Source organism: Lysinibacillus sp. GW823-FHT06C08 (assembly GCF_058795135.1).
In genome coordinates this window covers 1,038,086-1,095,756 of sequence record NZ_JBXAHN010000001.1, presented here as the reverse complement: position 1 = coordinate 1,095,756, position 57,671 = coordinate 1,038,086, and the positions used below count along the sequence as shown (strand labels likewise).

49 protein-coding genes, 1 pseudogene and 1 riboswitch (2 of these 51 running past the window's edge) are annotated in these 57,671 nt (G+C 35.4%); of the genes and pseudogenes, 12 read left to right on the top strand and 38 right to left on the bottom strand.

The genetic code is table 11. The annotated features are described in order from the left end of the window. Positions 1-368 carry the 3' end of a permease gene (locus AC1Q6O_RS05110; RefSeq protein WP_420866468.1) on the top strand. It extends 580 nt beyond the left edge of the window, so the window shows 368 of its 948 coding nt (coding positions 581-948); the start codon falls outside the window, past its left edge; it ends in the stop codon at positions 366-368. 11 nt (positions 369-379) lie between these two features. Further along, complete coding sequence (locus AC1Q6O_RS05105) at positions 380-1,306, top strand: TIGR03943 family putative permease subunit (protein WP_089985503.1); 927 nt, start codon at positions 380-382, stop codon at positions 1,304-1,306. A 38-nt stretch (positions 1,307-1,344) separates the two neighbouring features. On the opposite strand, the gene AC1Q6O_RS05100 is transcribed toward AC1Q6O_RS05105, so the two are convergent. The 11 genes from AC1Q6O_RS05100 to AC1Q6O_RS05050 all read right to left on the bottom strand — a co-directional run bounded on the left by AC1Q6O_RS05100 (position 1,345) and on the right by AC1Q6O_RS05050 (position 13,232). Beyond that, positions 1,345-2,628, bottom strand: coding sequence for an NtaA/DmoA family FMN-dependent monooxygenase (locus tag AC1Q6O_RS05100; RefSeq protein ID WP_171365227.1), 1,284 nt, complete (start codon positions 2,626-2,628; stop codon positions 1,345-1,347). A gap of 326 nt (positions 2,629-2,954) precedes the next feature. Then, positions 2,955-4,085 carry a CamS family sex pheromone protein gene (locus AC1Q6O_RS05095; RefSeq protein ID WP_171365228.1) on the bottom strand — a complete coding sequence of 377 codons (1,131 nt, stop codon included), beginning with the start codon at positions 4,083-4,085 and terminating at the stop codon, positions 2,955-2,957. Positions 4,086-4,319: 234 nt separating this feature from the next. Then, positions 4,320-4,715, bottom strand: coding sequence for a VOC family protein (locus AC1Q6O_RS05090; RefSeq protein WP_090001255.1), 396 nt, complete (start codon positions 4,713-4,715; stop codon positions 4,320-4,322). 144 nt (positions 4,716-4,859) lie between these two features. Continuing rightward, positions 4,860-5,774 (bottom strand): D-alanyl-D-alanine carboxypeptidase family protein, encoded by a 915-nt coding sequence (locus tag AC1Q6O_RS05085; RefSeq protein ID WP_089985498.1) that lies wholly within the window; start codon positions 5,772-5,774, stop codon positions 4,860-4,862. Positions 5,775-5,865: 91 nt separating this feature from the next. Beyond that, positions 5,866-6,960 carry a sensor histidine kinase gene (locus AC1Q6O_RS05080; protein WP_170844076.1) on the bottom strand — a complete coding sequence of 365 codons (1,095 nt, stop codon included), beginning with the start codon at positions 6,958-6,960 and terminating at the stop codon, positions 5,866-5,868. Between the two features lie 22 nt (positions 6,961-6,982). Beyond that, positions 6,983-7,669 (bottom strand): VanR-ABDEGLN family response regulator transcription factor, encoded by a 687-nt coding sequence (gene vanR / locus AC1Q6O_RS05075; protein ID WP_089985493.1) that lies wholly within the window; start codon positions 7,667-7,669, stop codon positions 6,983-6,985. Positions 7,670-7,868: 199 nt separating this feature from the next. Then, positions 7,869-8,456 carry a pyridoxamine 5'-phosphate oxidase family protein gene (locus AC1Q6O_RS05070; RefSeq protein ID WP_008174398.1) on the bottom strand — a complete coding sequence of 196 codons (588 nt, stop codon included), beginning with the start codon at positions 8,454-8,456 and terminating at the stop codon, positions 7,869-7,871. 130 nt (positions 8,457-8,586) lie between these two features. After that, the gene (locus AC1Q6O_RS05065; RefSeq protein ID WP_089985490.1) at positions 8,587-9,360 is read right to left on the bottom strand and encodes a DUF817 domain-containing protein; all 774 of its coding nucleotides are present in this window, start codon (positions 9,358-9,360) and stop codon (positions 8,587-8,589) included. A 240-nt stretch (positions 9,361-9,600) separates the two neighbouring features. After that, the gene (locus AC1Q6O_RS05060; RefSeq protein WP_008174402.1) at positions 9,601-11,028 is read right to left on the bottom strand and encodes an amino acid permease; all 1,428 of its coding nucleotides are present in this window, start codon (positions 11,026-11,028) and stop codon (positions 9,601-9,603) included. A 278-nt stretch (positions 11,029-11,306) separates the two neighbouring features. Then, the gene (gene rocF / locus AC1Q6O_RS05055) at positions 11,307-12,212 is read right to left on the bottom strand and encodes an arginase (protein ID WP_089985488.1); all 906 of its coding nucleotides are present in this window, start codon (positions 12,210-12,212) and stop codon (positions 11,307-11,309) included. Between the two features lie 429 nt (positions 12,213-12,641). After that, on the bottom strand, positions 12,642-13,232 hold the full coding sequence (locus AC1Q6O_RS05050; RefSeq protein WP_043989754.1) for a TetR/AcrR family transcriptional regulator: 591 nt from the start codon (positions 13,230-13,232) through the stop codon (positions 12,642-12,644). Between the two features lie 126 nt (positions 13,233-13,358). On the opposite strand from AC1Q6O_RS05050, the gene AC1Q6O_RS05045 reads away from it, so the two are divergent. Then, positions 13,359-14,351: an NADPH:quinone oxidoreductase family protein gene (locus AC1Q6O_RS05045; RefSeq protein WP_008174407.1), complete on the top strand. Its 993-nt coding sequence runs from the start codon at positions 13,359-13,361 to the stop codon at positions 14,349-14,351. Between the two features lie 280 nt (positions 14,352-14,631). Continuing rightward, complete coding sequence (locus tag AC1Q6O_RS05040; protein ID WP_107921753.1) at positions 14,632-15,759, top strand: acyltransferase; 1,128 nt, start codon at positions 14,632-14,634, stop codon at positions 15,757-15,759. Positions 15,760-15,928: 169 nt separating this feature from the next. Here the strand turns inward: AC1Q6O_RS05040 and AC1Q6O_RS05035 are convergent. After that, positions 15,929-17,391, bottom strand: a pseudogene (locus AC1Q6O_RS05035) (IS1182 family transposase). A gap of 337 nt (positions 17,392-17,728) precedes the next feature. Continuing rightward, positions 17,729-20,206, bottom strand: a complete 2,478-nt coding sequence (locus AC1Q6O_RS05030) for an S-layer homology domain-containing protein (RefSeq protein ID WP_239354338.1) — start codon at positions 20,204-20,206, stop codon at positions 17,729-17,731. Between the two features lie 532 nt (positions 20,207-20,738). On the opposite strand from AC1Q6O_RS05030, the gene AC1Q6O_RS05025 reads away from it, so the two are divergent. Next, positions 20,739-21,635: a LysR family transcriptional regulator gene (locus AC1Q6O_RS05025; protein ID WP_089985563.1), complete on the top strand. Its 897-nt coding sequence runs from the start codon at positions 20,739-20,741 to the stop codon at positions 21,633-21,635. A 58-nt stretch (positions 21,636-21,693) separates the two neighbouring features. Here the strand turns inward: AC1Q6O_RS05025 and AC1Q6O_RS05020 are convergent, their stop codons facing one another. From AC1Q6O_RS05020 to AC1Q6O_RS05005, 4 genes are all read right to left on the bottom strand, one after another. Further along, entirely contained in the window at positions 21,694-22,683 is a 990-nt protein-coding gene (locus AC1Q6O_RS05020) for an aldo/keto reductase family protein (protein ID WP_342550855.1), read from the bottom strand. A 215-nt stretch (positions 22,684-22,898) separates the two neighbouring features. Continuing rightward, positions 22,899-23,477 (bottom strand): type 1 glutamine amidotransferase family protein, encoded by a 579-nt coding sequence (locus tag AC1Q6O_RS05015; RefSeq protein WP_089985483.1) that lies wholly within the window; start codon positions 23,475-23,477, stop codon positions 22,899-22,901. 158 nt (positions 23,478-23,635) lie between these two features. Beyond that, on the bottom strand, positions 23,636-24,133 hold the full coding sequence (locus AC1Q6O_RS05010; RefSeq protein ID WP_492400964.1) for a DinB family protein: 498 nt from the start codon (positions 24,131-24,133) through the stop codon (positions 23,636-23,638). Between the two features lie 76 nt (positions 24,134-24,209). Next, entirely contained in the window at positions 24,210-25,124 is a 915-nt protein-coding gene (locus AC1Q6O_RS05005) for a helix-turn-helix transcriptional regulator (protein ID WP_089985479.1), read from the bottom strand. A gap of 397 nt (positions 25,125-25,521) precedes the next feature. Between AC1Q6O_RS05005 and AC1Q6O_RS05000 the strand changes: the two genes are divergently transcribed. Further along, positions 25,522-26,037 carry a YwhD family protein gene (locus AC1Q6O_RS05000; RefSeq protein WP_089985477.1) on the top strand — a complete coding sequence of 172 codons (516 nt, stop codon included), beginning with the start codon at positions 25,522-25,524 and terminating at the stop codon, positions 26,035-26,037. After that, positions 26,037-26,273, top strand: a complete 237-nt coding sequence (locus AC1Q6O_RS04995) for a ferredoxin family protein (RefSeq protein WP_089985475.1) — start codon at positions 26,037-26,039, stop codon at positions 26,271-26,273. The genes AC1Q6O_RS05000 and AC1Q6O_RS04995 overlap by 1 nt, the downstream gene beginning before the upstream one ends. Before the next feature lie 159 nt (positions 26,274-26,432). On the opposite strand, the gene AC1Q6O_RS04990 is transcribed toward AC1Q6O_RS04995, so the two are convergent. The 13 genes from AC1Q6O_RS04990 to AC1Q6O_RS04930 all read right to left on the bottom strand — a co-directional run bounded on the left by AC1Q6O_RS04990 (position 26,433) and on the right by AC1Q6O_RS04930 (position 43,977). Then, the gene (locus AC1Q6O_RS04990; RefSeq protein WP_492400962.1) at positions 26,433-27,716 is read right to left on the bottom strand and encodes a glycoside hydrolase family 5 protein; all 1,284 of its coding nucleotides are present in this window, start codon (positions 27,714-27,716) and stop codon (positions 26,433-26,435) included. A 149-nt stretch (positions 27,717-27,865) separates the two neighbouring features. Beyond that, the gene (dut, locus tag AC1Q6O_RS04985; protein WP_089985473.1) at positions 27,866-28,303 is read right to left on the bottom strand and encodes a dUTP diphosphatase; all 438 of its coding nucleotides are present in this window, start codon (positions 28,301-28,303) and stop codon (positions 27,866-27,868) included. 11 nt (positions 28,304-28,314) lie between these two features. Further along, the gene (gene nrdF, locus AC1Q6O_RS04980) at positions 28,315-29,283 is read right to left on the bottom strand and encodes a class 1b ribonucleoside-diphosphate reductase subunit beta (RefSeq protein WP_008174439.1); all 969 of its coding nucleotides are present in this window, start codon (positions 29,281-29,283) and stop codon (positions 28,315-28,317) included. Then, on the bottom strand, positions 29,271-31,364 hold the full coding sequence (gene nrdE / locus AC1Q6O_RS04975; RefSeq protein ID WP_008174442.1) for a class 1b ribonucleoside-diphosphate reductase subunit alpha: 2,094 nt from the start codon (positions 31,362-31,364) through the stop codon (positions 29,271-29,273). The genes nrdF and nrdE overlap by 13 nt, the downstream gene beginning before the upstream one ends. Continuing rightward, on the bottom strand, positions 31,361-31,720 hold the full coding sequence (nrdI, locus tag AC1Q6O_RS04970) for a class Ib ribonucleoside-diphosphate reductase assembly flavoprotein NrdI (RefSeq protein ID WP_025114201.1): 360 nt from the start codon (positions 31,718-31,720) through the stop codon (positions 31,361-31,363). Before nrdI ends, nrdE begins: the two co-directional genes overlap by 4 nt. Beyond that, positions 31,717-31,941 carry a glutaredoxin family protein gene (locus AC1Q6O_RS04965; protein ID WP_025114200.1) on the bottom strand — a complete coding sequence of 75 codons (225 nt, stop codon included), beginning with the start codon at positions 31,939-31,941 and terminating at the stop codon, positions 31,717-31,719. Before AC1Q6O_RS04965 ends, nrdI begins: the two co-directional genes overlap by 4 nt. 117 nt (positions 31,942-32,058) lie before the next feature. Next, positions 32,059-32,238, bottom strand: a riboswitch (cobalamin riboswitch). A gap of 623 nt (positions 32,239-32,861) precedes the next feature. Continuing rightward, positions 32,862-33,767 (bottom strand): NAD(P)/FAD-dependent oxidoreductase, encoded by a 906-nt coding sequence (locus AC1Q6O_RS04960; protein ID WP_492401028.1) that lies wholly within the window; start codon positions 33,765-33,767, stop codon positions 32,862-32,864. Between the two features lie 479 nt (positions 33,768-34,246). Further along, positions 34,247-38,074 carry a chitobiase/beta-hexosaminidase C-terminal domain-containing protein gene (locus AC1Q6O_RS04955; protein WP_492400960.1) on the bottom strand — a complete coding sequence of 1,276 codons (3,828 nt, stop codon included), beginning with the start codon at positions 38,072-38,074 and terminating at the stop codon, positions 34,247-34,249. Between the two features lie 72 nt (positions 38,075-38,146). After that, a complete protein-coding gene (locus AC1Q6O_RS04950) occupies positions 38,147-40,021 on the bottom strand; it encodes an S-layer homology domain-containing protein (protein ID WP_492400958.1) in 1,875 nt (624 codons plus the stop codon). A gap of 505 nt (positions 40,022-40,526) precedes the next feature. Further along, entirely contained in the window at positions 40,527-40,856 is a 330-nt protein-coding gene (locus AC1Q6O_RS04945; RefSeq protein WP_043989758.1) for a cupin domain-containing protein, read from the bottom strand. Between the two features lie 53 nt (positions 40,857-40,909). Beyond that, positions 40,910-41,893, bottom strand: coding sequence for an ABC transporter substrate-binding protein (locus tag AC1Q6O_RS04940; protein ID WP_492400956.1), 984 nt, complete (start codon positions 41,891-41,893; stop codon positions 40,910-40,912). Between the two features lie 83 nt (positions 41,894-41,976). Next, the gene (locus tag AC1Q6O_RS04935; RefSeq protein ID WP_492400955.1) at positions 41,977-42,804 is read right to left on the bottom strand and encodes a helix-turn-helix transcriptional regulator; all 828 of its coding nucleotides are present in this window, start codon (positions 42,802-42,804) and stop codon (positions 41,977-41,979) included. 381 nt (positions 42,805-43,185) lie between these two features. After that, the gene (locus tag AC1Q6O_RS04930; protein WP_237068748.1) at positions 43,186-43,977 is read right to left on the bottom strand and encodes a nicotianamine synthase family protein; all 792 of its coding nucleotides are present in this window, start codon (positions 43,975-43,977) and stop codon (positions 43,186-43,188) included. A 323-nt stretch (positions 43,978-44,300) separates the two neighbouring features. Here AC1Q6O_RS04930 and AC1Q6O_RS04925 point away from each other — a divergent pair, with 323 nt between their 5' ends. From AC1Q6O_RS04925 to AC1Q6O_RS04915, 3 genes are read left to right on the top strand one after another with little or no spacing between them, the layout of a single operon-like run. Then, a complete protein-coding gene (locus tag AC1Q6O_RS04925) occupies positions 44,301-45,371 on the top strand; it encodes a GerAB/ArcD/ProY family transporter (protein ID WP_239354319.1) in 1,071 nt (356 codons plus the stop codon). Then, positions 45,364-46,764 carry a spore germination protein gene (locus tag AC1Q6O_RS04920; protein WP_008174469.1) on the top strand — a complete coding sequence of 467 codons (1,401 nt, stop codon included), beginning with the start codon at positions 45,364-45,366 and terminating at the stop codon, positions 46,762-46,764. The genes AC1Q6O_RS04925 and AC1Q6O_RS04920 overlap by 8 nt, the downstream gene beginning before the upstream one ends. Before the next feature lie 29 nt (positions 46,765-46,793). Continuing rightward, a complete protein-coding gene (locus AC1Q6O_RS04915; RefSeq protein ID WP_008174471.1) occupies positions 46,794-47,918 on the top strand; it encodes a Ger(x)C family spore germination protein in 1,125 nt (374 codons plus the stop codon). A 218-nt stretch (positions 47,919-48,136) separates the two neighbouring features. Here AC1Q6O_RS04915 and AC1Q6O_RS04910 read toward each other — a convergent pair whose 3' ends face one another. The 4 genes from AC1Q6O_RS04910 to AC1Q6O_RS04895 form a co-directional block, all read right to left on the bottom strand. Beyond that, positions 48,137-49,795, bottom strand: a complete 1,659-nt coding sequence (locus AC1Q6O_RS04910; RefSeq protein ID WP_346038218.1) for a helix-turn-helix domain-containing protein — start codon at positions 49,793-49,795, stop codon at positions 48,137-48,139. A gap of 137 nt (positions 49,796-49,932) precedes the next feature. Then, a complete protein-coding gene (locus AC1Q6O_RS04905) occupies positions 49,933-50,895 on the bottom strand; it encodes an ABC transporter substrate-binding protein (RefSeq protein ID WP_492400953.1) in 963 nt (320 codons plus the stop codon). A 360-nt stretch (positions 50,896-51,255) separates the two neighbouring features. Beyond that, positions 51,256-52,305 carry a 2,3-butanediol dehydrogenase gene (locus AC1Q6O_RS04900; RefSeq protein WP_089985466.1) on the bottom strand — a complete coding sequence of 350 codons (1,050 nt, stop codon included), beginning with the start codon at positions 52,303-52,305 and terminating at the stop codon, positions 51,256-51,258. A 19-nt stretch (positions 52,306-52,324) separates the two neighbouring features. Then, a complete protein-coding gene (locus AC1Q6O_RS04895; protein WP_089985464.1) occupies positions 52,325-52,963 on the bottom strand; it encodes a GntR family transcriptional regulator in 639 nt (212 codons plus the stop codon). Positions 52,964-53,385: 422 nt separating this feature from the next. Between AC1Q6O_RS04895 and AC1Q6O_RS04890 the strand changes: the two genes are divergently transcribed. Further along, the gene (locus AC1Q6O_RS04890; protein ID WP_089985462.1) at positions 53,386-54,783 is read left to right on the top strand and encodes a hypothetical protein; all 1,398 of its coding nucleotides are present in this window, start codon (positions 53,386-53,388) and stop codon (positions 54,781-54,783) included. Between the two features lie 49 nt (positions 54,784-54,832). Here the strand turns inward: AC1Q6O_RS04890 and AC1Q6O_RS04885 are convergent, their stop codons facing one another. The 4 genes from AC1Q6O_RS04885 to AC1Q6O_RS04870 all read right to left on the bottom strand — a co-directional run bounded on the left by AC1Q6O_RS04885 (position 54,833) and on the right by AC1Q6O_RS04870 (position 57,367). Next, positions 54,833-55,216: a GntR family transcriptional regulator gene (locus AC1Q6O_RS04885; protein WP_008174484.1), complete on the bottom strand. Its 384-nt coding sequence runs from the start codon at positions 55,214-55,216 to the stop codon at positions 54,833-54,835. Between the two features lie 229 nt (positions 55,217-55,445). After that, a complete protein-coding gene (locus AC1Q6O_RS04880; protein ID WP_239354310.1) occupies positions 55,446-56,225 on the bottom strand; it encodes an ABC transporter permease in 780 nt (259 codons plus the stop codon). Positions 56,226-56,229: 4 nt separating this feature from the next. Then, positions 56,230-57,132 carry an ABC transporter ATP-binding protein gene (locus AC1Q6O_RS04875; protein WP_107922891.1) on the bottom strand — a complete coding sequence of 301 codons (903 nt, stop codon included), beginning with the start codon at positions 57,130-57,132 and terminating at the stop codon, positions 56,230-56,232. Next, entirely contained in the window at positions 57,116-57,367 is a 252-nt protein-coding gene (locus AC1Q6O_RS04870; protein WP_043989760.1) for a PLD nuclease N-terminal domain-containing protein, read from the bottom strand. The genes AC1Q6O_RS04875 and AC1Q6O_RS04870 overlap by 17 nt, the downstream gene beginning before the upstream one ends. Positions 57,368-57,552: 185 nt before the next feature. Between AC1Q6O_RS04870 and AC1Q6O_RS04865 the strand changes: the two genes are divergently transcribed. Next, positions 57,553-57,671 carry the start of a transcriptional regulator gene (locus AC1Q6O_RS04865; RefSeq protein WP_036147586.1) on the top strand. Its footprint extends 421 nt past the window's final position, so only the first 119 of its 540 coding nucleotides appear in the window; the start codon lies at positions 57,553-57,555; its stop codon lies off the right edge, out of view.

Here is a 57,671-nt window from a genome sequence, read left to right as displayed (position 1 = left end):
ATGAATTTTTTGATGTGGGCAAATACTTCATTATTGGGGCGTTTTTAGCTGCCTTTGTGCAAACCTATGTATCTACCAAGGCACTCGTCGAAATTGGAGATGGTGTATCCTCCTCAATTTTGGTCATGATGGGTTTAGCCTTCATTTTATCCCTTTGTTCGGAGGCCGATGCCTTTATTGGCGCATCCTTTAGCGCAGTTTTCTCCACACCATCCATTCTTGCATTTCTTATTTTCGGACCGATGATTGACTTGAAAAATACTATCATGTTGATGAGCGTATTTCGCTTAAAATTTGTCTTCTCGTTAATCGCCTTAGTGGCTACAGTTGTCTACATTAGTATATGGATTCTTTCAGCGTATCTCTAAGGGGGTAAACTATGAAATTTCACGTGCAACAAGCACTAAGAGCCTTAATGCTCCTCGCTTTTTCGGCTATGATAGCCAATCTGCATTGGACCGGAGAACTAACAAAATTCATCAACCCTAAATATGAAGGCCTTAGTCAAACAGCTGCCGCTTTATTTTTTATACTTTTTCTTGTGCAATCAACAACAGTTATATCTTTCTCAAAGACTTCCCATCCATATCATCCAATCGGACAAGCTTGCTGCTCTAATCACGACCATGTTCACGCTCCTTCTACACGAAAAAAATGGCTAGCCTACCTTATTATCATAACCCCCATCATGACAGGCTTCTTCGTGCCAGCTAAAATTTTGGATGCTGCCATCGCTGATAAAAAGGGTGGTGCTTTTATGATCACTCAGCAAAATCAATCATCTAAAATAGAGGATTACCTGACTTCAAATGAAATGATCGATGAAAATATTTACGATGAGCATGATGCTGACCCCCGACTTCTGGAAGAAAAACAGGAGATGACGAAAAAACAATATGAACAATTAAAGCAACGGCTCTCACAACAGCCTATGCTGAAAATGACCGATGAGGACTATACCATTTACTATGAAGAAATCAATCAAAATTTGTCTAATTATTTAGGGAAGAAAATTCAAATAAAGGGCTTTGTTTTAAAAGAGGAAAGCTTTACAGAGCAGCAACTAGTTATTTCAAGATTTCTTATTACCCATTGTGTCGCTGATGCAAGTATCGTAGGCTTTCTAACAGAATTTCCTGAGGCACCTACGCTCACAGAAGATACATGGCTTGAAGTAGTCGGTACCATTGGTCAAACAACATATGGGGGGGCAAGCTTACCTGTCATCCATATTGATAATTGGGTAACAATTGAACTACCCGAATCACCCTATCTTTATCCTATTAATGTTCGGATGAGCTTCTAGCAAAAAAAGGGCAAAACTATTTGTTTGCCCTTTTTTGTTTATTTATTAGATAATTGCGCGTTTAAGCCTAAATGGGAACTTAATGTACTACCTTCATATTCAGCTCGAAATAACCCACGCTCTATTAACAGAGGGATAACTTTGCTAAAGAATAAATCCAAAGATTTCGCAGGACCACCTGGAACAGCAATAAAGCCATCCAATGCCCCCTCCTCATAAAAAGTAACGATTTGATCGACAATATGCTGTGGTGTGCCGATTGCTACAAGATGTGCTGAACCAATTACTTCTGGACGAGCAAGCAGTACTTCAACTGATGGTTCATTTTCCATGATGTAACGACGAACAAGATCAGCATGTGTTCGACTGCGTACTTTTTGATTCTCGGGTGGTAACATATCCACTGTTACAGGATCATGTAGTGCCATATGTCGAATATACAAACCAATGACTGACTCTAAAGCATCGTAACGACGCTCCAGGGTTAAATGTGCGTGTGCATGATGGTACATGTCTAATGCTTCTTCATATGTATCTCCAATAAAGAAATAGAGTCCTGGTAATAAACGTATATCATCTGCTGTACGTCCCACGTTAACAGCTCGTTTCCGTAAATCATTGCGCATTTCAATACCAACTTCCATAGCTGGTGTCGCCGCAAAAATGGCATTGGATACGGTTGCTGCAAATTGTCGCCCCACGTCCGATGCTCCTGCTTGAAATAATGGAATTTCTCCCGCCGGATGCATCGGTATATTTAACGGTCCCTTTATATGGAAAAACTCTCCCTCATGATTGATTGGCTTCATAAGTTCTTTTATTTTCTCTATATTGCCATCTGTTTCTAACATTTCATAAGGATTACTATGCCATAGCTGCTTCACAACCTTAGTACATTCAGCCGCTTTAGCATAACGCTCCTCTGAGGAAGGCATAGCCTCGTTACTAAAATTATAGGCACCATCAATGGAGGTCACGATATTCCATCCTACACGTCCCCCACTAATCCAATTCAAGGATTGTAATTGTCGGGCAATTAAATAGGGTGGTATAAAGGATGTAGAAATGGTAGTGACTAAACCTATTTGCTTCGTTTCTCTTGCCACTGCTGTCAATAAAAAGCTAGGGTCTAACCCAACTGTACCTTTTGTTTTAGCCATTAATTCTGGATGAGCCATTAAGTAATCTGCTTTAAATAAAAAATCTAATTTAGCCGCCTCCGCACGCTTCGCGAATGCAATATGCTCATCAATCAACACATCTTTCTCACCATGTTTATTTTGCACAGCTAAATGCATACCAATAATGAGATGTCTTTTCATGAATTCTCCACTCCCCTTAAATGAAAATGATTATCATTTTCATCATACTCATTCATGTATAAGATTGCAATGCATATTTGCCATAAAAAAGAGGTGCCTCAGTTGAATGAGCACCTAGACGTTATTATTTTAAACACTTACTTTAAAGAGAAATATAGCTATTATCATAATAAAAGATATCACCAAAGGCAGTGGTATCCATGAAAAGTTTGACCTCTTTATTAACAGCTAGCCTATGGGTCATAAGCTTTAATAATGTGGATAGTTCCCCTAATTTCAATTCATGCAAATACTAGTTATAAATAAACATTTACGTTGTCGAGAAGTTAAATAGGCTTTGCAAAAACTTGTTTTTCAATAGGGTCCCAAAGGACAATTCCTACATCTTGTTGCTGATCAATGATCCGAACTGTAATGGGAATATAATCGATTAATATCCTATTTAAATTGGTACTTATGAGCTGTAATAGACCAATCAACTCTGGTTCATTTATAAGTGGAGCGTTCACCTCTATTTGAATATCTGTTAATTTACCTTCTTCATATCGTAGCTTGCCAAATATTTTTGGGTTTAAATGTTTAAATCCTTCCTGAATGTCCTCTTTGAAAAGTAATAATTTAGTATACATATTTTGATCTAAACTATATAACGCTTCCGAGGGGAATATATAAAATTTCTTATCTATTTCAGCCCATTTTATAATGGTAGCTTCCCCCTGAGCAATAAACGTTTCCGCTAAAAATACCCCTGGAATAATATCATTTATATTCGATTCTTGAAATAACGTAAGGTAAATAGGAACATTCGGTATTTTTACATTTCCCCTAATATCTTTAACTATTTTTTCAGCTACTTTTTTACCAAAGTTTTTGACATCATCGACACCATCATCGTTTTGGTCTACTTTCACTTGCCCAGTGTAAATTAAACCTTCATCATCAGTTACTCGTATGTCATAATATTCATTTAACGATATGGCGATCGACATGCCTTCCATTTTACTAGTTTCTTTATTAATAAAATTTTGTTCCAATACATGGGAAAGGATTAAGGGATACCTTTTTTCATCCTCTAAAACATTATCGGTTTTATTTTCGATAGTAGGGTTTAAACCCACATCATCATTTGTTTTTCTACTTAGCCATTGACTAATCGTTTCATCACTTAAATATTGACCTTCCTGCAAATAAAACTTATCAGTCGAAAATTGATGGATGGATAAATCCATTAAACCTCTTTCTATTTCATTCATATTTAATGCATTATTCATATTCTTGATTATGGAGCCTCTAGCAATATTAAATTTAGCAGGATGTTGAATTTCATAAGTTTCCTTTTTTTGAATAGACGATATATACTTTTTCTCATTGTTCGTGTCCCCCTCCATCTCACTATTACAAGCACTTAAAAGTAATAGGGGCGCCACCAAAAATAACATTCGTTTTCTTCTTTTCATCACGATTACTCCTCGATCATTATGATACATTTTAAATACCTTTATTTACCATAACAAATTTCCCAAAATAAAACATCACTAACTTGAAAATTTCACCATTTTTGCCCCTTTTGTTGTTGCGATGTCACCCATCAAAAAAAGACTTATGTCCGTAAAGAAACATAAGTCTTACCAGGTTATTTTAGATGGTTAATTTTGATTAATTGTGGGTTTCAAATGCTACATTATTCATTCTTACTTTGCATTTTTATCTGGCTGATGAATACCAAATATATTGCCTTCCGTATCCTTATAGTATCCTTGCCATGCCATACCTGGTAATGCATACTTTGGCATAGCTACTTGGCCACCGTTTTCTAGAATTTTTGCTTCCGTTATATCATAACTTTCTACGCCCATCGTACAAGCGAATCCATTCATAGCTTGGTTAGGCTCTGGAGGCGGACCTTGACGTTGCATTAAAGCACCATTAATGCCATGCTCATCCTCAACACCTGTTACCGCTCCAAAATACGGCATTCCTGCGTAGTCACTCCAATCTTGAAATGACCAACCAAATACGTTCCCATAGAAATTCTTTGCCCTCTCCATGTCACTTACATGAATTTCAAAATGAACTAATCTCCCCATTGTATCCTCCTTCGATGCAAATATGTTTGAATACATTTACTATAAAGCATTTTTTATAAGATGAAAAATAAAATAATTATTAATTTTCTATCAATTCAATATTACATGATTTCAGATGAATCTCTAAAGCTACATGAAACTAATTTATAATTGACTATACACAGAAAATGCATCTGTTATATTATATTGTTCTGTTCGAGAATTCCCTTCAGCCCCTACTGTTACTAAGATGTATTCTTGTCCATTTATTGTAGCTAAACTTGCTAAACATAAACCCGCATCGTCTGTATAGCCTGTTTTCCCACCTAAAATTTCTCCGCCTGGTAATGCTCTTGTTGTCATATTTTGAAACATTTTATTTGTAAAGGTTATCCCCTCTGGATGACGATTTGTAGGTTTGATAGAATATCTTTCCGCTGTATACACTTGACGAAATTCATCATTTGTTAATGCATATTGCAAAAGTAAAGACATATCTTTGACAGTCGTATAATGCTCTGTATGATGCAATCCAGTAGTATTCATAAAATGAGTATTTTCCATGCCTAACTGTTGGGCCTTTTCATTCATCAAATTTACAAATTTTCTTTCCGAGCCAGCAATATATTCAGCTAAACCGATGGAAGCCTCAGCGCCTGATGGCAGCATAGAACCATATAATAAATCCTCTAGCGTAAGCTTTTCATTTGGGAGAAAGCCAGCAAGTGATGCGTTCGCTTCGTATAAATGATTAAATATATTATTCCCTAAAACAATTTCTTCCTGTAAATTAGGAATCTGCTCGATAGCCACTAAAACCGTCATCATTTTTGTTAATGACGCAGGGTAAATAACTTCCTCGCTATTTTTATCTATCAGAACTTTATTTTCATCCAAATTCACCAAAATAGCATTCGGGCTATATAAATTAACATTCATCATATCGCCACTCTTTGTTGGAATGTCAAACGATTGCGTGTTGACTTGTAAGGATACAGGCGTTTCTTTAGCCCATATAAAATAAACAAACATCATGACGAAAATGAATAGTATAGTTAAAATACCTTTTCTCTTGAACATATAAAAAACAACTCCTTCTCATTATGTCTTTATTCAAACATAAAAAGAGGAGCTTTATTTTAATTAACTATTAGTGAATTCTTAAGGTTTCTTAAGAATTACCCGGAATCATGACAGTAAAGATCGTTTTTTCGTTACTAGAAGTAGCTGTAATTGTTCCGCCATGGGCTTGTACAATTTCATTTGAAATAGCTAAACCTAGTCCAGCACCACCAGTTTGTGTGGACCTTGCATTATCTAAACGATAGAACTTTTCAAATATCATCTTTAGTTTTTCAGGAGGGATCGTCTTTCCTGTATTTGAAAACGAAATAAATGTCTCATTATTTTCTTTTTTAGCAGTAATTTCAATTGTACTATTAGGATCACTATAGGCCATGGCATTTTTTAAAATATTATTAAATACTCTTGCTAATTTATTGCCATCTGCATAAATAGTAATATCTCCATCGATATGGACGATTGCCTTTTGACCTCTAGGTGTTAACAATGGGTAAAATTCATCGGCGACTTGCATCAACATATAGTTTAGAGGAATTGAATCTTTTTCTAAAATAATGGATTGTAAATTAAATCGAGTGATTTCAAAAAACTCATTGATTAAGTGCTCAAGCCTATAAGATTTTTCTAGCGTAATCGTTACATATTTTTCTTTTTGCTCCACAGGCATGTCCTTAGCCTCGTCTAAAAGGCTTAAGTAGCCAATAATCGAAGTCAAAGGGGTTTTAATATCATGTGCCAAATAAACAACAAGGTCATTCTTCCGTTGCTCTGCTTCTTGCGCATCTCTTGCCCGTTTTTCTAATTTATTTTTTACATCATTTAATTTTTTCTCCAAAAAATCTAGCTCAGGAGGTAGGTGGATTTCCTGTTCTGACTCGTCAGAAAGCATGGAGATACTTGAACTAATTTGATGAAAATAACGAGTAAAACGAGATAAGGCCATATAAAAAATAACGAGCAGTAATAAAATAAATCCTATCGTTAGCAAAAGGGGTTTATTTTGTTGGAATAATACAAAATAAGCTTGTCGGGCTGCATAATAATCTAATTGTAAAATATTTTCACAGAAGGACATAAAAGCATTAGCGAAAGGCGCTTGCAAAACACCATCGATGAGGGCGAAGTTGATAATCAAACCGAATATAATGGCCACAGCAAGAATAAAAATAATTTGTAAAACCATTTTCCTCTTCAGTCTTCCAAACTCATTTTTCAATTGTATACCCCACTCCCCAAACCGTTTTAATAAATTTAGGGTTCTCTACAGAATCTTTCATTTTCTCGCGCAAATGCCGAATATGAACCATAACTGTATTATTGCTATTGAAATATTTTTCTCCCCATATTTCCTGAAACAACTCTTCTGAGCTAATAACCTTTCCTCTATTCGAGCTTAAATACCATAATATAGAAAACTCTGTAGGTGTAAGGGATAATTGTCTTTCATTTAACAAGACTTGTCTCGTATTCTTGTTCATCATTAAACCTGCAAAATCAATCGTATCCTCATGTGGCTTCGAGCTTTGGTTGTATAACGTAAATCTTCGTAACTGTGCCTTAACGCGAGCGACCAACTCTAATGGTCGAAAAGGCTTTGTAATATAATCATCTGCTCCTAAAGAAAAGCCATTTATTTTATCAATTTCCTCTTCCTTAGCGGTCAGCATTATGACAGGGAAATTATAGGTTTCACGTATTTTTTGTAAAACGGTAAAGCCATCAATATGTGGCATCATAATATCTAAAATAGCTAAATCTAAACCTTCACGCTCCATACAAGCCAATGCTTCCTGAGCTGTATAATATTTAAATACATTATAATTTTCATTTTTTAAATAAAGCTCTATTAAATCTGCAATTTCTTTTTCATCGTCAACTACTAAAATATTCAAACAAACTGCTCCTCCTTCTATCCTCGAATTTCCCACGTTTTTTCACACGCATTATAGCACTTCCTTATTGCTATATCTATAAATAAGAATAGTTTATTTTCGAAACCAACTAAAAAAAGATTCGGAAATAACATATTTCCAAATCTTTATAACCAAATAAAGGAAAGCCATTCTGTAAAGCTAATTGTTTTATAGCGCATTAATTTGAAGAATGGATGGCAGTAGGAGCAGATTTTTGGGACATATCTTGTTTTACTATTCTCCCTGGATAAAATTTCATTTGTTCATTTAATTTATTTTCTTTTGCTGTTATCGTAATAGGTTTCACTTTCAAGACAAGTGTTTTACTCCCTAAAGAAGATTGATACTTTTCGATATGTTTTTTCGATAATTGATTATGGTAATAGTTTGGTACATATTTATCAAGCATTGCCTGCATCGCAGCAGTTGCTTCATTTAAATCTGTTACTATTTCCACTTGACCATGCGCAACCACACTCATATATGCTGTATCCGTTTCAGCAGGAATGGGGTCTACCATTGTTCCAAAAGTTTCGCATACTGTGATACATGCATGTGGATTGGTCTCGATAATATTTATTTTTCTCCCCTCATTCGCTCCATGAAAATAAAAATATTCATCTTTAAAGACATAATTAAATGGAATAACATATGGCATTTGTTCATCCACTAAACCAAGAAAAGCAGTTTGTGCGACCTCTAAAAATTGTTTTATTTGGTTGTCATCTGTACAGGCTCTTAGATGCACTCGAATGTCCGTTTTCATTTTTTAACCCCCTATTTCTCTTCTACAGAGGAGTCTACAGCAGGAAGGGCGCCTACGAAAGGGACAGTTTGATGAAAACCTGTGGGTACAACTTCAAACTATTTAATGTAAAGAGACTCTAATTCCTCATTCACTCACCCGAATCTCGATAAAATAACTTTAGCTGTGCCACAATCATAATGCTAATAACGACAAGTAAAAACCAAGAACTGATTTTCCCAAAATGAACAATCGTCCAGGCTACTTCTTGATTAGGGTATGACCATGCACCAAAAAATGTAGCAATATTTTCAGCAATCCAAATGAAAAACCCTATTAAAAAGAAAGATACGACAATCGGCATTTGATAGATGTTTTTGCGTACGGTAAATTTGACAACTGTACGGTAAAACACAATGAAAAGTAACACCATTAACAGCCATCTTAAATCGTAAATAAAATGGTGTGTGAAAAAATTCAAGTAAATCATGGCACCTAGTGGAATAGCAATATAACTCTTTGGCCAATTGACAATCTTTAAATCAAACCTGCGCCACGCCTGGCAAATATAGCTGGCTACACTTGCATACATAAAGCCACTATATAATGGCACACCTCCAATTTTTGACCAAGCCTCTTCTGGATAAGACCAAGAATTAACATTCACTTTATATAGTTCAAGAACAAGCCCAATAATATGAAACAGACAAATCACTTTTATTTCATCTTTCGTTTCTAGACCAAATTTATACATCAAGTATTGTGTCACAAGACAGATTATTAAAATGAAATCGTATCTTGCAACGCCTGGTATATGAATTACTTTTGAGAGCGCGAGAGTAATAAATATTACGACAGGAAAAATACAAGATAATGATTGATGGTACGTAAAGTAGCCTAAGTCTTTCAAAAAATTCTTCATCATACATTCACCTCAGTAATGATACAAAGTATGAGGAACTTAGCGTGCAAAACTAAATTCTTCTTGTATGAAGAATATACGATAAATTATCTAATTTCAATATTTTTTTATCGAATAACGATAAAATATTTCACTTTTTATTGGAACAATTTTTTATGAGATACGTCCTTCATTTTTCTAAATTTGTGGGATTGAGGAGGAAAAATAGAAAAGAGTAGCCGTCTTAGCAGCTACTCCCCATACTTAAAGATACATTTTTTGATCTAATTTTAACTGTACTTCTTGTTGGCTTATTTTTATCGCCTTAGTCTTCTTCACTTTTAAGTAATAAACGATGTAACAGCCGATAAAGAATGCTCCACCACAATAAAGTGCTAATCGTTGCGATGGATCAAATGCCAAGCTAGCCATAACAATACAGTTTGCGACTAAACCGATAATTGGAATGATTGGATAAAGTGGAGCTTTGAATTTTAAATCCTCCACTTTTCCCCCTTGTCGCACATAAGATCGTCTAAAGGCGATTTGTGATGCTGTAATTGCAATCCAGCCTATTTGAGCGCCTAAACCTGCTAGCGATAAAAGCCAAACAAAAACTGTTTTTGCAGCGAAAACACTAGACAGAAGTGATAATCCGGCTACAGCAAGTGTTATTAATAATGCGTTCATAGGAATCCCTCTCTTATTAACCTTCCCTAAAAGTGGGCTAGCCATTTTTTCAACGGAAAGAGAGAATAACATACGTGTTGCTGCATATAGACCAGAGTTAGCAACCGATAATAACGCTGTTAAAATAACGAAGTTCATGATGTCAGCCGCATAAGGTATACCTATACTATCCAATACAACTACAAATGGGCTTTCAACAACTCCCGCTTTATCCATAGGAATCATACCTGCAAGCACAACCACGGATAGAACAAAGAAGAAAAGTGTACGCCATACGGTTTGTTTAATAGATTTAGGAATCGTTTTTTCCGGATTTTCACTTTCCCCTGCAGCAATACCAATTAACTCTGTTCCTTGGAATGAAAAATTCACAGTGATCATCGTTATAAGCAATGCTGTTACACCATTTGGAAATAGTCCACCCTCATAAAAATGAGTAAGGAATGGGGCCTCCGTTCCATCCTTCATATCGATCAAGCCAAACATAGCTGCTCCCCCAACTCCTAGGAACATAATGATGGCCAAAATTTTAATGCTAGAAAAGACAAACTCTGCTTCACCAAATGCCTTTGCTGATAAACCATTTAACAAAAAGAGCAGTGCCCCGAATATTAAACACCACATCCATACTGGTGATTCAGGAAACCATCTTTGCATAAGTTGTCCAGCGCCTAAAAATTCAAGGGCAACCGTTACTGCCCAACCTAGCCAATAAAGCCAGCCAACAGCAAAACCAGTAGCAGGACCTATAAATTTCGTCGTGTATGTTTGAAATGAACCAGATACTGGCATAGCCACTGATAATTCACCTAAACAAAGCATCGTTAGATACATCACTAATCCGCCTACTAAATAAGAAAGAATGGCGCCAGTTGGTCCGGCTTGATTAATGGTAAAGCCTGATCCAAGGAAAAACCCCGTTCCTATACAACCCCCAAGTGAGATCATAAACAAGTGTCTAGCTTTCATACTTCTTTTTAATTCATATTGTTCTGATGCCATAAAAAAACCCCTTATGCTATTACCTTGTAAGCACTTACTTTTGTAAGTACAAAAAGATAACTAGTAGAAATATCAATAGATTTGATTTATAAAATTTAATCTATTTTGTGAACAGTCAATTTTCTGACAAATAAAAGTTCCCGTTTAGTCTAGAGCATTAATTCGTTCTATTGTAAACTATAATGAGGGAGAGCAATTTTCTAATATTCGGTTGTGCCGACCTAATTTTATTAAAAAAGTTCTTCCTTATAGGCTCATTCATCTTCCCAATCGTTTGCTTAAAGTAATGTATCGCCAAAGAGTGAGCTGATTAAAGCTACGGCAGCGATAGCTGTTTTATTATATTGATCTAAAACTGGGTTTGTCTCTACAAACTCTGCAGAAGTAATAATATTTGCTTCTGATAGCATTTCCATAGCAAGATGACTTTCTCGGTAGCTAATACCACCTGCCACTGGAGTTCCTACACCTGGAGCATCATTAGGATCAAGGCCATCTAAATCTAAAGATAAATGGACACCGTCAGTGCGTTCCTTTAAATATTCAATCGTTTCGGACATTACTGTCGTCATGCCCAAACGATCGATTTCATGCATCGTATACACCTTAATGCCAATTTCCTTAATTAGTTGTTTCTCACCTGGATCTAAATCACGTGCCCCAATAATAACAACATTTTCAGGCTTCACTTTTGGCGCATAGCCACCAATATTCGTAAGTGCCGGATGACCAAGTCCTAAGCTTACTGCCAAAGACATTCCATGAATATTACCTGAAGGTGATGTTTCACCTGTATTTAAATCACCATGGGCATCATACCAAATAACGCCTAGATTCTCATAATGTTTGGAAACACCTGCTAATGTACCAATGGCAATACTATGATCTCCACCTAAAACTAAAGGAAAGCGTTTTGAGGAAATAACTTGATCTACTTTTTGACCAAGCTTGTCATTAGCATCAGCTACAGTTTTTAAATTTTTTAAGTTAGTTGTTGCCTCTATTTCTACATCTTTATGAACGAGTTCGATAGTCAGATCCCCTTCGTCCTGAATGGAATATCCAAGACCCTCAAGTCGATCTGTTAGACCAGCATATCGAATGGCACTCGGCCCCATGTCGACTCCTCTTCTCGTTTGACCCAAATCCATTGGCACCCCAATAATTGTCACTTCTTTGCGCATAATAATTTTCTCCTCTCCAATAATTACTTTCACAGTATAAAGAAAATGAAAAATTGACTCAACTCGACATTATTTTTAATTTTTATACAGTTTGGATTATTAAAAACATAGATTTCATCATGCATAAATGAATGCATAAACAGCAAAGTAATGAATACACAAACAATATTTTACAATTTTACATCATTTATTGTCAGAAATTTCAAAAATAGAACAGTGAAACTATTCTTTTTTTATAGTTTTTTTTGAAAATTTTCAAGGTAATTTAAGGTTTCAACACTATTTAATGTCATAATATTGAAAATACATCCTATTTTGTTTATGTTAGGCACTCTTTTTTTCTACTAAAAATTTTATTTAAAATAGCTTTAGTCAATTATTTGGACAGAAAAAAAGCCCTACGACGTAGCTAGTAGGGCCTTAAAACTGCTAAGTTTTTAATAATTTTAAAATACTATTCAAACACGTTTCTTTATAATATTGATGTTGTTCTTCTAAATCATCGGTTAACCATTGTATCAAAGAACCATCAATCATCGCCCTTACCATTTTTGCACTTGCTAAGGAATCCATATCTTCACAAAACACACCTTCATGCTGTCCTAACTCAATAATTTCTTGTCCAATTCCCCAACAATTCTCATAAAATTTTAAGTTTATTTTTTTATAGGCTTCATTTCCATTCGCTTGGGCTAAAAAATCTAAATACACTCTGTAAAATTTTTTATTGTCCTGAGGGGATACAAAAACAGCATTTATATAGGCATGAAGTTTTTCTATTGCCTTCTCGTATTTGGCAATTTCTTTTATTTCAAAACTATAGATTTTGTTTGTTGTGGATTCCAGTAATTCTAATAATATGTTTTGCTTGCTCGTAAAGTAATAGTGAACGACACCTTTCGAAACATCTGCATGATCGGCAATATCTTGTAATGTAACATTATCATAGCCTAAATTTGAAACAGCCTCAAAGGCTGCTTTCATTATTTGTTTCTTTCGTTCTTCCTCTTTCTTTTTCATAAAAGCCTCCAATGACTTGATACAAGTCATTATACATGAACAGAGTGCCATTTCCAATTTTATATTGACCGGTCAGAATAATTTTGATACTGTTTAATGGAATTATATTGTAGGAGGATGTTTAGGATGACATTAGAAAACTTTAAAGCGTTGGTAGTCAATCAAGATGAGAATTTTTCGGTGAAAGTTAATAATCTTACTGTAAATGATCTACCAAATGGTGAAGTATTAATTAAAGTAAGCTACTCTGGCATTAATTATAAAGACAGTTTAGCAACTATACCAGACGGTAAAATCGTTACTTCCTATCCTTTCGTACCCGGTATTGATTTAGCTGGGATTGTTGTATCCTCTGAAGATCCCCGTTTCCATGAAGGTGACGAGGTAATTGCAACAAGCTATGAAATTGGCGTAGCCCACTTTGGAGGATTTAGTGAGTACGCTCGTATTCCTTCTAAATGGATTGTTCCACTCCCAAGCGGTCTATCTCTCAAAGAGGCGATGATTATAGGAACAGCCGGATTTACAGCTGCTTTGTCTATTCAAAGACTCGAAGAAAATGGCATTAATCCTGAGAAAGGAAAAGTCCTTGTTACGGGTGCAACTGGGGGTGTAGGCAGTTTTGCTGTCTCGATTCTTTCAACACTAGGTTATCAAGTAGAAGCAAGTACAGGAAAAGATTCAGAACATGAATACTTGAATAACCTTGGAGCCACTTCAATTGTAGATCGTGGAGACGTATTTGATGGGAAAATTAGAGCGTTAGGCAAACAAAAATGGGCTGCAGCTGTCGATTCTGTTGGAGGAGAGCCACTTGCCTCTTTATTGAGCCAAATTCAGTATGGAGGTGCAGTTGCTAGCAGTGGGTTAACAGCAGGAACAAACCTTCCTACAAGTGTCTTCCCCTTCATTTTAAGAGGCGTGAATTTACTTGGAATTGATTCTGTTTATTGTCCAATGGATGTACGATTGAAAATATGGAATCGTTTAGCGACAGATTTTAAACCGACAAACCTTGAAAGCTTCATTCATCAAGAGGTAACATTGCAGCAACTTCCAGATGTTTTACCTATGTTACTGAAAGGTCAAGCAAGAGGTAGATTCCTTGTGAAATTATAAATAAATTAAACGAAGCCTTCTTACAAATGAATGTAGGAAGGCTTTTATCATGCTACTTTCATTCCTACAAGCTACTATGCCTCAGCATGGTAGCTTTTTTTGTTTGACATCTACCTGACATAAAAGCTCTTTATAGTAAGCCATGAACGTATCACTAGTTGCTTCTAGTCAAGCGTTATAAAAAATTGTCTAAATTCATGTTCTCAAACATACCATTAATGTATATGAGCATTAAATTCAGGGAACTCAAAAACTATCAACTATTTTTGGAGATGATCATATGAAACGAGCACATATTGATGAATTAAATATTACTAGAGCCTTAGCTATACTAGCTGTACTTCTTATCCATTCTACTAGTACACCTGTTACAGCTTTATCCAGCGAATCAAGACTCTACTCCATTTACGTATTTTTGAATATTTTTCCCAAATTCGCTGTCCCTGTTTTTATTTTTTTAAGTGGGTTTGTTTTATTTTACAACTATATACAAAAGGATTTCACAAAAACACTGATTGTTCGTTTTTATAAAAAAAGAGTTACCCAAATACTTATTCCCTATCTCTTTTTTTCCGTCTTTTATTATGCGGCCATGCAATTTTATGTGACACATGATTTTTCATTAACATGGCACGCCCTTTTTAGTGTTGAATTTCTTGAGAAACTACTAATTGGAAAAACATATACTCATTTATACTATATATTTATTATGGTGCAGTTCTATCTATTGTTCCCATTATTCTTATATATTTTAAAGAAAAAACCCGCCCTATCCCCTCACCTGATATGGATAGGACTAGCTCTTCAATGGATTTTTATCCAATTTAATGCTGAGTTTTGGCAGTATCCATTCAGAGGGAGTATTTCATTCTCTTATATACTTTATTTCCTGGCTGGTGCATTTTTAGGAATTTATTTTGAAAAGTATAAACGATGGTTCCAGCTAACAAAAGAAAACTTCCCTGTTTCTATATATTTCATTTGGGCTATTTGGTTATTTTCTACTATTTATAATATTTATCTATATTATTTTGTTTACTCATCCCAAACCTATTTAGCCAACAGTATCGTATTTGAACTAGTTTTTCAGCTCCAATCTTTATCGGCCTGTATTGTAGTGTTACAACTTTCCTTCTGGATTTATGAAAGAGGGAATAAAACCTTTGTAAATGCCCTTATTAACCTTGGGACACTATCATTTGGCATTTATTTATTACATCCTTTTTTCCTCTTACTTTATCGTCAAATACCTGTAAGTGGCAATAGTCTCTTATTTCATGTTTGGAGTGTGGGAGGCTTTATAGTTGCTCTATTTGCTACATGGATTGTAGTATTTCTGGTGGGAAAATATATTAAATATCATTGGATTGCATTCGGACCGATTCCGAAAGAGTTTCCTTATAAATAATGTTGCCTATTATAATAGTAGAAACTATGTGGACTAACAAAAAAGCCCTGTGGAAATCCTAGGGCACTGAAAAACTTTCGTCTTCATACAAGCGAACCTTTTTCAGTTGAAAATAAGACACTTTTTGTTCAATTTTGAACAGGAAGTGCCTTATTTCTGTCTCTATTCCTTATTCATTTTCGTTTAGTAGCTTTAATATCCGTTTCAAATTGACAGCGAATATCGTTGTAGCACCTTGAATTTCCATGCCAAATAGACCCGCAGTCGATGCTTTATCGTACCCGTGTCCGTTTTTTAATTCACTATTCTTCGCTTCTATTTTGTAGCGATTTACGGCTAATTGCTTAAATGCTTCCGTATTTTGAAATGCCTCTTGTTCGACATGTGTATCCGACTTAATTGTGACAGAATATGTTTTACTTTTTGCGCCTTCTTTATAACAGCCCTCTCTCATTAGATATACTCTGCATCTTTCAACGTTAAAATAATATGTCTGACTTTGACTCTTACTCTTACTCGTTCCTTTTTTACCCGTACGGGCTTTTCTTGTCGCGAGATGACCGGCCTTACAAACATTCCAGCTTCTTTATTAAACTCAAACTTGTCTTCTTCTTTTCGTGGTCCTTGTGTAAGAATAGGATTCAGCTTTGCAACGAGCGCGATTTTCTCTTCTTTTGTATATTCGATATTTGCCTTTTCGGAGTAAGCTGCGTCTCCAATAACTTTATTAATTTTCATACCTGCTTGTGTGCTTTTTTCAATAAACTCTTGAAGATATTTTCCATCGCTTTTTTCACCTGTTGTAATGACAGCCGCTGTAATAATACGTTCATCACTCAACGCGATATGTGTCTTATACCCGAAGAAAGAAGATTCCGATGTCTTATGCCCTTTTCGCGCATCCGTATCAGAAGAGTAATTTAGATGTTCTTGGAAATCTTCTGCGACTTCTTTTAAAATATTCAGCTTTTCTTTGACAGATGGCATTTGTGCAATTTGTGGTTCCTTTTCAATGACTGAAATAACTGCCTTACAGTAAGTTAATTCATCCTTTACTTCGTTAGAAGTGGTCTTTGCGGGGAATTTCTCTTTCATTGATTCGTCAATTTTGTAGACAGCTTTTCGAGCGTTTTTTGATTTCTCTTGTAAAAATTCTTTAGGCGTTTTTTGGTTGTAACGTGCTTTTGTATGTGTGGCATCCACAATAATCGTTTGACGGTTGATGATATTTTTCTCCAATGCGATCTCAACTGTTTTCCCAATGAGCATGTCTAATAAGCTTACGTCTTGAAGACGAAGCCGACGAAATTTTGTAAGCAAACTTGAATCAATGACTGGATCTTCTGGCGCCATATCCAAGAAATATTTGAATGACATATCGAACTTTGAACGCTCTACAAGGTCGACGTCTGATACATCGTAAATCGCTTTTAATAATAAGTACTTAAACATACGAATTGGAGGAATGGCATTACGTCCATTGTCTAAACAATATTTTGGTTTTAACTCTTCTAAAATGAATGAAAAATCAACAAGTTCATTGATTTGGCGAAGTATATTATCTTTTGGCACAACAATATCGTAGATCGCCATATATGGACTTAAATTAAGGGTTTCTTGATTTGATATCATCGGGGGCACCACCTGCACATTAATTCTTTTATTATAAAAGAAAGCGTGACTAAAATAATAGTGTGATACATTGCGTTGTTTGGAGAAGTATCGCTCGACTCCTGCGGGAAAGCGAGACAGACGAGACCCCGCACGAAGAGAAGCGTAGGAGGAGGCTCGGCGCTCGCCCGCGGAAAGCGAGCGGAATGCTTCGGAAAACAACAGTAGAGTTACAGTGCCAAATGAAAAAAGCGAGGTATTCAACGATTTAATCGCTGAATACCTCGCAATATGAGAAGATATTGACTTTTTCAGTGCCCTCGGAAATCCACAGGGCTTTCTTACATGATCAGCTTAATTATTTTGAAACTGAACCGTCTTTTACTTTGTTGTTATTTGCATCAACAAGGTTTGTAGCTTTAAATTCAACTACAATGCTATCAGTTAAAGCGTAGTCAGCTTTAGTTGTTACAGTTAATTTACCATTAGCTACAGAAGCTGAAGCAATTTCTACAGTTGAGCCAGCAATTTTAACTGTTAAACCTGTTGGTGTAGCTTGATCAGCAATGCTTTCAGTGAAGTCAACTGTAAATGTTTTGCTATCTACTACTGTTACTTTAGAAGCTACAGGCACAATATTTTCTTTAAGAGCAACTAGAGTTGTCGCTTTGCCATTTTTAAGAGTGTTACCTTTAGTATCTACTACATTTTTAGCTTCAAGTACATAATTACCATTTGCAGTGATAGAACCCTCTGGTAAAGTGAAGCGTACCTTTTTAGTACCATCAACAAATTGAAGTTGAGTGCCAGCAGGTAGCTCTTTTCCTCCAAGTGTGTAGCTAGAAGCGTTTGTTGCTGTTGCAGTCACATCAGCAGCATATTCAACAGTGAATACATTGTTATCTGTTACTACAACTGGTGTAGCCCCAAATACTAATGAATCTGTAGTAGTTTCAGGTGTAGCTTCATACGTGCCAGTTGTCACATTGAATGTGATTGTATCTGCAGTTACGTTGCCAGCTAAATCAGCAACTGCTTTAGCAGATAATTCAAATGTGTATGTTGAATTGCTATCTAAGTCAATGTTCACTTTCACAGTGTTTTTCTCGGCACCCTCAATTTTACCGTTACCATCTACATCGTAACCAGCATCTGCTTTTACAGCTGTTTCTTTTCCAGTAGTGTAAGCAATACCATTTTGAGTTTTAACTGTTAATTTACCATCTACTTTTACTGGCTCGCTAAAAGTAAGGTATAGAGCATCTACATCAGTAGTAGCATTAACATCGTCAGCTACTAACATTTTAGTCGAAGTAGATACAAGTGTAGCAGGCGTTAAATCTTTAGATAAAATAGCCTTGAATTCAAATGCATCTCCAGCATTACCAGCTAAATCTTTTTGTCCTTCGACTTTCACGTCCGCATTAATGAATGTAGCTGTACCTAATGCAGCTTTTGCATCAATAGTAAATACAGTTTTATCCTCTGTATCTTTCATATCAGCATCTTTTAAGTAGTAAACAGTAGAACCGACTGTTACTTTTGCATATTCGGCAGCAGTAGCACCAGCATCTGCATCAAGATTTTGTTTCATTAATTCTTCTGAGAAATCAAACGTGATTTCTGTTCCATTCACTGCAGTAGAAACAGTTGGTTTAGAATTATCAACGTCTGCTTTTAGAACCGTGAAGTTCACTGCAATTGGATTTGCGATATTATTAGCGAAGTCAGTTGCCCCTACGATGTCTACTTTATAAGTTTGATCAGCAGTTAAACCTTTGATCGTTAATGTTTTTCCAGATAATGTATAACGATCTTTAGCAAGTTCAGTACCGTTTAAGCTTACTGTTCCTTCGTTTTGTACAAGCTCATCGAAAGTGATTACAGCTGTTGTGCCTTTTGCTTCAACAGAATTTACGCTAACAGGAGTTGTATCAGCAAATGTGATTAATTTATTAAATTCTTCAGTTAGAATTTTTGCATCTGCTTTTGTTTTGATTGGGTTTACAGTCACTTTGCCATTTGTTAATTTAATTTCTTTATCAGTTGTTAAAGTAACAGTCATTCCATCTTCAGATACTTTAGCGTTCGTAATCGTTATACCATCAATTGCATATTTCGCTGTTACAGCAGCATCTTTTGCATCAACAGCTGTGTTGAACTTCACTTCAAATTCTTTTGCATTAAGTCCTTTTACTGATTCTACTGCTGGTGTTACTTCTTTAACTGCATCAATTGTACGTTTAACCATAGTAGCGAATTCTTCGCGGCTAATTTTATCTTGTGGCGCTAATAATGATCCTTTACCATTGATTACACCATTTTCAACAGCTGTTTCTAAGTAAGATACAGCCCATTTAGAAGCTTTAGAAGCATCTGAGAATTGGCTAAGGTCTGCTTTACCAGTTAATTCATAACCTTGAACGATAACTTTAGCAGCTTGTTCTCTTGTTAATTGTGCTTTTGGTTCAAATTTACCATTACCCATACCGTCAAATAATTCTGGTGAAGTAGCAAGCACTGCATTATAGAACCAGTCATTTTCATTTACATCTGTAAAATCTTCTGTTCCAGTAGCTTTTAAGTCTAATGCTTTTGATAAAATTTCAGCAGCTTCAGCACGAGTAAGTGTACCTGCTGGGTTGAAGTTTCCTTTTTCATCACCTTGGATGAAACCTTTGTCAGTTAAAAACTGCACCGCTTCTTTTGCCCATGATGAAATGCTATCTGCATCATTAAATTCAGCAGCTGATGCTACCGGTACGATTGCTGATGCTACAAGTGCTGCTGTAGCAGTAGTTACGAAAAATTTACGACCTTTGTTATGTTTCGTCATTTTATATTCCTCCAGAATTCAAATAAAATTATATTATTCTGTGAGAACAATATTACCGCTCTATTAACTTTTAAAGATATGTATAATACGTTCTCTCAAATAATAATTACTAATCGTTATGGATAAAGCAGCCTTCAAAATTTTTCATGATGAAAAATACCAATCAATCTTAAATTTGCTTTACAAGACAATAATATAACTACATTACCAATAAATAAACGCTAAAAATAAGGTAATTTTAATATCAAATTGGTTAGATAGGTAATTATTACATAACTTTTTCCCAATAATTAGATAAACGAAGACAAAATGCACATAAAAACATTTATTTATAGCTGGAAACTTTAATTTCCATTTTTCAGATTCCATTTATTGTTTTGGTATAATAGTATGTTTAATGAATTATAGAACGGTATAAATGTAAAGCATTAACAGGTTAAATTCTATGCTAATAAAATATAAATTGTTAAAATTAGCTATAATTATTGTTCGCCTATCATTACTATATCGATTTTAGAAGGGGTGATTGAAAATAGATATTAGAAAGATGCGCTATTTCATGATGGTGGCAGAAGAATTGAATTTTAGTCGTGCGGCAGAACGTCTTCGGATGGCACAGCCTCCCCTTAGCCAAGAAATTCGTAAATTAGAAGAAGAGCTGGGCGTTCAACTTTTTCATCGGACAAAGAGAATGGTTGAGCTAACAGATGCAGGGAAGATATTTTTACAAGGATCTAGGCAAACTCTCATTCAATTAGAAAAAACCATACATGAAACACAACTTGCTGCTGAAGGGAAAAATGGGAGCTTAATCATAGGTTTTGTTGATTCAACAGAAATCGTTATAAAAATCCTTAATAAATTTAGAGCACGCTTTCCACAAGTTCATCTTACCTTACGTGAAATGACAACAGAACAACAATTAGCAGCACTTTATGAAAAACAAATTCATATTGGATTTATACGTTCTGAGCAGAACAACGAAACACTTGCTTCAGAAATTTGTTTTGAGGAATCTTTAAGATTAGTTTTACATCAAGATCACCCTTTAGTCTCTTTGCCCGAAATTCCATTACAATTACTAGCGGATGAACCGTTTATAATGTTTCCGCGGCATTTTGGTCCCCATTTTTATGATTTAATCATTAGCTACTTTTGGGATCACGGGGTAAGTTTAAACGTCGTGCAAGAGGCTATACAAATGCAAACGATTGTTAATCTAGTGGCAACTGGAATGGGTGTTTCTGTTGTTCCTTCATCGATGGAAAGTTATAACCGTCCTGGAGTAATCTATAAAAAAATCAAAGAGACTACACCAAAAATAAACCTATATGTTGGCTGGAGACAAGATGAAAAATCTTCAGTCGTTCCTCATTTCTTAACAATTGTTAGAGAGCACTATTCCATGTCCCAAATGAATGACCAATAATAAAAGCCCATCCTATAATGGGATGGGTCATCAAGTATGAAAAGTCTTGTACAAAAAATTATCCCGTTTTACTTGGGTCGTACTCAATGATACCTTCTAGAACTCCATCAATCTGATTCATGATTGCAGGTTCTAGTTTGACGCTAGCAGCTAATGCATTCTCTCTTACCTGTTCTGGGCTTGACGCACCAATAATCGCTGAGGAAACATGCTCGTTTTGTAGTACCCAAGCTACTGCAAGTTGAGCAAGAGTAAGATCCATCTCTTGTGCAATAGGTTTAAGCTTTTGTATAGCCGTGAGTACATTGTCGTCCATCCAACGTCGTGCAAGTTTGTTGAAAAAAGGTTTGCCCGCATCAGAGTTAGCCCGGGACTGCACTGGCACTGGTTTTTGTGGTAAATATTTTCCTGTAAGAATACCTTGTGCTAGAGGCGACCAAACGACCTGTCCTAGCCCTTCACGTTGGCAAGTCGGTATCACATCAGTTTCGATAACTCTCCATAGCATGGAATACTGTGGTTGGCTAGCGATGAGAGGAATATGCAATTCTCGTGCAAGAGATGCAGCCCTAGTAATTTGTTCTGCCGTCCACTCACTTACACCGATATAAAGTACTTTACCTTGTCTTACAAGATCTGAGAATGCTAGCATCGTTTCTTCGAGAGGAGTAGTTGGATCGTACCTGTGTGCAAAATAGACATCAATATAGTCGGTTTGTAACCGACGTAAAGAAGCATGACAATTTTCTAGAATATGTTTTCGAGATAAACCTTTATCGTTTGGCCCATTACCAGTCGGATGGCACACCTTCGTACATAGTTCAATGCTCTCTCTCCTCACATCTTGTAATGAGCGACCAAGTATTTCCTCTGCTTTCGTGTCTGAATAAACATCAGCGGTATCAAATGTTGTAATACCAACATCTAATGCTGCTCTTACACATGCATGTGCCATCTCCTCATTCACTTTTCCGCCATGATTTATCCAGTTTCCATAGGCAATCTTACTGATGGATAATCCACTATTGCCAAGTTTATTAAATTCCATGCTAGACCCTCCTTTTATATGGTATCTTCATTATAAAAGCCACGTATTATTACGGATAATATATTATTAGCTATAGATTAATATAAAAAATATATAACACTAAAGGGAAAAATAACCTCCTACTATCCTTAGATGTAGAAGGTTATTCCTAAATTATTATTTTAAAGGTATGGTAGAAATGGACTTATCAAATTTTAATAGCAACCTGATGACCATTAAACAATAAATCCTTTTTTAAATAAATCATACCATTCCTTTAGTTCTTTTTTTTCTAAAACAGCCAATTTACATAAAATATCTCTCGAAAATTCTAATGCACCGGTGCCATTTGCTGTTATAAGACTGCCATCACTAACGGATTGCTGGTCTATATATTTTTCATCCCCCTTATAATTAGGTGCCGCTTCTTTCAAATAGGCTAATGAATTACCTGTATGGTTATATTGCTCAAGAAATCCGTGATTCCCTAAAAAAGTAGTGGCATCACAGATTGCTGCAACTGGGATGTCCTCTGTAAAGCAAAACTCGACAAGCTTCTTGGCCTGTTGATTTTTCTCTTCCTTCCATCCAGTTCCACCAGGTATGATTAACATAGTGATTTCTAAATCAAAAGGAAAATCTAGTAGGCTATAGTCAGGAAGAACCGTCAATCCTCCCATCGATTTCTTTGGATTTTTATCAATTGCAATTGTCTGAACTTGAAATCCTGTCCCAGGTTTATTTAACTCTGCCGTTACATAACTTGCCTCCCAATCGGCAAAGCCATCAATAATAAAAACTAAAATATTTTTCAATTGTGTTCCTCCTTATTTTTTAATGATGAATGTAGTAAATCCAGCAAGGTTCTGCTGATTCAACCATATGATGAGTTGATTACTACCATTACCTCTAGCAAGATCATATAAAATCAGTAGTTGTGGCATTATATTTAAATGTTTAGTGTATGGAACAACTATAAATACCAATACAAAGAAAAGTCATTCATGATAGATTCGTACCCCTGTTGTCTTAACATAGTTGTTATGTTTCCACGGTGATATGTACCATGATTAGCAACATGGAATAAAATTACTGAGTATGCTGTATTTCTAGAACCTGTCCAAGGGTTATTCACGTTTATTTTCTGCTCTAAATCTTGCTGGCTACTCATCCATTTTTCATACTGTGTAGCAAGTTTTTCATTTGCCTTAATAAATTCATCTAAAGAATAAAAATTAGTCTTTTCTACCAATGTCCTTGCAGCTTGAAATGCTTCTTGCATATCAATTCCTTTAAGTACTTGTAACCACATTACATCAACGACATATATGTGACTAAATGTTTGAGCAATCGTTGAGTATGAACTTTTAATCTCTTCATATAGAACATGGCTTGGCAATTCCCTCATTCTTTCTAATAGCACCTTATTAGCCCAAACATGGTACTCGTACATATTTTTTGCATGATTCATAAAACATCTACTCCTTTATTATTAGTATTAGAAACTTACTTTTTGATTATAAAAAAAGATATATGACAGCAGCCTGTCATACATCTTTATAAATATTGATTAATTTTTTGGCTTCCTCTACTAAAATTGATTGCAGTTCAACAGGCTTTATAATTTTAGCCTCACTACCGAAGCTTAAAAGAATCGATTTCAGCCATCCAGCATGCAGAGGTTGATAGACGGAAAATGTAAATGTCATACTTCCATCGCTATTCATGACCTTTGAAGAATTTTGGAATTGGTCTAATGCTTCCGCTAAGGAATATGGACTTACCCAGATGACCACCTCCTGTACTCTCTCTTGATGACCTCTTGAATAGGATGAATCGCTTTTATACTCATGCATTTGTAAATACTTTTCTTGTGACAGAGTAATGCCCATCATACGCGATACTTTAAATTCTCTATGACTCGTACGCCCTCTACAATAACCATATAAATACCAGTTACAATACTTATAATGAAGGTGAATGGGTTCTACTTCACGAGACGTAAATTCATTTTTATTATTTACATAATTAAAGTAAATTACTTTTCTTTCGTATATAGCTTGTCTAAGGTTCATTAAAGAACTCGGTTCCGTCCTATAGCTTTCCAAATCAATCATGAACGCACTTTTTTTATCACCTATGTCCAGCATTTTTAGTCTTTCTAGTGTATGTTCAACATCTTTATCTTCAAAGATACTTGATAAACTACTTAATACTGAGATTAAATTCAAAATGTCGTTAGGGTCCATTAAGCTTTTATCGAATTTGTATCCTTCTATAATCCCGAAACCGCCGTTTGTCCCTTGGAAAGAAACGACTGGTATCCCAGCGGCACATATTGCTTCAATGTCTCTATAAATTGTCCTTGATGATACTTGAAATTCATTTGCTAAGCTAGAAGCCGACACTATTTCATGATTGAGAAGCTTGAAGATAATAGATAGTAATCGTTCTAATTTCATTATTCATTTCCTCTCATTAAATCTATTTAGTACCAATTCTACTCTTTCTGTATGACTCAGTGAAATTTATTTATCGAAATAGACATTGTCAATTTTCTTATTTATATAAAGTTCATAAAAATGTAAGCGAACATCAATTTACCATATCATAACAATTCAGACGTAAGTCCGAAGACAACAAAGGATAATAAGTTGTATATTTCAGTTATACTTTTGAATTAAAAAAGTATGAGGAGAAATCCTTGGCAACCATTACGTATAGTATAAAAATTACTACTAAAACGTTCAATTAGATTAATTTATAAAAGCTATACGTAATGAATTTGCTTTTTAATACTATACATTGTTTCTATTTGCGACACCTGTAAATGTTGTAAAAAGTGTGGGGGTGTTTTCTATGAAAGAAAAGATACATTTTACCATCTTAAGTAATGATTCAACAGATGGAGATGGAGGGTATGGAGTAGGTACCCTTGATTTAAATAATGTAACGCCTGTTATTATAGATTGTGAAAAAGAACACGTATTTATAGACTTAGAAGCCTTACATGGGCGAAGTATTATTGAAAAAAAAGTGCGTTTTTCACCAGATTTAGCTCATGCTAGTGACGATTATAATCGATATTGGATCGTTTGGGTAGCGCTTCAGGTAGGGGAAAATGGACCTTATTATGCGGGATGTACCGCAAGTGAAGTACGGGTATCAAAAGAAGAACGCCGCATTAAACTTGGCTATAAATCGTTGCCAGAGCAAGTAAATTATTTAGATAAAGCACTTAAAGGGAAATTTCTCCTAAATCATGTCGATACAAATTCAAAAAAACTACTTTCCCAATTTTTATCTGAATTTAATAAACAGTATTGGACACACTCACCTGAAGAATTAAAACATCAATTATGGGGGGATTTGTAATGGCTTTTGTAATTACAGAATTATGTAGGGATGAAAAAGCAGCCGTTTGTTTAGATGTCTGTCCCGTAAATTGCATTGTGAATACGGATACTCAATATGTCATTAACCCTGATATTTGTATTGATTGTGGCGCTTGTGAATTAGTTTGCCCCGTAGAGGCTATTTTTTTTGAGGATGAATTGCCTGATGAATATAATTCTGCAACTCTACTAGCGCGTAACTATTTTCGAAACTAAATGACAGGCAATGACTATCTTTTATTACCTGCAACAGCAAGATATTGATTGAAAGATGGACTGATTTAAAGCGCCGAATGTCAGGCAAAAAAGTAGTACAAACGATCGTTTGTACTACTACATATAATTTCTATTTGATCTTAGCAGAGAACAATCATGTTACTTGTTCAGATCTTTTTTCAGGACCTCCCAAATAGAATTATCTACTTCTATTGCTTTTCTATCAGGTAGTTCTCCAATTGCCCGCGCATCCCAATAGGCCTCTTTAACAGGTTTATTACCTAATTCAAAATCCATAGCATCCCACGTGTCTTCACGAAATGCATAAAATGCCCAGTGCCAGCCGTAATCATTAAAAATATCAATTAAATCCTTCATATATTGATCCGCTCCATCAACCATTCGGTTAATGCCAAACTCTTCTGCAATAATTCGGTTGTTTGGTATATTGTGCTTTTCTGCCCATTTAGCAACGGGTTCTATAAAATCTTTTAATGAAGTTTTATTAAACATTTTTTCATCTTGATCATTCCCGACTTTGACCTTACCAGGATAAGTGTATGTGAATCCTTTTTTTCGATTTTGGCTCGTCATTTCATACGGTTCATACATATGGAAAGCATACAGCACATTTATGTCTTCTATTGGTTTTAAATAGTTTATTGCCCAAGGTGTAGCAAATAAACCCGAATCTAAAATAATGGGTGTATCCGCATCTACAGATCGTATAGAATCTACAATCGTTCCATAAAGCCTATTTAAATCTGCTGGCGTGTTTTCTATCTTGTTGTACCATTTGTCATAGTCTTCTGTCCAAAAATCATTAAATCCTGTGGCTGTTTCAGGATGTGGTTCATTAATTACGTTATATCCTACCACTGCGGGGTGATCTTTTAAGCGCACGGCAAGATCTTTCCAGAAAAGCGCTGCTTGCTCATGATAGTTAAAATCTTGCCAAATTCGGTCATCATTTTCATAGTTATTAAACTGTCTCCATCGGTTTCCGGGAAGACTAAGAACAGCCAGTACAACTTTTGATCCTCTTGCATATGCTGCATCTAAATCTTCTTTTAACATCTTGAAATCATTTTCAACTATTCCCTCATACTGATCTGCATTGCCGATTAAAAAATCTTTATTAGGAGTAGCATCAGGTTTATCTTCAAATAAAAAATCTCTTTCTTTTGCCCATTTATCAGGCGCTAAACGGATAAATTCAATGTTGAATTCATTAGCCTCTTCATAATTTTCTGGCAGAGAAGTGGAATTCATAAAATTTGTACCTTTTCTTTGCTCATCCCAAAAACCATTTTGCATCTGTGGCGTTGCCAGTTTCTCTTGTTTCTTTTGTTTTTCTTCTTGCTCCACAGAACTACAGCCATTAGCAAAGACGACTATTAAAGCACACCAAAGGGAAACTATCATGTTGAACTTATTTTTCATTCGTTTCCTATATTTATTTCTCTCATATTATCACCTCATGTAAATCGTACTGAACCTACGTTACACGAATGTGACAATTTTAAAAAAATAAAAAGGATTGAGTTCAGTATCAAACTCAATCCTGACATACGCCTATTTAAAACTTACTCTTATTTTGTACCACTCGCTCCAAATCCAGAAGTTCCACGAACCGTTTGAGATAATTCATTGACTTCCAGTAGTTGAATAGTAGGGACAAATTGAATCACCATTTGGGCAATTCGCATAGATTTTTCTACTAAGAACGTATTTTGACCATGATTAATTAAAATAACACCAATTTCCCCTCTATAGCCTTCATCGATTGTTCCTGGGCTATTGAGCACTGTAATACTATGTTTTAAGGCTAGTCCACTTCTTGGTCGAATTTGTGCTTCCGTTCCTTTAGGTAATTCAATTTGAATGCCTGTTTTAATTAATTTAGTCCCACCAGCGGGTATCTCTACAGTTTCAATGGAATAGAGATCCATCCCAGCATCACCGGGATTAGCTTGCATTGGTAGCATTGCATCTGCATGCATTCTTTTAATTTTTACTTCTACGTTCATTGTTCTTCATCCTAACGATTAAAATTAAATGTGTCATCTGTAATTGGCGCTACTTTTGCTTTGGCATAGGTAGCCCCCTTTTGTGAAAAGAAATCATATGTGGAGCCCTCATTACGAATTCCATTCATGACAATCGGATTCACTTCTTCTTCAGGGAACATGGCTTCAAAGCCGACATTCATTAAGGCCTTATTAGCATTATAACGCACATAGGCTTTTACCTCAGGCGATAATCCTGTCTCCGCATAAATATCCTCGGTATATTTCATTTCATTTTGATATAAATCCAGCAATAATTCATAACCCCATAATTGTAAGGATTCTTGTTTTTCTTTAGAAAATTGCTTATATAAATTTTGAGCAAAAAACCCTACCGCTACGCCATGAATGGACTCGTCGCGCAAAATGAGAGAAATAATTTCAGCACTGTTTCTTAAAAAACCTTGTCCACCTAAGTATAATGGGTAGAAAAATCCAGAATAGAAAAGGAAAGATTCAAGCATAACGGATGAAAACATCGCTTTCCATAAGCTCTCAGAGTCCCCTTCTTCTATACTATTATAAATATCCGCAATCTTATTTGCCTTATATTGTAAATATTCATTTTTCTTTACCCATTCAAAGAGCTCGTCTATCTCCTCGTTTGTACAAAGCGTTGTAAATATATAAGAATATGATTTAGCATGTATTGCCTCAAATGCATCAAAAACGGTTAATACAGCCTTTTCCTGTAAATCGTCTGTATAAGCAGCAACACGATTCATCCCTATATTCGTCTGAACGGTATCAAGCAAAGTCAGTCCTGCAAACACTTTTTTATATGTGTCCTGATGCTCAAAACTTTTCCACTGTTTAATATCTTTACTCACAGCAATTTCTTCAGGAAACCAAATTTGCTTCCATTGCTGGTCCCAGAAAATTTGGGCAAGTTCACTTGTTGCCTTATTCCAGTTGACTGCCTCATACACTATATTTGACATGCTACACACTCCTCTAAGCTTTGTAATCGTTGACGAACATAGTAAACGGACTTAATCCCTTTAACCCATGCATAAATGTATACTTTAGCTAGTTGTTCTGTTGTCCAATTGTCAGTGACATAAAGAGTCATTGAAATACCTTGGTCAACGTGTTTTTGAGAAGCTGCGTATAAATCAATTAAATCATAAGGATCAACATCATAGGCCTCAACATATAAATGACTGTTTTCGTTTGTTAAATGTGGCATTGGATAAATCGTGCGACTATCTGCATAATCACGGACCTCTACACGCTCTGTACAAGGAGAGATGGATGCCGTACAGCTACGAATATACGAAATACTGCCGGTTGGTGCTATCGCTAAACGATAGGAATGAAATAGACCATATTCCATAACATCTTCCTTTAATAATTCCCACATTTTATTAGTGATAATTGGAATGTTGCCAAGTGCTTTTAACACAGCAGATGATAGCTCTTCTTCATTCTTATTTACATATTGATCAAAATAGCTACCGGAAGCATAATCGCTATCTTCAAATCGGTAGAACGTTTCTGCTTTTTCTTTAGCCATTTCCATCGATGATTTAAGAGAATAATAGTTCATTGCTTCCATAAAACGGTCCATGAAATCAATAGAATCTTTCGAGCCATACATAATGCCTTCCGTAACAAGATGTCCATGGAGATTCATACAACCTAGCCCTACTGAGTGCATTAATCGATTCGCTTTTGCCACCGATGGGACATTTTTGATGTATGTCATTTGTGACACATTTGTTAATAAGTGCATAGCTGTATCGATTAATGTTTCAAAATCATTTACTTTACTCGCTGCATGAATATCAATTGACCCTAAATTACACGACACATCTAACCCATATTCGTTTGGTTGATCTTGATCTGTAATGACACTAGTTTCTTGAACTTGCAAGATTTCAGTACATAGGTTTGACATTTTTACACGACCGATATTTTTTAGTGGATGTACTTCATTGACATTATCATCAAAAATTTCAAAAGGATAACCTGATTCAAATTGAGCTTTTTTCACCTCAGTATAGAGTCTACGCGCATTCAAACGTTTAATTTTACGGATTTTAGGATTATCAAGTAGTTCATAGTACATTTCTGAAATTGAAATTTCCGACATTCGTTTACCATATACTTTAAAAATATCATATGGACTAAATAACACTATATCTTTATCACGTTTCATCAGATCGAAGAAAATACTTGGAATAATAATTCCTGTTGATAGTGTTGCGAGGCGAATTTTATCATCAGCATTTGGTTTTTTTGATGAAATGAAATTCTCTATATCTGCATGGAAGATATTTAGGTAAACAACTCCTGAGCCATTTCGTTGACCGAGCTGATTAGAATAACTAAATGAATTTTCTAATAGTTTTGCAACTGGGATAACTCCACTTGCACGGTTTAATATTTCTTTAATTGGATCACCTAAAGGTCGTAAATCCGTTAAGTTGACCCCGACCCCTCCGCCTAGGCGTGATAGCTCTAAACAATAACCAATATTTTCAGCAATGCTATTCATAGAATCATCCATTGATAATTTAAAGCAACTGACTAATTCACCACGGGCTTTTTTCCCACTATTTAATGCAGTAGGTGTTGCAGGCTGATAGGCTTCCATCATTGCTTCAACAGAACGCTTTGCTAGTACAGTGTTTCCTTGTGCTAAGTACAGGGCAATAATGACAATACGGTCCTCATATTTTTCTAAGATTTCTTCACCATCACGACTTTTCATAGCATAGCTGTCATAAAATTTGCTTGCACTCATAAATGATGGGAAGCGGAAATTATAATCATATGCTTTTTTGTACAGCATCTTTATAAAATCCATCTCGTACATGTCGATAAAATCTTTCTCGTAGTAACCCTCATCCACTAAATAGCGGATTTTTTCCTCTATATCTATAAAATAACGTAAACGTACGTTGACATATTCTAAAAAGTAGCGGCGAGTAGCCTCACGGTCCTTTTCTAACTCTAGTAGCCCTGTTGTACTATAACGATTCAGTACGTCATTATTAAGCTTTAAATAAGTTTTCATCCCATTACCCTCGTTTCATAAAACATTTGTATTGCTTCATAATCTGTTTGATTGCCACGCAAATCTAACTTCCTCACTAAGGGTACATGATAGGTAGTAGCAATTTTTTCCCCAGCAGCGCCAAAGACATGATGTCCGAAGTTACTATTGCCACTAGCAACTACTCCTTTACAAAAATCTCTATTTTTCTCTAAAAAACGTTGCACTTTTGCTGGAATGTCACCTAAGCCATCTGTATATGTAATTAAAAGATAAGGCTTATTCAAGCTTAATTCCTCAGAGAGTTCAATAGATTCTGCCCTTAATTTAGATACTACATTACGGACATTTCCTGTACGACTAGCGTAAACGATCATAGTGTAATCATCTCAATACGAGAAACAATTTCCTGAACCTCACCTATAAATGTTTCATCTACCTCTAAAACAGGCACACTTAAAAAACCTGCATCTATAATTGTTTGTTTAGCTTGTTCATCGTGATCAATATTAACAATTTCAGCTTCAAGTCCTGCTCGTTGTAATTCGGATTTTACCCAAAGGCATTTTGGACAGATTGTTTTCGTATAAAGTTTCATAGTAATCCCTCTTTTCATAAAATAAAAAAACTACCTCTTCTAGAGAGATAGCTTAAATGGAAACGTTAACATACTAAAAATACTGACGTTCCCATCTCTTAATCCCCGAAGAAATGATAAATTTGTTTTATATAGGCAGGTCTCCTGGCTTTGCTTCAATCTCTGATTTCCTTCCCATGCGAATGCACACAGTGGTTACAATCATCGTCAGCTTCACAGTTGCGGGGACAGCGTCGGAATAGTACCGAACTTCCCTATTAAACTACATATAGTAGTACCTACACAAAACGAACACAATATATTGTTTTTCGATAGTTTTAAGTGTACCATCCTTTATATAAAAAGTAAATCGAGAAATAAAAGTTCATCAATTTGAGACTATTCATATTTTCTGACATAACCTTGTAGAACGAACTAAAACATAATCATATAAAAATATAACCATGTAGCGATAGCATTATTTTATTAAAAAATAGGAACAAAAATAATAGTCGCTTATTTACCTAAAAACGTAGCCACCCTAGTAATTTTATACATAAAAAAGGCATCTTCCTTTACAGTAAAGATGCAATTATGTCTAAAACTATGAGTATGATGTAAATCTCGCATCCTACTCTATACATCCTATCTTCGTAGATTTTTTATTGTACTAGTCTAAAGTAGGACTCCTCTCTTACGATGATGACACATTTTAGTAGTCGTCATAACATTACGAAGACTACTAAAATGTGCTCAACATACAGGTGAGAGGCAACCAACGGTTCTACACTTTTCAGCTAATTTACAATGAATATGTACCTTTTCTAGTTATTCTATATTTATTTATAGTATAACATATCCAAGTTCATTCTCCGCCAGCTTGACTAGTCATATTCAAAATAGCTGATGAATTTTATATGACTCATCAGCTAACCATAAATTTAAAATCTTTCTATTGTTATATCCATGTTTATGCTTGAAGCAGCCTTAAAGCCTTCCGCAGCTGCAATCATTAAAGAAGAGGGACCACCCTTTTCCGTTTCACCAGCAATATATATTCCAGCCGCAGTTGTTCGTCCAGCACCATCAGTCATAATTGTTCCGTTTTCATCAACTTGACAATTTAGCTGTTTAGCAAATTTATTGGGACGATAAAAACTTGGCACAACAAAACCACCCGCTCTTAAAATATTGTCACCTGTTTCTAATTCAACACTAGATAAGTTACCATCATCCCCATGTAAATCTTTAATAGCATTTGTATACGCCTTAATTTTCTTTTGTTCAAAATCATTTTGAATCTTCTTGGAAAGTTGATGACCATTCGTAAAAACAATTAAATCCGGTGACCAATTAAAAACCAATTTCGTCATATGACTAATATGCTCCTCGTTTTCTGCAATGATAGCCAATGGCTTGTCTCGCAGCTCCCAACCATCGCAATATGGACAGCTAAACAAACTTTTACCATAATATTGTCTGATTTGCGGGAGTGGAAATTCCTCTTGTATTCCAGTAGCTAACAGTATTTTTTCAGTTACATAAGTTTTACTTTCCGAAGTATTGACTAGAAATAAACCAGTTATATCATCTTTAATTATTTCTATGACGGTTTGATCCATCATTGTTATAGAAGGATAAGATTCTATATCTTTACTTGCGAGATTCTTAAATTCTTGTGGCTTTATCCCATCTCTTGTTAAAAAACCATGTGACTCCTGAGTTACACGATTTCGATTTGTTCCATTATCAACTAGTGCAACCTTTCTGCGCGCTCTTCCTAATGTTAAGGCAGCACTTAACCCAGCAGGGCCTCCACCTATAATCATACAATCGTATTGATTCATCATTATTTCCCTCCATATCACAATATATTACAGACCTTTAATATCTGTAATTAAGACAAAAGACATCTCTAATTATATGTATGATATCTTTTTCATTCCATTTGTTAAGCCAATTATATATGAGTCATTGATCTCAATAAAAAAGGATAAAGTTTAGTTGGTTGGGTCTAATCACTCTATTAAGGACTTAACATATCTATAATATCTATTTAGTTTTTTCTCGTCAAATTTTTCGTTTTCATGCCTAAAATACCGACTAAGCACCGTTAGTTGAAGTACATCTATTCACTTTATAAAGGTAATTCTTTTTATCTATTTTATGAAAATGAACCCACTCTCCATTTTTCATAGATATTGATGAGATGAGAAAAGTAAAAGCCACTCCAAATGGGTTTGGAATGGCATACTGATCTTCATGAATATAATCCATGCAGTTTAAATTATTGACATATGCCTAACATTCTTACTGCAAGTAGTTATTACTTAAATTCAATTTCCTCAGCAGAAGCCCCTTTTGTATACGTTATAGTCGCTCCAGCAGGTAAATTACGAATTTCTTTTACATTTTTTCCTTCGATAATAATTTCACCAATTTCCGTACCTTTAAAATCAATAATCGCATTTCCTTTTTTAGGACTGATTGTTACAGTTTTGTCTGCAAATCCTTCACCATGGAATTCGGCATATTGACTAAATACTGAAATTCCATTTTTAATATTAGTATTTTTTCCTAACGTTAATGAAATGCTTGGACGATTCATTATTAATTTACCAGTCTTATAGTTATTAAAGCTATATACATTTTCAGGTACTATTGGTGTTGGTATTTCTTCTTTTCCTGCTTTCAAATCAATTTGAACTAATACAGGGTCATGATCCGATGCTCTCCCCTGCGCTTCTGTAAAGTTCGCATTAATATGAATCAAGTCTATAGCCGTAACGTTAGCAAGATTATTCGAAACTAAAATATGATCCAACACTTGATTGTTCCCTTGGAAGAAGTACGTAAAACGATCAGTCTCTGGGGCTTTATCCACCATATTCGTTAAAACATCACCTTTTAATGTTTCAAGTGCTGGTGTGAATTCAAAGTCATTCATGTCCCCTGCTACAATGATATTTATATCCGGATTGATGGCAAGACCTTCATCGATAAAATCATTGATGGCTTGAGCAAGCTGAAGACGTTTTGTTACTGATTCTAACACTGGCGGCTGAGTTGGTCCCCAAAGTGAACCATCGCCTCCTTTAGAATTTAAGTGCGCTCCTATAATGACTACATGCTCTTCCTGGAATTTGAATTCCGCCGCAATTGGTTTACGTGTATCTGCAAATTTAGTTGGATCAACAAAGCCTGGATTTAAAGCAAGGCTTCCATCTGCTGTCCACCCATTCGCTTGGTCACCCGCTCCCTTTGTACCAGTCACTAAAGAAACACGTGTCGGATTATATAAGTAGCCTACACGAATATTACCACCAGGCGCACCGCCTACTGTATTATTAATAGGCATTACGTCAATCCAATCATAAGCAGGGCCACCCGCAGCTTTAATTGCATTAATTAATCGCATATAGCTTTCAGATGCATCAGCATTTCCTGAATCAATTTGTCCATCATTATCTTGTACTTCGACTAATGTAATAATATCTGGTGACTTCATATTTTTCACAAATGTCGCTGCAATTCTGTCTACTTTTTCATTAGATGTATTGGCAGGATTATTCGAAAAGTTTTCAATATTATAGGAAGCGACATTTAACTTGTCCGCCACTGGTTCAAGATGCGTCACTTCTTGCTGAAGATTTGCCTTTGTCACATCAGGGAAGACTTTATTCGTGTTCAGTCGATAGCCATCTGTAAAGTTTTCTACAAATCCGATAAGTGGATCATTAAAACGATCACCCGAATCATAATTTTTTCCTGCTACCCCTTCAAGCATAATTTTTTCTGGATTATAATCGTCGGCTGCAATATTTAAACCGCCATTCACATTAAATGTATTATTTGTTGTGCTCGGTACAACAATTGGTGAATCATTATTATAAATTGGTCCAATCACTCTCGCATCAGGGAATGATACTCGCATATATTCAATAGATTCCCAAAAATCAATACCATCTTCTTGTGGATCAAAAATAGCAAAGCCATCATTATCAATAATTTTATTTGGTGGGGATAGGTCCTCTCCTATAACAAGTACTTTTGGAACTTCTGCTGCACCTGTTTTTGTGATATTCGTTGCTGAAATTTGCGTATCTCTTAATCGAGAGTTTCCACCCACTTCAGTTACATTCCCTGATACTTTAATAACATCCCCTACAGCTACATTATGTCCCGACTTACTTACCTTGATCGCTGTTGATTTTACGCCATCGAATGTCGAATCGCCCTCTTGCATAATGAAGCTACTTGAATTAATAACGAATGTTACAATTCCTTCTACATCACTTACTGTTAAATCGACATATGGTGATATATGACTTGGCCCTTGAATATCGCTAATTGTGGCATTTTCAGTATCAATAATCTCATAAACAAATGTAGCAATCGCACTATTCGTTAAACCTTCTTTTACTGCAATCGCTTTAATCGTCAACGGTTTATTAACAAGAATTTCCCCTGTATATTTTGTACTAGCTGTAGTTGGTGCTGAGCCGTCCACTGTATAATAAATCGTTGCATCTTCTGTCATGGTAGAAAGTGTAACGTTTGTACCCGCTGTTACCCCACCAACGTGAGAAGCTTTAATATCCTGAACCTTTGTTACATCTTCAATAATGCGAATCGGGAGTAGTTGATGATTTGTATATTGACCAACAATACCGGTAATTTCCCCATACGTTTTTCCACTTACTAAACCTGAGTCACGTGTTTTATCGTAAATAGCAAATGTGCCTACATCATCAGTTCCGGTAAAATTTTGACCTGAACCAGTAATGGCTACATTTTTAATCGTTACTAATTTCGATTCATTGTCTTCTGCAACCTCAATACTTTTAATAATGTTTGCCCCTGGTAGTGTAGAAGGAATAGGCATGCCAACAAGTGAAATATTTGTTAATTGCTTTAGTCCGCTATATTCAGCAACTTGACCTTGCACCGTCACCAAATCGCCGACATTTGCAGTAAGACTATCTACAGGGTAAATGGCAATCGCCGCACCCTCTTCATCTTGAATGTGAGCAGTAGCAGTTTCTAATTTTGCTGTTACAATACCCGATACGATTACTACTTGTCCTATTTCTTTATTACGTGCTTCCGTAATTGAAATAGTGGCTGGCGCATCTTTAACTGTAAAATGAAAGGATTTAATTTCGCTATTGTTTAAGCCAGTTGCTGTAGCAAATGCTTTGATCGTCATTGCTGCATTTACAACAATGCCCGCTGCTGCATCATAAACCTCACTAGCTGTTGACGGTTCAGAACCATCTATCGTGTAATAGATTGTTGCGTTTGGTGTATCTGTAGACAATGTTACTTTTGACCCTGCAAAAACTTCACCCGTTGCTGGATAAGCTTTAACATTCGCTACTTGTGTAGGCTCGTAGTTCCCTATTAATTGGAAGCTTTCCGCGCTTAAGGTTTTTAATTGATAGGTCCCGTTAAAAATGGAAGCAATCCCTGTCACTGTAATTACATCATTGTTATTGAACCCATCTGCTACAAATTGAGAGAATTGATAGCCTGTACGGTTATCATGGCGAATTACTAGCTCGTTATTTTCTGCATCAACGGCTTTAAACTCAAATGTTCCATTCGTACCAGATGACGCTAAATCTTTAATCTTCACATTTTCAAGTGTAATTAATGTACCTTGTAAGCTATCTTCAAGTGGTAGATTCACTATTTGCGGTGCGGGTGCTGTCCCTGTAAAAATACGTTCAATTGTCGGTGAATTAAATTGAACTTCTCCACTATATAAACTCGTTTTCCCTGTGATTTTGACAATATCTCCAACAGCTAAGTTCCCTGCTTCTGTAGAACTAGAGAAAACATAAACCCCTGCAGACTCATCCTGTACATAGAAGGCCTTGCCTCCCCAGCTACCAGGTTTTGTCGTAACGGTCCCTTGAATTTGAAATGTTTGGTCTTTTCCAACAGCTGCACGAGCTTCGGCAATTGTTCCTTCAGTGACTGAAGGATTAGCTGGCTCAGTCTGTTCTGTTGGATCAAGTCCAACAAAGTCAATTGAAGTGGCTTCTGTCGTTTCCGCCTTTACAACTGTTAAGGAAGGCAAAATCATAGATATTATAAGTAAAAATGATAAAGCTATTTTAGAAACGAAATTAAATTCATATTTCTTCATTCGTTAAGCTCCTTATGATTTTTTATCGTTCATCCTTTTCTCTATTTTGCAAAGGAATTTACGTGAAAGTTATTATTCAATTACTGTGTGTCCTTCAACAGTTAATCCATCTAAACTGATGTTTACATTTGGTGCATCAATGATTAAATCTCCTGAAATCGTACCCGTACTACCAGCTGGCATGAAAGTATATCTCCCTTTAGCTGTTGGAGCTGTTATCGTTACATTTCCATTCAAGGTATAACCATTCAAATCAAACATTACTAAATCTGTTAACGTTATATCTATAGTCACTGGAGCCATTAACTTAATTAAATCTCCTGCTTTTGCTTGTTTTAATGCTTGTTTTAATTCTTCAGCATTCTTGACATTAAATTCAATTACTTTTTCTGGTGGAATAACTGGATCGGGTGCTACATTTCCTCCGCCATTGTTTGGAACCCCAGTGCTTGGCGAAGAACCTCCAATAACGGCCTTAATTTGGGAAGCAACTGCTGCATAGTTCGTCATAATCTTTGTTACAGTTGAACCCGCTGGAATCGACAACGTATTGATCATTAAACCTGAACCGATTGTAATTCGAGCATCGGCGTTTAGAACCGATAAATAATTAACTACACCACCAACATTCAACGCTAATTCCACGGCCGTTGAAAGCAATAGTCGTTCAAAATTTACATTTCCAGTCATTTTCAGTTTTGCCGTAGATTCTATTGTTACCTTCTTTACAGCTCCCTCAATATTTATAGCAGAAATAGTAGCTGTAATAATGATTTCTGGAATAACCGAGTTCGACATAATTGAGATATTATTGCGTTTGACATGGACTTTTCCTGTTTGCGAATTTTTGATTGTCAATACAGGTGTAGTTTGACTTGCATTTTTATTTTCTAATGAAGCTTTTGCTCCATCTATGGCTTCTGCTATTATATCGCCAGTAATTGTAGCACCATCAAATGCCACTTTTGCTTTAACATTTGAGCTAATAATTGCATTTCCTGTAATCGATACATTTTTAACTATCACAGCATCTGCGTTAATCGTTATGGAATCGAGCGTTGCATTTGTCTTGAATACAACTTCCTTCCCTGCTGAACCTGCCTTATTTAAAACAACATTATTTACTTTTGTTATAACACCATTTTTAATAGTTGCTGTAATTTCTGCCCCCGTAAGTGCAGCCTTATTTTCAGTGGTAAAGATTGATTTTACCGAATCATCAAAATAATATGTCTTTCCATTAATAGCAATTTCATTCGCCGCATATTCTTCAACTTTAAACGTTACACTTTGTGAAGGTTGGAAAATCGGATGGCCAACAGCTTCTGAACGAGTAATAAATGCAGCCATTTGCCCTCGTGTTACATTTGAAGAACCATCAAATAATGTAGCTGTTTTACCAGTCGTTACGTTGTTTTCATATAAAGCAGCGATTGCTTCCTTGTAATCAGCGCGCACATCTGTGAATGGTAATGAATTTGTATTCGAAGCTTTTAAATGGAAGGCGTTCGCTAAAATTTTTGCTACATGGTTACGCTCAATATAATCGCCCTGACGGAATGTTCCATCTTCATAGCCATCAATAATCCCCTCTTGCTTTAAAGCAGCAATAGCTCCAAAGTATTGATGAGTAGTGGGAATATCTTTAAAGTTGGGATTGCTAACATTCAATGTATCCAGTTCTAATACACTTGCAATAATTTTAGCAGCTTGTCCACGTGTTAAGTTTTGTTCAGGTTTAAATGTGCCATCTTGGAACCCATTAATAATGCCCCGATCATTTAAATTTTTAATGTCGTCATAAAATGGATGCGTTCGATGTACATCCTTGAAGCTACTTGCTTCTGATGCAATCGGTGCTACAACTACTACGGCTGAAGCCGTTAAAGCCATTGCTGTTATTGCTTTTAAATACTTCGATTTCTTCGATTTCCTCCATTTACTCATACTTAGAGTAATACCTCCCGATCCCTATTTAATAAGGAAAATTTTAAATCCAATTAACATTACCAAAATATTGGTTAACATAATAATTTTAACAGAAAAATAATAAAAACATTCTAATTTATTATTAATATTCTAAATACTATGTAAAATAATCCATACTAAACTTTTACAATATGAATAAGAGCAGTAATAACAGTGCTTTTTTCCCGTAACGTTTCATTCAACTATTTCGGCTTATATAACTATGAACAAAAGCGTAAATGTGCCCCCTAGTTCCCACAAACATTAAATGGTTGTAACCAATACATAGGCTCACTTTCTCCTTAATTTTTTACAATGCGATAATCTCATTAACTGTAAAAAGCTGAGGAGTATCATCTACTCGTCAGCGCACGAAATTATGATATGGTTTACTGTAACTAATTAAAGATAGACTAACAACTAACCTACCTCCTTTATTCAATAAAAAAAAGAGCTGACAATGCAGCTCAATTCTCATGTTACGTTAATGACTATCCGTGTCTACTACTTCCTTTGGTTCCACTAACATGATATGACATTCTTTTTCGGCGAAAGGCTTGTGCTCGGGCCCTCCGGGAATAATAATCATCTCCCCTTGAGAAACTTTCACTTGGCCATCGCGAAAAGCAATAAATAGCTCTCCTTCGAGCACAATAAATACTTTATCGGCGCCTTGATGCTCATGCCACATAAATTCCCCATCAATCTTCACCACTTTGAATTGGAAATCGTGTATTTCACCAACAACTTTCGGAGACCAAAGTTCTTTTATTTGAGCTGCACTCTCATTAAGATTAATAGCTTGATAATTCATAGACATCTCTCCCTATTGTTTTATTTGTTTTCCATAGAATTCTACTTTATTTTTTAGTGCTTTTGCAGAGCATCCGTTATATTTTGCAAAGCGTATTCAATTGCTAATGGACCACCCGTAATAGCAGACGTATCCATCAAATAAATATTCCCTTTCTTTACTGCGTTCATATTGTTCCAAACATTATTTTGATTTAACTCACTCATTAATGTTTCTTTTTTTGTTATGTCACCTATAAGGAAAATGTGGTCTGCATGAATAGTTGAAATTCCCTCGAACGCAGAAAATTGATTACTCTTCCCATTGAATGTGGTATCTGGTGTAAGCCCCAACCCCCTTTCTTTATCAAACGCAAGTGTATAAACAGGATTATCTTCACCTAAAACATTAAAAGTTTTTCCATCCCATGACACGATAAGTGCTACTGTCTCTCCTTCAATCGTTTTTAAATCTTGTCGACCAGTTGTAATTGCTTGCAGCATTTTTTCAATTACTTTTTCAGCTTCGTTCTCTTTGCCAATAATCTCAGCTACTGTACGGAGACCATATTGCCAATCTTCATAAATATCCTGGGATTTTAAAGTAATGACTGGCGCAATTTTTTCTAGTGATTCATACAGTTTTTCATGATGTTCTGTTGCTAAAATAAAATCAGGCTCAATCGATAGAGTTTTTTCAATACTAGGAGACAATTTATCTCCTAATTCTTCGGTTGAAGCTAGCTTTCCGTTTAAATAGGCTAAAGAAGATAAATATTCTTTATCTGTAGAAGCAGCAGGAGGCTCACCCAATGCCACTAATATTTCCGGGTAAAAATACCAAAGGGAAGCTATTTTTTCAGGTTTCTTCTCGATCACTATTTCTTTACCCAAGGCATCCTTAATTGTTCTTGGCCAATCATTAGTATCCTGCTGAACCGCTGAAGTAGATGTTTCATTTGTAGATATTTCTTTATTTACAGTTGGTGTTTCATAACAGCCTCCTAGTATTCCTGCTAATACAAGTATTGAAAAACACAGTCCTTTCATCTTTTGCATCCAAGATTCCTCCAACATATTATCTTTGATATGCCATTAGTATAGTAAAGGCATTTATAGATTGGAATGGATGCTTGTTGAAACTAGCATGGATTATTGATGAACTTCTCTCGATACTCTTTAGGGGGAATACCAAATTGTTTCTTAAACACTCTACTAAAATAAAAAGGGTCTTCCATTCCAACAGCCTGTGCAATTTGTTGGACAGGGGCCTCACTTGTATATAGCATTTTTTGCGCCATGTTTATCCGATATTTTAATAAATATTCTGCTGGTCCTATCCCTGCATGTTTTTTAAATACATAAGAGAGTCGATTTCGATTAACATGATTTTGTTCTGCAAGACAAGAAATGGTAAGGCTTTGATAATAATGCTCATGAATATAGTTACATACCCGTTCGAATAAAGTATGTGATTCACTGCTATTTTGACTATTCACCACACATAATAAAGCCTCATTCAGTACATCTCGAAATAGCATCTCGGTTTGAAACCTCGAAATGCCTCCACGCTGATTGTACACCTGCCAAAGACGCAAAATTAATTCGATAAGACGAGGAGATTGTCCAGTCAATAATTCAAAATGCTGATGTGAAAAGCTGGACTCTTGTAGCTCTGTGTTACATATTTGGTATTGAACAAGAATATATTCCCAGTTCGCATATTCAAAATTTTTTTGATCTAGCTTCATATTTGCACCACCATGTACAATTTTTCCTGGTGAAAAGATATACGGGGTGCCATTAAATTGAAATTGTATTTTTCCGTTAAGAGGAAAAACGAATCCAGGAAAAGAATCAGTATATTCAGCATAGGGCACACCAGTGCTTTTAGCATATCGGTATACCCCCTGTACTTGAAATGGAATATGTGCTAAATGCTCTGCTAATTGCTCAACATCGATTTTCAAATTAATTACCTCATTTCAAAATTGTATTTACCGCCTATAATGGTGGAATCCTAGCTGTATGTTCTGTGCGTTTTTGACTACAAACTGTTCCATCTAAGGGATACAGACATAAAAAGCCGATGTGTAAGGTCAATTCCTCTTCCTATGAAATGCAAAAAGGTGGGTTGACGACCTTCGCCTATCCCCACCTTATCGATAATGATTATCATTGTCAATTTGAAATATAACCACCCTTCGACAAATTGGTGGCTTACACTACGTATGAAAAGCTTGAACATAGAACCATTTCTCTAAAAGCCTTTCTAATCATTTTCCATATGTGAACCCTTGCTAAATTCAAAATGCAAATCCATTCTTGTTTGCTTTCAACAATCAATTTCGTTAAACCTTTTGATATAAAATAACATCAAATACATCCTGAGGATGCATAATCTCTTCTACTATATGCCATTTGGTATCATCTACCTTCTGCATCGGATAATTAAAAAGAGACTTTAACCCATTTCCGTAGCGCATAGCAACAAGCACATCTTTATTTGTTACATCGTATAGTTGATCTAAAATGTCATATTTATTGCTGACCGTTGAGCTAAATATAATATGACTAACTTGTTTTATTACTGCGAGCTCCGCTACCGTCTTTTTATCAATTTGAATGGATAAATGATCCCCTAATTTATTGACTACCTGTTTTCCTAATTGAATGGCTTCATCATCAATATCTATTCCAAAAACGTCTGCTCCCGTGCGCTCCGCAACCATTAATAAGGTAATCGGAAAGGATCCAGATCCAATTAAGAGTACCTTCGACTGACTAGTTATTTCAAAATCGCCAAATTCCTTTCCAATACAATTTTCTATGTTACGAAAATAATCTGTGACTGCTTCCTGTTCATGACTTAATAATAACGCTCGATATTTCTCCAAGATTTGCACACAAACAGACGCGTTCATTCTTAAGTTGTCGGTTAATAATAGGATTTCTTTCGATTCCTTCATATTCGCCCACTGTTCTTCATTGTCACGATTTATGATAAAAGAAGAATATTCATCCATTAATTCACACAGCTCAAAATAATTAATCTGTTGCTGCTCCATATTTTGCTGGATAATGAACTGAAATTTCTTATCAAAGTTCAGTAGTTCTTTTAAAAATAACATCCTATCCTTCACTTACCCCACTCCTAATTTGAGAATTAAAGTTCAATATATGCCATGCCTTGTAAAACTATTTCAGCATTTTTAAAGGTATGTGAATTATTTGGCCACTCTTCAAAATTAGGAGGATACAGTGTAAAACAATCAAAATCTATTTTTGATTGTTTTTTTACGTGTATTAATAGAATTATTGCTAGGTTTTCTATGAAACTAGTTTGAATGAGAGTAATATAGGAGCCTAAAAATTGCGAGAGGTGAGTATAGATTTCATTAGAAGCTCCAAGGGGTTAGATGGCAACCAATATGGGCAATATTGTTAGAAGGAGGTTTAAGATAAAATGAATAAAGTTATACAGCCAATCCATGTATATTGTTTGTTATTTTTATCAGTTAGTTTTTTAGCACATTTCATTTTAATTCCTACCATTTTCACAATCGTCGAACGTGAAGCATGGATAAGCGCTTTGGCAAGTTTAATCCCAATATTAATTTTAGCATTCCTTATTTCTAGAATTACCAATAAATTAAATAATACTTCGTTTTTTGAACAACAATTTTCACAAGATAATAGACCACTTTATTTATTTATCATTACTTCATATATCATGTATTTAATTTCATCAACGTTCGTCTCACTCAAATTTACAATTATTTGGGCAGAAGAAAGTTTTAACTCTGATTATCCATATTTTATTACAGTTATTTTATTTATATTATTATGCTTTTATGGTTCCCTAAAAGGGATCAAAACTATTGCTATCCTGTCTTTGATTATTTGTTCACTATACATTTTTTTATTTGTACTCCTCAATTTAGGGAATTCAATGAACAATGAATACGAACTATTATTACCAGTAAATACAAGTAATACTCCGTCCATTTTATGGGGAATATTATACATATGTATTGGTATTTTAGAAATGGGCTTTATTTTAATCGTTTTAAATAGTTATGTAAAAGAGCAAATGAAAAGGACAGGAATACTCGTTTTCTCTAGTATGTTTGTCTTATTAGTTTTTATCGCTATTGTGACTACTGTATCTGAATTTGGCATTTATCTCACTAAAAAAATGCTCTTTCCTATAAACGAGCAATGGAGAGTTTTGTCATTTGGTAAGTACTTTACAAGATTAGATTCTTTATCTGTTCTCCAAATATTATCAATGGCTTTTATTCGTATATGTTTATTTATGTATATTGTGTCATCCTTCTTTAAAAATCGAAAATTTATATTAATTATTGGTTATCTAAGCTTAACAATAGGATTATTAATTCCTTGGTCTGTTTCTGATTTTTTGTCATTTATAAAAAGCACTTATCTTCTTTCTATTTTTTTATTTTTATTCTTTTTTATGACTGTTTTCTACGTATTAGAAAAAAAGCAAAAGGGAGTTCATCATCTTGACTGAAAATAAGGATTTTTTTTATAAAGAATTTGACCACCAATCAGATATAACGGTAAGTAGTAAATTCTATATGTTAAATAACGAAAAACATGAAGTTATATTTATCTATTGCCATAGTTTAATTGATAGTGTACTTTTTTTAAATTCATTATTACCAAATATTAGATTTCTGGCTGAACAAGGAAATTTATATGATGTGGAAATTATAAATCGCTATTTAGAAGTACAGGAGATCCAAGAGTACAGAATGAAGACAGATGAAATAAATAGAAAAATTTTCTCAGGTTTTTTATATTTTTATCATGTTCCATCGAATAGCTTATATTCAACCAATTTAGCTAAACTACCTGAACGATCCATTGAAGAATCAAATATGGAAGTCTCATTAAGAGGGCCTAGAGACGGGTTTGTTGAAAATATAGATACAAATTTTTCTTTAATAAGAATGAGATTAAAAAGTAAAAATTTATCAAGTGACGATTTTACAATTGGCGACACCAGTAAAACAAAAGTTTTATTGCTCTATATTGAGAACTATATTGATCAAAACACTTTAAAAAATGTACAAAACAAACTTAATAAAATAAAAGTAGATAATATTGCAAGTAGTTATCATATTGAAGAATTACTTTATGATAAGTTGACACTCTTTCCCCTCCTTGATTATTCAGGAAGGCCCGATTTTGTAGTAAGTTCCCTCAATAAAGGCCGTTTTGTCATATTGGTAGATGGAAGTCCAAGTTGTTTAATTGGACCTGTAAATTTATTACTTATTTTGAAAGCAGCTGAAGATGATCAAACGAATTTTTTATTTGTGAGTTTTTCACGAATTTTAAGGATTACCTCTTTATTAACAAGTATATTTTTACCTGGGTTTTGGATTGCATTAACTGTCCATCAACTTAACCAGCTACCCTTTCCCTTACTAGTATCCATATCTGCATCTAAAATTGGACTCCCTGTTTCCTCTTCGTTCGAAATTCTTATTATGCTCATTTTTTTTGACCTCTTTCGAGAAGCGGGAATACGCTTACCTAAAGCTGTAGGTCAAACTGTTGCAGTTTTAGGAGGCTTAATAGTTGGGGATGCTGCTATAAGAGCGGGATTTACATCACCATCAACATTAGTAATTGGAGCACTTACCGTTATATCTAGCTATACATTAATTAATCAAAATGTACTAGGCAATGTATTTTTAATAAGAGTCGCAACATTAATAATTTCCGCATTTTTTGGAATGTATGGCTTTGTTTTAAGCGTCTTATTTTTCTTAACATATATCTCGTCATTAGAAAGTTTCGGGCATCCTTACCTTTCTACATTTTATAAAGTTAGTATACCCAATCTTATTAAAGGTTTTTTAAAAATGCCATTTAGAATTAAAATAAAAGACTGACTGTTTTTTCAGTAGAAGGGAGATTATAAATGTCCCATTACTATACTTCCACATTCAAAATATCATTAATTTTTCCTTTATTATTTATTCTAGGCGGCTGTTTAGGTACGAAGGAAATACAAAGTGAAGTTTATATTACCGCTCTTGGTATTGATTATTCTAATGATGTGTATCATTTATATTTTCAAGCTTTCGGATTTACGAATGTTGCTGGCTCAGATCCTGGCATTGCATCTGAGCCAGCTCCAATTGTTGTTGGACATGGAGAAGGTGAAACAATTCAGGGAGCAATCGATGATATAGAAAAGAATTCTGTTAATCCTTTGTATTATGGACATATACAAACTTTCTTTATTTCCAAAAATATATTGGATGGTCATCTGGATGAATTTTTTGATTTTTTTAGTAGAGATTATTATCTACGTTACAATACGTTAGCTTATGGTTATGAAGATGATATTAAAGAGATAATGAATGTACATGGTCTCTTTTATAAACCGCCTATATTAACATTTCCTTATGATCCAAATGAACAATTATTCTTTAATTCATTCATCTCAACCAGTACTGTACAAGACATGATTAAAAGATATTATGAACCAGTTGGATCAATTATGGTTCCTACAATAAAAATTAGTGAAGATTATTGGATGGAGGATAATAAATCTAAAAATATATTAAAAATAAGTGGTGCTTATTTTCTTTCACGACAAAAATTCAATGGTTGGATAAAGGAAGAAGAACTTTCAGGGCTAGATTGGTTTAATAAGGATTTTAATAACATGAAATTATCAATAAAGGATCAATCTGTTTCCATGTTTATTGACAATTTAGATTATGATATAGAAATTGTCGGTGACACCATTCCTAAATTCATTTTAAATTTAGATGTAAAAGCTTCAATTAGAGAAAATCCAAAAAACATCGGAATAAAAACCATTGAAAAGGATGTCAAAAAAATTATTTCAGCACAGTTTCAAAGTACATTTATGAAAGGGTTGGAAATAGACTCCGATATTTTCAATCTTTCAGAAAAGGCTTATCGTTTCAGACCCCAATCATGGACTGTCGATAAATTAAATACCATTACTGAAAATTCTATTGAAAAAATAAATATAAATGTTTTCATAAAGGATAAAGGTGCTATTAAATAATATGGCACCTTCACCTTTTTTGCGTATGGCTACCGTTAAAACATATCCCGTTAGTTGGTGAAGGAGGAATGCAAAAATCGCGACTCTTCGTTCCAATCAACTCCATCATAAAGTTATGATGGAGAAAAATAACAAGAGCTATCGTGGAAGCCCCTCGAAGCTAAAAAATAAATAGTTGTATGATTTCAAGCCTTTGAATGCTGGGGACTAACCCAGGTTCATACTATCTTCTTTTTAAAAATATATGGTAGTTCCTCTAGTAACCGTCCGCGAGTAATGGGATCATCATAATTCCATATAGCATCTAAAAAATGAGTCTTACCGGGACTTAACTCGGCTAAAGCTGAAATATATGGACAGTGAGAGACAGTATGTAATTCCTTACGAGAAGCTAAGACAAAATTCCGATCTCCAGCATAGTGACTTATTTGATGGTGCTGAATTTCTAACCATGCCTCCCCTTGCTCGATGAGTTGCATCACTTTTTCTGAGGGACGAAAGCCTAGTGATTCATATAAAGAGCTCGCCAATCCATTCATGCCCATAATATAAAGTTTTTCACCTAACTTGAGATAAACAGTAGCTGTTTCTCCAGTTACATAGGCATCTGCTAACTGTCTACGCACCAATCTTACTTTGTCTTCATATGTAGTAATCCATTTCTCCGCTGCCTTACTGCGTTGAAAAAGTTTGGCGATATACCGTAACCGCTCAAATAATCTAAACTTTTTGTCCAGTACAACCGTTGGAGCAAGCGTATTTAGTTCCTGCAAATCTTTTGGATAATAGCTAAGTAATATAAATTCAGGCTGTAGCTGTGCTATTTTATCTGGATCGGCCCAATACCCGATACTCTGAATATTGCGTAGCTTATTATGATAAATTACGTTTTCTTTCATAATAGAGATAGCCGCTCCTATGGGAGATATACCTAGTACTAATAATTCGCCCAGTGTATGTTTGCCATCTGTCACAATACGTGTGGCATCTTGAGGAACAAGAATCCTTCTACCAAGTGAATCGATAACTGTTCTTTGCTGCGTATGAAGATGGATATTCGCATATTCACGTGGAGTGTTGCCAGTTAATTTATGAAAACACTTACTGAAATAATATTCATCCTTAAATCCTATTTGTCGAGCTATTTTGTTCAATGGCTCTGTGGAATTACATAGAAGTTTTTTTGCCTGGTCTATTCGTACGTGGACTAGATAATCAGTTGGTTTTTTGCCTGTCAAAATTTTAAACTGTTGACTATATTGCCACCTGACAATGCCAGCCATATTCGCTAGCTGTTCTACTGTTAAATCTTCATCATAATGTTGTTCCACATATTGGATAGTACGTTGAATCATTTTTGTCTTTTCTTCGCTCTGCAAATCGACAGCTTGCTGATCTAACTGGGCCATCATCCCTAGAATCAGTTGAAGTCTACCTTGCATCATAGCCATTTCTGATGAGGTTAGAGAGGAGCAAAATTGATTCTTCACCCATATTTCATTCCCTAGTACTTGCTTAACTTGAGAATATAATAGCCTATAAGGATAACCACAAAGTAAGGGTGGATGAGCAGCCGGATGTAAAGCCCTTCCTTTTACTTCAAAGGTTTCGAAGGTAAAACGTGCAAGCTGTGCCTCTCCAGTACTCGATTCCACAGTGTAGCGTTGTACTGGTAAAACGAGAATGCAGCTCCCTTGTCTTAGATCGATTGCAATTTTGTCTACATAGAGGCGTATGCCATGGCTAAGTGCTATTAATAATGTGCACAAATTCGTTTCATTGTCATTCCTCTTTTTATAGCTCATCGCTGCCGTCTGCTGATTAACTTGAAAACTATCATAGTGTTGTAGCCTAGTATATAGGCATGCAAAATTCATAAGCAACTCTCCAACAATTGAAAATGATTATCATTATCGTTATTATAACACAGAATGATTCACTATCAACTTTTGACCGAGGATGCTTAATTTTAGAAAACTAGCGGTTATAATAATTGATTGGATAGATACAATTTTTACTGTTTGTGCATCCATTCTGGTAGCTTTTTATATAATTGCTCCAAAGCTAGCAATTCATCTGTATTCCATTCATTAGCAATCACATAAACATTTCCCTTTTGGACTGCAGGCAATGTTCCCCATATTGGGCTTTGTAGTAGCCGGTCAGCTTCTGATTCACTTTCATCATCCTCTTGTACGATTACAAACAAATGATCACCAGCAAACTGAGAAAGCACCTCTTCTGAAACCGTAACGAAAGACACGCCTTCTACATCAATAATATTCTTCTGTACTGCTGGAGGGACAGCAAAGCCATTTTCTCCATAAATAATAGCACCAAGGCTACGATCGCCCATAACATAAAGCGTTTTACCTAACTGATAGAAAACTGTTGCAGTCTCCCCTTCTGCTAATTGAAGCTTTTCAAACATTTCTGTAAAACGTGTTTCAAATTTAGCAATTACTTGAGCTACTTCTTCCTCCTTGCCCAAAATATTCCCCATTTCCTTTACACGTTCTGTATAAGGAAGAGCTGGGTTGAAGGGAATCGTAGTAGCTATTTTTGCCAATTCTTCATTCAGGTTTGGATCCGCCTTGTAATAGCCATTAATAATCAGATCGGGTTTTAAGGTAAGTATCGTCTCTAAGTCAGCAGGATTTCCAATATCAACGATTCCTTCGAGTTTACCTTCATAGTAACTAGCAGGCTCTTTCGGAAGATTATTACCAACAACCGGAATATCCATTGCCAAGAAATCACCAATTGTCTGACCAATATAAACCACTCGTTTTGGATCCGCAGGTATTTCTACTTGTTCACCAGTAATCGTTGTATATAATACTGTTTTCTCACCTTCCTCTTTCTGTTCATCAGCCACATTGCTATTAGCATTAGAAGTACTGCATGCTGATATGATTAACAACAGGAGGAACCCCCCTACCCATTGTATAATTTTCTTTCCATGTTGTTTTGTCACACTTGTTGCTCCTTTCGATCTTTAATTGAAAATGATTATCATTTACAACATTATTATAATTTGTGTGAAAAGGTGAAACAATGGAAAAAACGCAACGATTTCTTTGTATAAATGTCAATTCTTGTCCAAAACAACGCTTTTCAATAAAGAAGAAGAAAAACCTATGGTCATGAAATGAAATTATCCCTACTACTATTTATGGAGCGCATTTATTGGAGGTGCAACTACCTTGTAGTTTGTGTGAGCGGAGAAGTGGAAATGACTAGTGAAGATTTGGTGGCTTCATGCAAAAAATATACGAAAGGAGCATGGCTGTAATTAGCCATGCTCCCATTTAAAAAATAGAAATAGATGAATCTATTAGTTTTCTCCGCTAATTGCAACTAAAATTTTAGATTGCGTTTTGTCGCTTGTTAATGTTTTAAATCCTCTGTCCACAATTTCATCTAGTTCAATTTGGCTTGTAATGATACCTTGTGGATTTAGTTGACCCGAGCTCATTGCATCAATCGTTCTTTGGAATATGGACGGTGTATATACAATCGAGGATAGTATATTAACACCAGTATTTGTAAGTTGCATTGGATTCCATTCGATTGGTCTAGCAAAAATTGAAACAATCATCATATTACCTCGAGGTTTTGTTACATCAATTGCTTGCTTAAAGGTAGGAGCAACTCCCGCCACCTCAAAGGATACATCCACCCCATCTGCAACAATTGACCGAACTGCTTGTACAGGATTTTCTTTACCTGAATTAATCGCATGGGTTGCGCCTAACTCTTTTGCCTTTTCTAAACGGTCATCAGATAAATCCAATACGATAACTTTGCTTGCGCCAGATGCTTTTGCAGCGATAACTGTTAATAACCCAATTGGTCCAGCCCCAAATACTGCGACCGAATCACCTAATGTAACCCCAGCATCTTTGACAGCTTGGACTGCTACAGCCATTGGTTCTACTAATGCACCATCTTGTAATGTTAAGTTATCGGCTAGACGGTGAATATTTGTTGCAGGAACATTAACATATTCCGCAAATCCACCATCTCCATGTAATCCGATAAAGTTAAATCCATCATAGCGATCAACATCTTCATGTTTGTTTCTATAAGTCAAAGTAGGATTGATGACAACTCGGTCGCCTACCTTTAAGTCCGTCACGTTAGAGCCAACTTTTTCAATGATACCAGCAAATTCATGACCCATTGTCAGTGGGGCAACTTCACCTGTTAATTCTGCTTTTACATCAACTGGTACGAAAACTGGACCTTCTTCGTATTCATGCAAATCACTTCCACAAATACCAGCCCATGCTACTTTTACTTTCACTTCATCTTCTCGTAAAGCGCGTAATTCAACCTCTTCTACTCGAATATCTTTTACACCATGCCAAACTGCAGCTTTCATTTATGTTACCCCCAAAAAATTATTTAAATTGGTACCATAAAATAACATCTTTAATAGCTACTCGTGCATGATCAAAATCCGATGCTTCTATACACCTAATAAATGTATTAATGGACATATGGTAGGATTCAACTAGATTCATTTTCCATTTTGTTTGGGCAGCTACATTTGTAACAAAGATTGTTTCTTTAAAGAATCGTAGCATCGCAATATTTCCTGAAACATCAAAAAACAATTGTAATAAGTGAGCAAACGAAACAACATATTCATAAATATTTTCAGCAGACTTTTTTTGTTTCATCGCTTCAAAACGAAATAAAAGTTCATTTTGCAAATCATCCGTCCATTTAGCTTCACACTTTGTCAGTGCAAAATCCAAAAGGTTATAAAGCGCTTCCAAATAATCCTTCAATTCCTGATCCGATATGGTCTTCACTCTTACACCTTTATGCTGTACTTTTTCAACTACACCATCTTTTTGTAAAAGATAAAGCGCCTCACGGACAGGTGCATGACTTACTTGTAACTCTTTTGCAATTTCCGCTTCTATTAAGCGCTGACCTTGTTCATAATAGCCCGAAAATATGCGAAATAATAATTGTTCAGCTATTTGCTCAGAAATTGTCTTTTTTGAAATTGAATTTTCATCAAACCCCATTAAACCACTCCAATAAATTTATATGTTTTATTTTAACATAGTTCAGTGTATAGAGTGATTAGCTACAGGTGTTATATATTATGGATTATAGATTATCGATAATCTATAAAAGTATTCTATTATAAAAATCCATATCTTTCAATTAACTTGTTTTGGGTATGAGAAAAACCACTAATGGAATAGTTATTACGTTGATTACTTTCATGGAGTTTGTTTAGAAGTTGTGTAACACTAAGTTGTAATCAATTAGTGCCCCTTTCGATCAAAGTACCCCCTGTAATCCCCTATATGAATTGTTTGTTTTTTTGCCAATTTGCAAATTACATTCCCCTTCACTTAGATTGAAATTTTTTTAAATTTATCACCAACTTTTTTCCTCTTCATATTCTATAGAATCAGATCGAATATTGAGGGGGAAACGTATGGGGGTTGAATTTACTGCTCTCCATTGGATTTACGTTATTTTTATTGTGCTTATCATCGGATTTATGGTTAAACGTCGCGATACCACCCTCATTTGTGTAGTAGGCATATTCATGCTAGCAATTGTTGCGACTGGCGATTTAACTTCATCCATTAGTGGTGTATTTAACAGCTTTATTTATGCCATTACAGAGTTGTTATCTACCATTCTTATCATTTCTATTATTGTTGCTATGAGCCGGGTCATGATGACTTCAGGAATTAACGAGGTTATGGTTGCACCATTTACGAAAATCATTAAAACACCCGCTCTTGCCTATTGGACGATTGGTCTATTAATGATGATTATTTCTTGGTTTTTCTGGCCTTCACCTGCTGTGGCATTGTTAGGGGCAGTACTCTTGCCTGTTGCCATTCGTGCAGGCTTGCCAGCACTCGGAGTGGCGATGGCGATGAACTTATTTGGTCATGGGATTGCATTATCAAGTGATTTCGTCATCCAGGGGGCACCGAAGCTAACAGCAGATGCTGCTGGTATTCCTGTTGGAGACGTGGTTTCTGCTAGTATTCCGCTCGTCATTACTATGGGGGTTGTAACGACAATCGTTGCTTATATTTTCTTGCGGCGAGATATGAAACGTGGAACTTTACTTTTAAACACAGCAAATTCCGCGGAAGAAAACGGTGAGCAAGAAACGCTAGAAAATCTACTGTCAATTGGACATAAACGTTTCTTCGCTGTGCTTATTCCTTTTGCTTTTATCTTAGATGTCATCGCCATGTCGGTTTTCAAATTACAGGGTAGCGATGCAACTGCATTAATTGGTGGAACCTCCGTTTTCATATTACTTTTGCTTAGTATCGTAGCCCATAAAACAGAGGGGCTCGAAAAGACAACAAGCTATTTAATTCAAGGGTTTCAATTCGGCTTTAAAGTGTTCGGACCTGTTATCCCGATTGCTGCTTTCTTCTATTTAGGAGATGCAGGCTTCACACAAATTCTCGGAGATCATTTACCCGCTGCCTCGCACGGTATTGTCAATGATCTCGGTGTTGGTCTTGCAGCAATAGTCCCTTTAACGAAGGAAATTGCAGTAATCACTTTGGCTGTAGTTGGTGCCATTACTGGATTAGATGGTTCAGGCTTCTCAGGAATTTCCTTAGCGGGCTCTGTCGGAAGCTTATTCGGCAATGCACTAGGCGGAGGAACTGCTACTTTAACGGCATTAGGGCAAATTACTGCCATTTGGGTTGGTGGCGGAACATTGATTCCTTGGGCATTAATTCCAGCAGCTGCCATTTGTAATGTGAGCCCATTTGAGCTCGCAAGGCGGAACTTAATCCCTGTAATCATTGGGCTTGTTGTGACAACAATTGTAGCGGTGTTTTTGATTTAAATAAGGCAAAAAGAGATGGCTCCTTAGAATAGGAGCCACCTCTTTTTATTTAACGCTCATTGTAATATTTCTGTAAAACCCCTTCAAACATCTGCCTAAGGTAAATTTCATTAATCCCTAAAACAGAAGATTCTATTATTATATGTTCGATACGTATAGATATTTGTTGAAGGGAAATATTTATTGCTTCCCCAGAATCTACAATAACAATTGCTTTTGAATGGGGTTTAATGGTGATGATCCCGCTTTTCTGAAGTTCCTTATAGCTTTTATGAACAGTATGAAGGTTAAGATTTGTTTGTGCAGCTAAATTTCGAATGGATGGTAAATGGTCACCCTTTTTTAAATTCCCAGTTATTATTGCTAATAGCAATCGTTGGTTTAGCTGCTGATATAGTGGAACCTTACTTGTTCGATTTACTTTCAGATTCATTGGCCAGTCTATCCCTTCATTTAAGAGCTAACTCTATAAATTTATATAATTGTACATAGTAATAAGATACAATCTTAACAACTGATATCAATGGGTATGTTCAAACGTAAGATGGTCGATTATGAAAGTAGGTGCTTCGAATAATAAGTGTATTAATACAGTTGAATGGATATAATGGCTTCCGATGATTTTGACAAAGTACCTATAACAAATTCGCCATTACTCCCATTTAAAACTTCCTTTTTGCAATGAAATGGCGCATGGTTGCAATCATCCATATAACTAGGAGCATGGTAACTGCACTATGGAACCCATACCAAGCTTTCATACTCCCTGACATCAATATAGTAGTAGCATGCAAGCTATTACTGGCAGGATTAACAACATCCAAAAGCGGATGTAAACCAGCAATGAAACGGCAGATAAATAGGACGACAATACTTGCTAATGCTATAAAAGCCGAACTATTAAAAAACGTGCTCATCATGGCAACAAACGTAATAACAAACAATAGCCACACACAATAAAATAACAAAGCCAGCAAAGCATGCGTCACTGGTACCGCCGTAAATAAAAAAGATGTATAGCCATATGACATACCATAGCCTAGAGCTATACAGAAAACAGCTACTAGATAATGGACAATAATTTTACTATTTAAGTAGGATGAGATAGACACTGGTCTTGTAAGAATAAATGCCATCATTCCATTTGCTTTTTCACCTTGTATAATGCTCATTGCTGCAACTGCCAAAATAATAATTCCTAACTGATCAAACTGCGAACTTAGGGTTGTGGCCAGTACTTCGCTTCCCTCTGGCTTTGCCAAGGTTGGGTCAATCATAATACCCTCCACACCACCCATTGATTGCAAAATAACCGGCATGTAGTACATCATAATCGGCTGAGTTAACCCAAGTAAAATAAAGACAATTGGTAGCCAGACAATTTTAAATTCCTTCGTCATTTGAGTTACTTCTTTTTTACTTAATGCCCAAAAAGTATTCACAATTTCACACCACCAATTCTAAAAATATTTCTTCTAAGCTTTCATGAATGCCCAATTCAAACTTTAACAACATGACATTTGAATCTATCGCATACTGTAACAATTTTTGAGCGTCTTCCTCCAATTGATGGACGTGTATTTTAAAGCCATTTCTTTCATTTTCAATTTTTCTGACATAGGATAACTGTTCAACCGTTGTTACCCAATTAAGGTCTTCTTGGCGAACCATCAAATAGATTGCAGATTCTTGGTGACGCTCCAGCAACTGACCTTTTGTAGCGTCCTCTATTTTTCTACCATTTTGAATAACGACAAAGCGCTCACAAATTTCCTCTGCGTCATTTAATATATGGGTTGAAAGTAAGATGGTCGTTTCTTTTTTAATCTCTTTTAAAAGATTCAACACTTCCCGTCTTCCAATTGGATCTAGAGCTGACACTGGCTCATCCATAATCATCAAAGCTGGTTTATGCAATAAAGCTTGTGCGATGCCAAGTCGTTGCTTCATACCACCTGAAAAAGTTCCAACCTGAAAATGGGCTTCTTTCCCTAAACCAACTTTTTCTAAAAGTAATGGAATTCTGTTTTGTAATTCATTCTTTGGTAAACCAGAAAGTGTTCCCATAAAGGATAATGTCTCAAATGCTGTCATCCAGGTGAAAAAATTAGGATACTGAGGTAAATAGCCAATCTGATTTTTCATCCTTGTAATTTGTTGACCATCTAGAAGAATTTCCCCCTCATCTGCATATAAAATATCTGCAATGATTTGAATCAATGTCGATTTCCCTGCTCCGTTTGGTCCAATTAATCCGACGCATTCATTCGCATTAACGACCATTGAAAAATCATGCACTGCCGTCTTTTGTTTAAACCTTTTTGTAATGCCTTTAATTTCTAAGCGCACGTGTATTGACATCCTTTCTACCAATCATGAAATATAAAACAGGACCAATTGTATTAAAAAACACAATAATAATTGTCCACATTAGTACGTTTTCTCTCCTATTTCTGTGGCGGTATAAATCAATTAATGCAATTAGAATGAGGATAGAGCCCACCAATAAAAATGGCAAAAGAATAGGAAGTATACTCGCCCAATCGAGTTGACTGATTTCATCAAAACCATAGTGTAATTTCATTGCTAAAACCTCCATTCATTATCATTATCAATAATGATAACAAAGTTGTTGAAAATTTTCATTACCTTTTTACTGTACATCTTCAAAAAATATCTATAGTATATTTTTTGATAATGTTCTCATTTTGATAACATTCGAATGCCTTCCTTGATACCATCTCATTATTTTATTAGGAGGATCGGTTTATGCGCAATAAAGCAGAGGTATTAATGCACCCTGTGAGAATGAAAATTTTACAAGCTCTGATGCACAATAAAGAAGAAGGTTTAAGCACTTTGGAGATGATTTCGGTCATTAAGGATGT

Bases quoted from the DNA above. Each gene is read 5' to 3' on its own strand.
- AC1Q6O_RS05080 (WP_170844076.1), bottom strand. From the start codon at position 6,960: ATGGTTTTACAAATTATTTTTATTCTTGCTGTGGCCATTATATTCGGT.
- nrdE (WP_008174442.1), bottom strand. From the start codon at position 31,364: ATGAAAACTTATTTAAAGCTTAATAATGACGTACTGAATCGTTATAGT.
- AC1Q6O_RS04915 (WP_008174471.1), top strand. From the start codon at position 46,794: ATGTCCCATTACTATACTTCCACATTCAAAATATCATTAATTTTTCCT.
- AC1Q6O_RS05060 (WP_008174402.1), bottom strand. From the start codon at position 11,028: ATGGCATCAGAACAATATGAATTAAAAAGAAGTATGAAAGCTAGACAC.
- AC1Q6O_RS05040 (WP_107921753.1), top strand. From the start codon at position 14,632: ATGAAACGAGCACATATTGATGAATTAAATATTACTAGAGCCTTAGCT.
- AC1Q6O_RS05100 (WP_171365227.1), bottom strand. From the start codon at position 2,628: ATGAAAAGACATCTCATTATTGGTATGCATTTAGCTGTGCAAAATAAA.
- AC1Q6O_RS05045 (WP_008174407.1), top strand. From the start codon at position 13,359: ATGACATTAGAAAACTTTAAAGCGTTGGTAGTCAATCAAGATGAGAAT.
- AC1Q6O_RS04895 (WP_089985464.1), bottom strand. From the start codon at position 52,963: ATGGGGTTTGATGAAAATTCAATTTCAAAAAAGACAATTTCTGAGCAA.
- AC1Q6O_RS05050 (WP_043989754.1), bottom strand. From the start codon at position 13,232: ATGAAAAAGAAAGAGGAAGAACGAAAGAAACAAATAATGAAAGCAGCC.
- AC1Q6O_RS04990 (WP_492400962.1), bottom strand. From the start codon at position 27,716: ATGAAAAATAAGTTCAACATGATAGTTTCCCTTTGGTGTGCTTTAATA.
- AC1Q6O_RS05020 (WP_342550855.1), bottom strand. From the start codon at position 22,683: ATGGAATTTAATAAACTTGGCAATAGTGGATTATCCATCAGTAAGATT.
- AC1Q6O_RS04885 (WP_008174484.1), bottom strand. From the start codon at position 55,216: ATGAATCTGAAAGTAAATCGAACAAGTAAGGTTCCACTATATCAGCAG.
- AC1Q6O_RS04945 (WP_043989758.1), bottom strand. From the start codon at position 40,856: ATGAATTATCAAGCTATTAATCTTAATGAGAGTGCAGCTCAAATAAAA.
- nrdI (WP_025114201.1), bottom strand. From the start codon at position 31,720: ATGATCGTTTACGCTAGTCGTACAGGAAATGTCCGTAATGTAGTATCT.
- AC1Q6O_RS05095 (WP_171365228.1), bottom strand. From the start codon at position 4,085: ATGAAAAGAAGAAAACGAATGTTATTTTTGGTGGCGCCCCTATTACTT.
- AC1Q6O_RS05070 (WP_008174398.1), bottom strand. From the start codon at position 8,456: ATGAAAACGGACATTCGAGTGCATCTAAGAGCCTGTACAGATGACAAC.
- rocF (WP_089985488.1), bottom strand. From the start codon at position 12,212: ATGCGCAAAGAAGTGACAATTATTGGGGTGCCAATGGATTTGGGTCAA.
- AC1Q6O_RS04965 (WP_025114200.1), bottom strand. From the start codon at position 31,941: ATGAAACTTTATACGAAAACAATCTGTCCAAAATGCCTTTGGGTAAAA.
- AC1Q6O_RS04925 (WP_239354319.1), top strand. From the start codon at position 44,301: ATGAATAAAGTTATACAGCCAATCCATGTATATTGTTTGTTATTTTTA.
- AC1Q6O_RS04890 (WP_089985462.1), top strand. From the start codon at position 53,386: ATGGGGGTTGAATTTACTGCTCTCCATTGGATTTACGTTATTTTTATT.
- AC1Q6O_RS04960 (WP_492401028.1), bottom strand. From the start codon at position 33,767: ATGAATCAATACGATTGTATGATTATAGGTGGAGGCCCTGCTGGGTTA.
- nrdF (WP_008174439.1), bottom strand. From the start codon at position 29,283: ATGTCAAATATAGTGTATGAGGCAGTCAACTGGAATAAGGCAACAAGT.
- AC1Q6O_RS04955 (WP_492400960.1), bottom strand. From the start codon at position 38,074: ATGAAGAAATATGAATTTAATTTCGTTTCTAAAATAGCTTTATCATTT.
- AC1Q6O_RS04940 (WP_492400956.1), bottom strand. From the start codon at position 41,893: ATGCAAAAGATGAAAGGACTGTGTTTTTCAATACTTGTATTAGCAGGA.
- AC1Q6O_RS05085 (WP_089985498.1), bottom strand. From the start codon at position 5,774: ATGTTCAAGAGAAAAGGTATTTTAACTATACTATTCATTTTCGTCATG.
- AC1Q6O_RS04900 (WP_089985466.1), bottom strand. From the start codon at position 52,305: ATGAAAGCTGCAGTTTGGCATGGTGTAAAAGATATTCGAGTAGAAGAG.
- AC1Q6O_RS05105 (WP_089985503.1), top strand. From the start codon at position 380: ATGAAATTTCACGTGCAACAAGCACTAAGAGCCTTAATGCTCCTCGCT.
- AC1Q6O_RS05030 (WP_239354338.1), bottom strand. From the start codon at position 20,206: ATGACGAAACATAACAAAGGTCGTAAATTTTTCGTAACTACTGCTACA.
- AC1Q6O_RS05010 (WP_492400964.1), bottom strand. From the start codon at position 24,133: ATGAATCATGCAAAAAATATGTACGAGTACCATGTTTGGGCTAATAAG.
- AC1Q6O_RS05090 (WP_090001255.1), bottom strand. From the start codon at position 4,715: ATGGGGAGATTAGTTCATTTTGAAATTCATGTAAGTGACATGGAGAGG.
- AC1Q6O_RS05065 (WP_089985490.1), bottom strand. From the start codon at position 9,360: ATGATGAAGAATTTTTTGAAAGACTTAGGCTACTTTACGTACCATCAA.
- dut (WP_089985473.1), bottom strand. From the start codon at position 28,303: ATGAACGTAGAAGTAAAAATTAAAAGAATGCATGCAGATGCAATGCTA.
- AC1Q6O_RS04995 (WP_089985475.1), top strand. From the start codon at position 26,037: ATGGCTTTTGTAATTACAGAATTATGTAGGGATGAAAAAGCAGCCGTT.
- AC1Q6O_RS05005 (WP_089985479.1), bottom strand. From the start codon at position 25,124: ATGAAATTAGAACGATTACTATCTATTATCTTCAAGCTTCTCAATCAT.
- AC1Q6O_RS04870 (WP_043989760.1), bottom strand. From the start codon at position 57,367: ATGAAATTACACTATGGTTTTGATGAAATCAGTCAACTCGATTGGGCG.
- AC1Q6O_RS05000 (WP_089985477.1), top strand. From the start codon at position 25,522: ATGAAAGAAAAGATACATTTTACCATCTTAAGTAATGATTCAACAGAT.
- AC1Q6O_RS04910 (WP_346038218.1), bottom strand. From the start codon at position 49,795: ATGAATTTTGCATGCCTATATACTAGGCTACAACACTATGATAGTTTT.
- AC1Q6O_RS04950 (WP_492400958.1), bottom strand. From the start codon at position 40,021: ATGAGTAAATGGAGGAAATCGAAGAAATCGAAGTATTTAAAAGCAATA.